At 36.7% G+C, this 57,671-nt stretch carries 55 protein-coding genes (2 of these 55 cut by a window edge); 31 read left to right on the top strand and 24 right to left on the bottom strand.

What is annotated here, in order from left to right; genetic code table 11:
- A protein-coding gene (gene ilvD, locus AC5YGD_RS05465) for a dihydroxy-acid dehydratase (RefSeq protein ID WP_496141005.1) crosses the window boundary here: on the bottom strand, positions 1–1,031 show its 5' portion. Its footprint begins 634 nt before the window's first position; 1,031 of the gene's 1,665 nt are visible here — the first part of the coding sequence; the start codon lies at positions 1,029–1,031; its stop codon lies off the left edge, out of view.
- A 74-nt stretch (positions 1,032–1,105) separates the two neighbouring features.
- On the opposite strand from ilvD, the gene AC5YGD_RS05460 reads away from it, so the two are divergent.
- Positions 1,106–1,528, top strand: a complete 423-nt coding sequence (locus AC5YGD_RS05460; RefSeq protein ID WP_271558667.1) for a GNAT family N-acetyltransferase — start codon at positions 1,106–1,108, stop codon at positions 1,526–1,528.
- 37 nt (positions 1,529–1,565) lie between these two features.
- Positions 1,566–2,156: a ribonuclease T gene (rnt, locus tag AC5YGD_RS05455; protein ID WP_496141004.1), complete on the top strand. Its 591-nt coding sequence runs from the start codon at positions 1,566–1,568 to the stop codon at positions 2,154–2,156.
- Here the strand turns inward: rnt and AC5YGD_RS05450 are convergent.
- On the bottom strand, positions 2,153–2,653 hold the full coding sequence (locus AC5YGD_RS05450) for a hypothetical protein (RefSeq protein ID WP_496141003.1): 501 nt from the start codon (positions 2,651–2,653) through the stop codon (positions 2,153–2,155). The genes rnt and AC5YGD_RS05450 overlap by 4 nt on opposite strands.
- Positions 2,654–2,669: 16 nt before the next feature.
- Complete coding sequence (locus AC5YGD_RS05445; RefSeq protein WP_496141002.1) at positions 2,670–3,374, bottom strand: 1-acyl-sn-glycerol-3-phosphate acyltransferase; 705 nt, start codon at positions 3,372–3,374, stop codon at positions 2,670–2,672.
- A gap of 124 nt (positions 3,375–3,498) precedes the next feature.
- On the opposite strand from AC5YGD_RS05445, the gene AC5YGD_RS05440 reads away from it, so the two are divergent.
- Positions 3,499–4,638: a DNA recombination protein RmuC gene (locus tag AC5YGD_RS05440; RefSeq protein ID WP_496141001.1), complete on the top strand. Its 1,140-nt coding sequence runs from the start codon at positions 3,499–3,501 to the stop codon at positions 4,636–4,638.
- The gene (locus tag AC5YGD_RS05435; protein ID WP_496141000.1) at positions 4,635–5,384 is read left to right on the top strand and encodes an SDR family NAD(P)-dependent oxidoreductase; all 750 of its coding nucleotides are present in this window, start codon (positions 4,635–4,637) and stop codon (positions 5,382–5,384) included. The genes AC5YGD_RS05440 and AC5YGD_RS05435 overlap by 4 nt, the downstream gene beginning before the upstream one ends.
- A gap of 2 nt (positions 5,385–5,386) precedes the next feature.
- On the opposite strand, the gene AC5YGD_RS05430 is transcribed toward AC5YGD_RS05435, so the two are convergent.
- On the bottom strand, positions 5,387–6,187 hold the full coding sequence (locus AC5YGD_RS05430) for an inositol monophosphatase family protein (protein WP_496140999.1): 801 nt from the start codon (positions 6,185–6,187) through the stop codon (positions 5,387–5,389).
- A gap of 5 nt (positions 6,188–6,192) precedes the next feature.
- On the opposite strand from AC5YGD_RS05430, the gene AC5YGD_RS05425 reads away from it, so the two are divergent.
- Positions 6,193–6,951, top strand: a complete 759-nt coding sequence (locus AC5YGD_RS05425; protein WP_496140997.1) for a TrmJ/YjtD family RNA methyltransferase — start codon at positions 6,193–6,195, stop codon at positions 6,949–6,951.
- Positions 6,952–7,008: 57 nt separating this feature from the next.
- Here AC5YGD_RS05425 and htpG read toward each other — a convergent pair whose 3' ends face one another.
- Positions 7,009–8,865, bottom strand: coding sequence for a molecular chaperone HtpG (gene htpG, locus AC5YGD_RS05420; protein ID WP_496140996.1), 1,857 nt, complete (start codon positions 8,863–8,865; stop codon positions 7,009–7,011).
- 37 nt (positions 8,866–8,902) lie between these two features.
- On the opposite strand from htpG, the gene xerA reads away from it, so the two are divergent.
- The 5 genes from xerA (at position 8,903) to bioB (ending at position 13,954) form a co-directional block, all read left to right on the top strand.
- Entirely contained in the window at positions 8,903–9,817 is a 915-nt protein-coding gene (gene xerA, locus AC5YGD_RS05415) for a site-specific tyrosine recombinase/integron integrase (protein ID WP_496140995.1), read from the top strand.
- Complete coding sequence (locus AC5YGD_RS05410; protein WP_496140994.1) at positions 9,814–10,365, top strand: Sua5/YciO/YrdC/YwlC family protein; 552 nt, start codon at positions 9,814–9,816, stop codon at positions 10,363–10,365. The genes xerA and AC5YGD_RS05410 overlap by 4 nt, the downstream gene beginning before the upstream one ends.
- Positions 10,362–11,270 carry an oxygen-dependent coproporphyrinogen oxidase gene (hemF, locus tag AC5YGD_RS05405; protein WP_496140992.1) on the top strand — a complete coding sequence of 303 codons (909 nt, stop codon included), beginning with the start codon at positions 10,362–10,364 and terminating at the stop codon, positions 11,268–11,270. The genes AC5YGD_RS05410 and hemF overlap by 4 nt, the downstream gene beginning before the upstream one ends.
- Before the next feature lie 171 nt (positions 11,271–11,441).
- Positions 11,442–12,848, top strand: coding sequence for a type I glutamate--ammonia ligase (gene glnA, locus AC5YGD_RS05400; RefSeq protein ID WP_271557016.1), 1,407 nt, complete (start codon positions 11,442–11,444; stop codon positions 12,846–12,848).
- Between the two features lie 107 nt (positions 12,849–12,955).
- On the top strand, positions 12,956–13,954 hold the full coding sequence (gene bioB, locus AC5YGD_RS05395) for a biotin synthase BioB (RefSeq protein WP_496140991.1): 999 nt from the start codon (positions 12,956–12,958) through the stop codon (positions 13,952–13,954).
- On the opposite strand, the gene murG is transcribed toward bioB, so the two are convergent.
- Together murG and AC5YGD_RS05385 are read right to left on the bottom strand one after the other, a co-directional pair.
- On the bottom strand, positions 13,887–14,912 hold the full coding sequence (gene murG, locus AC5YGD_RS05390; protein WP_496140990.1) for an undecaprenyldiphospho-muramoylpentapeptide beta-N-acetylglucosaminyltransferase: 1,026 nt from the start codon (positions 14,910–14,912) through the stop codon (positions 13,887–13,889). The two genes, bioB and murG, sit on opposite strands and share 68 nt — an antisense overlap.
- Positions 14,905–16,047: an FtsW/RodA/SpoVE family cell cycle protein gene (locus AC5YGD_RS05385; protein WP_496140989.1), complete on the bottom strand. Its 1,143-nt coding sequence runs from the start codon at positions 16,045–16,047 to the stop codon at positions 14,905–14,907. The genes murG and AC5YGD_RS05385 overlap by 8 nt, the downstream gene beginning before the upstream one ends.
- 120 nt (positions 16,048–16,167) lie before the next feature.
- Here AC5YGD_RS05385 and AC5YGD_RS05380 point away from each other — a divergent pair, with 120 nt between their 5' ends.
- The 9 genes from AC5YGD_RS05380 (at position 16,168) to AC5YGD_RS05340 (ending at position 26,364) form a co-directional block, all read left to right on the top strand.
- The gene (locus AC5YGD_RS05380) at positions 16,168–17,754 is read left to right on the top strand and encodes an ABC-F family ATPase (RefSeq protein WP_496140988.1); all 1,587 of its coding nucleotides are present in this window, start codon (positions 16,168–16,170) and stop codon (positions 17,752–17,754) included.
- A 119-nt stretch (positions 17,755–17,873) separates the two neighbouring features.
- A complete protein-coding gene (locus AC5YGD_RS05375; protein ID WP_502319130.1) occupies positions 17,874–18,530 on the top strand; it encodes a riboflavin synthase in 657 nt (218 codons plus the stop codon).
- Between the two features lie 2 nt (positions 18,531–18,532).
- The gene (ribB, locus tag AC5YGD_RS05370) at positions 18,533–19,606 is read left to right on the top strand and encodes a 3,4-dihydroxy-2-butanone-4-phosphate synthase (RefSeq protein WP_271537627.1); all 1,074 of its coding nucleotides are present in this window, start codon (positions 18,533–18,535) and stop codon (positions 19,604–19,606) included.
- A gap of 3 nt (positions 19,607–19,609) precedes the next feature.
- Entirely contained in the window at positions 19,610–20,071 is a 462-nt protein-coding gene (gene ribH, locus AC5YGD_RS05365; RefSeq protein ID WP_271541321.1) for a 6,7-dimethyl-8-ribityllumazine synthase, read from the top strand.
- Positions 20,068–20,484, top strand: a complete 417-nt coding sequence (gene nusB, locus AC5YGD_RS05360; RefSeq protein WP_496140986.1) for a transcription antitermination factor NusB — start codon at positions 20,068–20,070, stop codon at positions 20,482–20,484. Before ribH ends, nusB begins: the two co-directional genes overlap by 4 nt.
- Before the next feature lie 196 nt (positions 20,485–20,680).
- Positions 20,681–21,676, top strand: coding sequence for a taurine ABC transporter substrate-binding protein (locus AC5YGD_RS05355; RefSeq protein WP_271537631.1), 996 nt, complete (start codon positions 20,681–20,683; stop codon positions 21,674–21,676).
- A 105-nt stretch (positions 21,677–21,781) separates the two neighbouring features.
- On the top strand, positions 21,782–22,588 hold the full coding sequence (locus AC5YGD_RS05350; RefSeq protein ID WP_271537632.1) for an ABC transporter ATP-binding protein: 807 nt from the start codon (positions 21,782–21,784) through the stop codon (positions 22,586–22,588).
- Positions 22,585–23,853, top strand: a complete 1,269-nt coding sequence (locus AC5YGD_RS05345) for an ABC transporter permease subunit (protein WP_496140984.1) — start codon at positions 22,585–22,587, stop codon at positions 23,851–23,853. Before AC5YGD_RS05350 ends, AC5YGD_RS05345 begins: the two co-directional genes overlap by 4 nt.
- Before the next feature lie 42 nt (positions 23,854–23,895).
- A complete protein-coding gene (locus AC5YGD_RS05340) occupies positions 23,896–26,364 on the top strand; it encodes an FAD-dependent oxidoreductase (protein WP_496140982.1) in 2,469 nt (822 codons plus the stop codon).
- 5 nt (positions 26,365–26,369) lie between these two features.
- On the opposite strand, the gene AC5YGD_RS05335 is transcribed toward AC5YGD_RS05340, so the two are convergent.
- From AC5YGD_RS05335 to pdxR, 3 genes are read right to left on the bottom strand one after another with little or no spacing between them, the layout of a single operon-like run.
- Positions 26,370–27,119, bottom strand: coding sequence for a TSUP family transporter (locus AC5YGD_RS05335; protein WP_496140980.1), 750 nt, complete (start codon positions 27,117–27,119; stop codon positions 26,370–26,372).
- A 4-nt stretch (positions 27,120–27,123) separates the two neighbouring features.
- Complete coding sequence (locus AC5YGD_RS05330) at positions 27,124–28,056, bottom strand: hypothetical protein (RefSeq protein ID WP_496140979.1); 933 nt, start codon at positions 28,054–28,056, stop codon at positions 27,124–27,126.
- A 19-nt stretch (positions 28,057–28,075) separates the two neighbouring features.
- Positions 28,076–29,551: a MocR-like pyridoxine biosynthesis transcription factor PdxR gene (pdxR, locus tag AC5YGD_RS05325; RefSeq protein ID WP_496140978.1), complete on the bottom strand. Its 1,476-nt coding sequence runs from the start codon at positions 29,549–29,551 to the stop codon at positions 28,076–28,078.
- Between the two features lie 119 nt (positions 29,552–29,670).
- On the opposite strand from pdxR, the gene AC5YGD_RS05320 reads away from it, so the two are divergent.
- From AC5YGD_RS05320 to AC5YGD_RS05300, 5 genes are all read left to right on the top strand, one after another.
- Positions 29,671–31,032: an aminotransferase class III-fold pyridoxal phosphate-dependent enzyme gene (locus AC5YGD_RS05320; RefSeq protein WP_496140977.1), complete on the top strand. Its 1,362-nt coding sequence runs from the start codon at positions 29,671–29,673 to the stop codon at positions 31,030–31,032.
- Positions 31,033–31,067: 35 nt separating this feature from the next.
- On the top strand, positions 31,068–32,186 hold the full coding sequence (gene ald, locus AC5YGD_RS05315; protein ID WP_496140976.1) for an alanine dehydrogenase: 1,119 nt from the start codon (positions 31,068–31,070) through the stop codon (positions 32,184–32,186).
- 21 nt (positions 32,187–32,207) lie between these two features.
- Positions 32,208–33,980, top strand: coding sequence for a sulfoacetaldehyde acetyltransferase (gene xsc, locus AC5YGD_RS05310; protein ID WP_496140975.1), 1,773 nt, complete (start codon positions 32,208–32,210; stop codon positions 33,978–33,980).
- A gap of 64 nt (positions 33,981–34,044) precedes the next feature.
- The gene (locus AC5YGD_RS05305) at positions 34,045–34,596 is read left to right on the top strand and encodes a DUF924 family protein (RefSeq protein ID WP_496140974.1); all 552 of its coding nucleotides are present in this window, start codon (positions 34,045–34,047) and stop codon (positions 34,594–34,596) included.
- Between the two features lie 33 nt (positions 34,597–34,629).
- Positions 34,630–35,025 carry a hypothetical protein gene (locus AC5YGD_RS05300; RefSeq protein ID WP_496140973.1) on the top strand — a complete coding sequence of 132 codons (396 nt, stop codon included), beginning with the start codon at positions 34,630–34,632 and terminating at the stop codon, positions 35,023–35,025.
- Here the strand turns inward: AC5YGD_RS05300 and AC5YGD_RS05295 are convergent.
- From AC5YGD_RS05295 to aceA, 4 genes are all read right to left on the bottom strand, one after another.
- Positions 35,022–37,163 (bottom strand): malate synthase G, encoded by a 2,142-nt coding sequence (locus AC5YGD_RS05295; RefSeq protein WP_496140972.1) that lies wholly within the window; start codon positions 37,161–37,163, stop codon positions 35,022–35,024. The two genes, AC5YGD_RS05300 and AC5YGD_RS05295, sit on opposite strands and share 4 nt — an antisense overlap.
- On the bottom strand, positions 37,163–37,642 hold the full coding sequence (gene rraA, locus AC5YGD_RS05290) for a ribonuclease E activity regulator RraA (protein WP_496140971.1): 480 nt from the start codon (positions 37,640–37,642) through the stop codon (positions 37,163–37,165). The genes AC5YGD_RS05295 and rraA overlap by 1 nt, the downstream gene beginning before the upstream one ends.
- Positions 37,623–39,434: a bifunctional isocitrate dehydrogenase kinase/phosphatase gene (gene aceK / locus AC5YGD_RS05285; protein WP_496140970.1), complete on the bottom strand. Its 1,812-nt coding sequence runs from the start codon at positions 39,432–39,434 to the stop codon at positions 37,623–37,625. Before aceK ends, rraA begins: the two co-directional genes overlap by 20 nt.
- Before the next feature lie 65 nt (positions 39,435–39,499).
- Positions 39,500–40,807, bottom strand: a complete 1,308-nt coding sequence (gene aceA, locus AC5YGD_RS05280) for an isocitrate lyase (protein ID WP_496140968.1) — start codon at positions 40,805–40,807, stop codon at positions 39,500–39,502.
- Between the two features lie 158 nt (positions 40,808–40,965).
- Between aceA and AC5YGD_RS05275 the strand changes: the two genes are divergently transcribed.
- The 7 genes from AC5YGD_RS05275 to AC5YGD_RS05245 all read left to right on the top strand — a co-directional run bounded on the left by AC5YGD_RS05275 (position 40,966) and on the right by AC5YGD_RS05245 (position 49,482).
- Positions 40,966–41,655, top strand: a complete 690-nt coding sequence (locus AC5YGD_RS05275) for an IclR family transcriptional regulator domain-containing protein (RefSeq protein ID WP_496140967.1) — start codon at positions 40,966–40,968, stop codon at positions 41,653–41,655.
- A gap of 80 nt (positions 41,656–41,735) precedes the next feature.
- Complete coding sequence (betB, locus tag AC5YGD_RS05270; protein WP_496140966.1) at positions 41,736–43,190, top strand: betaine-aldehyde dehydrogenase; 1,455 nt, start codon at positions 41,736–41,738, stop codon at positions 43,188–43,190.
- A 17-nt stretch (positions 43,191–43,207) separates the two neighbouring features.
- Positions 43,208–44,896 carry a choline dehydrogenase gene (betA, locus tag AC5YGD_RS05265; protein ID WP_496140965.1) on the top strand — a complete coding sequence of 563 codons (1,689 nt, stop codon included), beginning with the start codon at positions 43,208–43,210 and terminating at the stop codon, positions 44,894–44,896.
- 89 nt (positions 44,897–44,985) lie between these two features.
- Positions 44,986–46,188 carry an enolase C-terminal domain-like protein gene (locus AC5YGD_RS05260; RefSeq protein WP_496140964.1) on the top strand — a complete coding sequence of 401 codons (1,203 nt, stop codon included), beginning with the start codon at positions 44,986–44,988 and terminating at the stop codon, positions 46,186–46,188.
- Positions 46,189–46,214: 26 nt separating this feature from the next.
- Complete coding sequence (locus AC5YGD_RS05255; protein WP_416677095.1) at positions 46,215–47,180, top strand: NAD(P)-dependent oxidoreductase; 966 nt, start codon at positions 46,215–46,217, stop codon at positions 47,178–47,180.
- A gap of 102 nt (positions 47,181–47,282) precedes the next feature.
- Positions 47,283–49,208 (top strand): M3 family metallopeptidase, encoded by a 1,926-nt coding sequence (locus AC5YGD_RS05250; protein WP_496140963.1) that lies wholly within the window; start codon positions 47,283–47,285, stop codon positions 49,206–49,208.
- A gap of 55 nt (positions 49,209–49,263) precedes the next feature.
- Positions 49,264–49,482 carry a hypothetical protein gene (locus tag AC5YGD_RS05245; protein ID WP_496140961.1) on the top strand — a complete coding sequence of 73 codons (219 nt, stop codon included), beginning with the start codon at positions 49,264–49,266 and terminating at the stop codon, positions 49,480–49,482.
- Between the two features lie 7 nt (positions 49,483–49,489).
- Here the strand turns inward: AC5YGD_RS05245 and fabF are convergent, their stop codons facing one another.
- The 10 genes from fabF to murJ all read right to left on the bottom strand — a co-directional run.
- A complete protein-coding gene (fabF, locus tag AC5YGD_RS05240; protein WP_496140960.1) occupies positions 49,490–50,731 on the bottom strand; it encodes a beta-ketoacyl-ACP synthase II in 1,242 nt (413 codons plus the stop codon).
- A gap of 127 nt (positions 50,732–50,858) precedes the next feature.
- A complete protein-coding gene (acpP, locus tag AC5YGD_RS05235) occupies positions 50,859–51,086 on the bottom strand; it encodes an acyl carrier protein (protein ID WP_020024381.1) in 228 nt (75 codons plus the stop codon).
- A gap of 80 nt (positions 51,087–51,166) precedes the next feature.
- Positions 51,167–51,838, bottom strand: a complete 672-nt coding sequence (queC, locus tag AC5YGD_RS05230) for a 7-cyano-7-deazaguanine synthase QueC (protein WP_496140959.1) — start codon at positions 51,836–51,838, stop codon at positions 51,167–51,169.
- A complete protein-coding gene (gene parE, locus AC5YGD_RS05225; RefSeq protein WP_496140957.1) occupies positions 51,831–53,714 on the bottom strand; it encodes a DNA topoisomerase IV subunit B in 1,884 nt (627 codons plus the stop codon). The genes queC and parE overlap by 8 nt, the downstream gene beginning before the upstream one ends.
- Before the next feature lie 83 nt (positions 53,715–53,797).
- On the bottom strand, positions 53,798–55,438 hold the full coding sequence (groL, locus tag AC5YGD_RS05220; protein WP_496140956.1) for a chaperonin GroEL: 1,641 nt from the start codon (positions 55,436–55,438) through the stop codon (positions 53,798–53,800).
- Positions 55,439–55,450: 12 nt separating this feature from the next.
- On the bottom strand, positions 55,451–55,741 hold the full coding sequence (locus tag AC5YGD_RS05215; protein WP_496140955.1) for a co-chaperone GroES: 291 nt from the start codon (positions 55,739–55,741) through the stop codon (positions 55,451–55,453).
- Between the two features lie 34 nt (positions 55,742–55,775).
- A complete protein-coding gene (gene rpoH, locus AC5YGD_RS05210; protein ID WP_496140954.1) occupies positions 55,776–56,615 on the bottom strand; it encodes an RNA polymerase sigma factor RpoH in 840 nt (279 codons plus the stop codon).
- A gap of 50 nt (positions 56,616–56,665) precedes the next feature.
- On the bottom strand, positions 56,666–57,292 hold the full coding sequence (gmk, locus tag AC5YGD_RS05205) for a guanylate kinase (RefSeq protein ID WP_496140953.1): 627 nt from the start codon (positions 57,290–57,292) through the stop codon (positions 56,666–56,668).
- A 23-nt stretch (positions 57,293–57,315) separates the two neighbouring features.
- Positions 57,316–57,582 carry an oxidative damage protection protein gene (locus tag AC5YGD_RS05200; RefSeq protein WP_496140952.1) on the bottom strand — a complete coding sequence of 89 codons (267 nt, stop codon included), beginning with the start codon at positions 57,580–57,582 and terminating at the stop codon, positions 57,316–57,318.
- Positions 57,579–57,671 carry the final stretch of a murein biosynthesis integral membrane protein MurJ gene (murJ, locus tag AC5YGD_RS05195; RefSeq protein WP_496140951.1) on the bottom strand. The gene runs 1,437 nt beyond the window's last position, so only the last 93 of its 1,530 coding nucleotides appear in the window; its start codon lies off the right edge, out of view; the stop codon is at positions 57,579–57,581. The genes AC5YGD_RS05200 and murJ overlap by 4 nt, the downstream gene beginning before the upstream one ends.

The following is a 57,671-nucleotide window of genomic DNA, read 5'->3' as shown; positions in this document are numbered from 1 at the left end:
CCAGTTACTGTTATGCAGTTACCATGAAGCATTCCTGCATCTAATAGCACCTTCATTAAGGGTAGAGTGCCTCCTATCTGCACAAGCTCACTCATCATATATTTGCCTGAAGGCTTAAGATCAGCAAGAACAGGCACATTAGCACCAATTCGGGTGAAATCATCAATTGTTAGGTCAACATTAATGGCATCAGCCATTGCAATTAAATGAAGTACTGCGTTGGTTGAGCCACCAAGGGTGATGATTAAAGTAATTGCATTTTCAAATGCCTCTTTAGTCATAATATCACTTGGTTTAATATCTTTATCTAATAGATTTAATACAGCTTCACCAGCTCTTGATGAGTCACTATTCTTATCAGCTGATATTGCATCTTGAGATGAAGAGTTAGGAAGGCTCATTCCTAGGGCTTCAATAGCTGATGCCATTGTGTTTGCAGTATACATTCCGCCGCAAGAACCAGGTCCTGGAATCGCAGTTGATTCAATTTGCTCAAGCTCAATATCAGTAATATCATTATTTGCTCTCTTACCGACAGCTTCAAAAACACTAACAACATCGGTATGATTTTTACCAGGCTGAATAGTCCCTCCATAAACAAAGACCGAAGGTCGATTGAGTCTAGCAAGACCCATAAGGCATCCAGGCATATTTTTATCACAACCACCAATGGCAACAACTCCATCAAATCCTTGGCAAGCAACTACAGTTTCAATCGAATCAGCAATGACCTCTCTAGAGACTAGGGAATACTTCATTCCTTCTGAGCCCATTGAAATACCATCCGAAATTGTGATGGTATTGAATATTACAGCTTTTCCACCCGCAGAATTGACGCCAATTTCAGCTTCGTCAGCTAAATCATTGATATGCATATTGCAGGGAGTAACCATAGACCAGGTTGATGCAATTCCTACTTGAGGTTTTTTGAAATCTTCTTTTTTAAAGCCTACTGGATAGAGCATTGCTCTAGATGCAGCGCGTTCATAACCATCGACTACAGCTGAGGAGTATTTTCTTGAGTTTGACATCTATTTTAAATTAGCAAAAAATACAAATTTTAGACTAAAATAGTGCGGTTCTATTGGCAATTTAAGGTTAGAAGTTGAGTAAAGCTAAACAAATTATTGAATTAATGCAACCTTTTGTTGATGAGGGTAGATTGTTAGAAAGAAGTTATGAAAGCATTAATAATGAAATAGAAAACTTTATATCTATTGAAAGTGATGGTGAAATTATTGCTTGTGCAGCCCTAAAGCTTTATGAAAAAGAAAATATGGGTGAAATTTATGGATTAGTAGTTAATAAAGATTTTCACAATACTGATGCCTCATCTAATTTAATGGACTTACTAATTAAAAAAGCCTTGAGTCATAATTTATCTTCTATTTTTGCGCTTTCAAAGTTTGGAGGTAGGTTCTTTTTTAGACATGACTTTATTGAGAGTGAGATCAGTTCCCTCCCTTTGATTCGACAAAAGAGTTATGATTATCAAAGAAATTCAATTATCTACCTAAGAAATTTTTAAGCTTTGACTACTTACTTTTTTGAGCAATAAATAATTAATGACACTTAAAGATAGAATTCGTGGATATCTTCCAGTTGTAATAGACGTTGAAACTGCTGGCTTTAACGAAAATACAGATGCTTTATTGGAAATTTGTGCAATAATTTTAGGCTTTGATGATAACGGTAACTTCTATCCCAAAAAGACACTACATTTTCATGTAGAACCATTCAAGGGGGCTAATATTGAGCCTTCAGCTTTGAAGTTTAATGGAATTGATATCGATAACCCATTCAGGCTTGCAGTGCCTGAAAAGGAAGCGCTTAGTGAAATTTTTCAGTGCGTTAGTGATGATTTAGTTATAGAAGAGTGCACCCGGGCAATACTAGTAGGCCACAATGCATTTTTTGATCTTGGGTTTGTGAAGGCTGCTACAAATCGCTCTAAGCTTAAGAGTCCGTTTCATCAATTTTCAACTCTTGATACTGTTAGTTTGTCTGCTCTTTACTGCGGTGAAACTGTTCTTGCAAAAGCAGCTGTTAAGTGCGGAATCGAATGGGATAACGAGCAAGCACATTCAGCGCTTTATGATACTAAAAAAACTTCAGAGCTATTTTGTAAAATTTTCAATTCACAGCCCTTACTTTAAGCTTTGACTTCTCTCAAGTATTTATAATCCATTGCCCATTTAATGAACTCATCCGTATTAATTTTGTTGCCTCTAAATCTTTCTCTTAGAAGGTGGTTCTCTACTCTTTGAAAAAATATTAAACTCAAATAGTTTTCCTTAAGTCTTCCAACTTCATTTAATTCTGTTTTATATAAGTTAGGCTCTAAAGAGCCAGAAAGAGTTGGATTAATTCCAAGAAGAATTAATAGACATTCATTAAAGTTTAAATGATTTTTTTCAGTTAAAAAACTGTGCCATTCAGATCTAGTTTTAAGCTGCTTATCAGAAATATTTGGCGTTTTAAAGTCTAAAATATTATCTGAAAGAATCTCCTTGACTGACTGTTCATCATTTACATCAGCTTTATAGAGGTTTTTATTGTTATCTAAAAGTAGTAAATCATAAAGTCTCTTTATTTCAAATTTAATGTTTTCTGCAGTTCTTTCATGAAAAATTTTATAGGTAATTTCACTCATATTGTCAAGGGGCTAGTTATTCAAAAGTTTTTTCTTGCTCTAAGGTCCAATCTCTAATTTTTTCAGTTATCTCAGATGTTGATAAGTTAAAATCTGAAATGGGCTCTCCAATAACGACAGTAATTACACCAGGCTTCTTAATAAAAGCTCCTTTAGGCCATAGATTTCCAGCATTATGGTAAACAGGAACTATTTTATATCCAGATTTTTTTGCAATAGCAGAGCCACCATTTTGATACTCTCCTATTTGTTTATAAGGTTGGCGAGTTCCTTCTGGAAAGATAACAATGGAGATTCCTTTATTTAATCTATCAGTGCCTTGCTTTATAACTTTTTTAATTGCTTTAAGTTTGTCACCTCGGTTAATAATAATTGGCTTAAGAAGAGCAAGGCTCCAGCCAAATATTGGAAGCCATAAAAGTTCCTTCTTTAAGACCCATGTATGAGCTGGAAAGATGGATTGAAAAGCAAGAGTTTCCCATGTTGATTGGTGGTTAGAGATAATTATGCAAGGCGATTTATTTACATTCTCTTGACCAATAATATTCGTTGTGATATTTAAAGTTATTTTTAGCCACCAGATGCAAAAAATAGCCCACTGTGAGAGAAATTTATGTCGTGAAGAGTAGTTTGCAAAAACCAAAAATAATCCACATAAAGTGATCAAAATTAAACTAATAATTGAGCCAACAAAGTACAATAGTGATCTTAAAAGTAACATAGGATATAGTAGGTCTTAGCGTTATAATTCTATATAAAATTTTACTAACATTACAAACATTAAGTTTATGTTTTTCTGAAAGTAAAAAAAAACTTTTAATTCTTTTTCATCTTAGTAGGAATTTATGGACATTTTGATCGTATTAATTTCTTTATTGTTTGGTGCTTTCATAAGCTATTTTATTCTTAATAAAAAGCTGACTGTTTCAAATCAAAAAAATATTCAACTTGAGACCACGCTTAATGAAAAAGAAAAAAATTACTCGGAAAAATTACAGCTTGTTGATCAACTTAAGAGCCAAGTTAATAGTGAATTTAAAAATATTGCATCTGAAATACTAAAGACTGACCGAGACAAACTTAAGGTTGATAGCTCCGACCTCCTAAATCCTCTCCAGACCCAGCTTAAAAGTTTTAGAGAAAGAATTGAAACTATAACTAAAGAGCAGGTTGAAGAAAGAACATCGCTCAAAGAGCAAATTAAGTCATTACATGAAGCAAACATTGAAACGCGTCAATCTGCTCAAAACCTAACAAATGCATTGACCTATGACAATAAACAACAAGGCGATTGGGGCGAAGAAATTTTAAACTCTCTCTTGTTAAGCTATGGATTTCGAGAGGGTGTTGAGTTTGACCTTCAAAAACAATATAAAAATGAAATGGGTGAAAGGTTTAAGCCTGATGTGATTCTCCATTTGCCTGAAGGAAAGGATGTTGTTATCGATTCAAAAGTTTCCCTTAAGGATTATGCGGATTATATTGCAGATCAAGCTAATGAGGCCGCCTTAAAAAAACACATTGCTTCAATTGAGAACCAAATTAAGAATATTAGCATTAAAGAGTATGAAAATCTTGAGGGAGTCAAAAGTCTTGATTTTATATTTGTTTTTATTCCTATAGAAGGAGCTTTATTATTGGCTCTTCAGTACAGACCTAACTTGTTTGATGACGCATTAAAGAAAAATATTATGCTCGTATCGCCTTCAATGCTTAGTATGAGTCTGAAGACGGTAAATTTTATGTGGCAAACAGATAAACAAAACAAAAACGCAGATGAGATTGCGAGGCAGGCCGGAAAAATGTACGATAAGCTTGCTGGATTTTTTAATGACTTGGACAAGATTGAAAATCAATTAGACAAGACCAAGGAAGGCTTTTCCGACGTTCGTAAAAAACTTCAAACTGGTCCAGGTAATCTAATTGGCCGCGCTGAGAAGTTAAAAGCACTCGGGGTTAAATCGAACAAGGAAATTAATGAATGATTGTATCTAGAGATCATATTTTTAAAGACGGTGAGCTTAAAGATAAAGTTATCCTAGTCACAGGTGCTAATAGAGGCTTTGGCCTAGCGATTACTATGGACCTTTCTAAAGCTGGTGCTACTGTTATTATGCTTGGGAGGGACTTGGGCTCACTTGAGTATGCTTATGACGCTGTTGTGGATGCTGGTTACAAAGAGCCTATACTTTATCCATTAGATCTTGAGGGAGCTACACCTGAGAATTATCAAGAGCTCCAAGACAATGTTTTAGAGAAGTTTGATAAGCTTGATGGGTTAATTCATAACGCTGCAATACTTGGAGCGCAAATGCCAATCGAGCAGTATGATATCAAGCTTTGGTACTCTACTCTCCAGATTAACCTGAGCGCTCCATTTATGCTCACTCAATTTTTAATACCTGCGCTAGCAAAGTCTGAGGATGCTAGGATTCTTTTCTTGTCTTCTTCTGTTGGAAGGGAGGCTAAAGCTTATTGGGGTGCTTATAGTGTTAGTAAGTTTGGAATAGAAGGCTTTGCTAAGACCCTATCTGAGGAGCTTGAAAAAACTAACATTAGTGTTAACACTGTCAACCCTGGGAAACTAAGAACTGAAATGAGAAGAACAGCCTACCCAGCAGAGGACTCGTCAACCGTTCCAATACCAGAGGAGAAGAGCGCTGCAATCGTTTATTTACTATCTAACTTGAGTCCAAAAATGAATGGTGAGCAATTAACGATAGCTGATTAGAGTTATCGCTGTAGGTCTTCGGTTAGGTGGGGGTGAATTTTTTTTAGAAGCTCTTTATAGACCTCTGCATTACCCGCAACTATATTTCCAGTTTCCATGTACTGGTCCCTTCCAGAGAAATCCCCAATAAAACCACCTGCCTCTTTAACCATAAGTGCACCTGCAGCTATATCCCATGAGTTAAGACCAATTTCCCAAAACCCATCTAGTCTTCCAGCTGCAAGATAAGCTAAATCTAGAGCAGCGGCTCCAGCTCTGCGAATTCCAGAAACATGAGGATGAATTGCTTTAAAAGTCTCAAGATAACAGTCTAAGTGTTGAGGCTGCTTAAATGGGAAGCCAGTTCCAATAAGAGTATCTTTAAGCCCAAGAGACATAGTAACCCGCATTCTCTCATCATTTAAATAAGCACCTTCGCCTTTAGATGAAGTAAAGAGCTCCTCTTTAAATGGATCATAAATGACCGCATGAGTTGTAACTCCTTTTTCTAAAAGGGCAATTGACACTGCATATTGCGGAAAGCCATGTAAAAAGTTAGTCGTTCCATCTAATGGATCTATTATCCAAAGAAAATTATCATCACCAAGAGTTTTCCCGCTCTCTTCAGCCAAAATAGAATGTTTTGGGAAGGCTTTTTTAATCTCGTTTATAATGGCTTTTTCAGCCGTTTTATCAACTTCAGAAACGAAGTCATTAAGTGACTTATTTTCTATAGTTAGTAAATCGACCTGGTTATGGTACCTTAAGATAACATCACCAGCTGCTCTGGCAGCTCTAACTGCAATATTAACGGTAGGATGCATGGTAAATGAGCCAAATAAATAAAGAATCGAATTATACCTTGACGAGTTTTAATAAAGTGAGGATTGTTATGGTGAATACCACTGAGCCAGGTAATATTGGCGCGGCGGCTAGAGCTATGAAAAATATGCTTTTAACTCAGTTATATTTAGTAACACCTTTTAATTATCCCTCTGCTGTTGCCACTGCAAGAGCAAGTGGAGCAGATGACGTTCTTTCAAATGCAAAAGTATGCAGTACTTTAGAGGAAGCTTTGATTGGAGTGCATCTAGTTATTGGCGCTAGTGCGCGTCAAAGAAATATTAAATGGAGGCAGCTAGATGTCATTGAAGCGTGTAGTGAAATTCAATCAACAGTTGCTTCAAATGAGCAAGAAGTTGCAGTTGTTTTTGGCACTGAAAATTCTGGCCTTACAAATGAAGAGCTAGATTTATGTTCTATCCTAATGACAATTCCTGGGAACCCCAAGTACTTTTCATTAAATGTTGCATCTGCGATTCAAGTTTTTGCTTATCAGAACTACGTCAGTACTGTAGAAGGTAAGTTTGATAATTCAGGCGGTGAAATTGTCAGCTTTGATGAATTAAATAGCTTTTATAATCATCTGGAGCAGGCGCTTGAGCACATCGATTATTTTGATACAAAAAAACCAAAAGTTCTTTTGATGAGGCGCCTTCGAAGGCTTTTTGGTAGAAGTAGTCTGGAGAAAGAAGAGATGGCAATATTAAGAGGCATTCTTAATAAAATTAATCCTTATAAGTCTTAATTTAGAGCAAAAAAAAGCCCGAAAAATCGGGCTTTTTTTTTGACTTAGATTATCCTATCATCCTAACATTAGTTTGTTCATTCGTTTTACAAACTCAGCAGGCTCTTTTATTTGTCCACCTTCACTAAGAACAGCTTGATCAAATAATACTTTCACTAGATCTTCATCAACTTTTGTTTTAAGTTTAATGACAAGTGGATGATCAGGATTTATCTCAAGAATAGGCTTGGTATCAGGAATGTCCTGACCTAAAGACTTCATGATTCGCTCCATGTTTCCGCCTAACTCATTTTCATCGGCAACTAGGCATGAAGGCGACTCACTTAGTCGACTTGAAACCTTAACCTCTTTGACCTGATTGCTGAGGATTTCTTGAGCTTTAGTAATAACACTTTCAAAATCTTTCACTGTTTTTTCTTTCTTTTTCTTGTCTTCTTTTGAATCAAGATCTTCAAGATCACCTTTTGCAATTGATTTAAGTGATAGCTCTTCAAAGTCTCCAAAGTTAGCGACTAACCACTCATCAACTCTATCTGATAGTAATAGAACCTCAATATCTTTTTGTTTAAAAATTTCTAGATGAGGAGAGCCCTTGGCTGCAGCATATGTGTCTGCAGTGACATAATAAATATTTTTTTGCCCCTCTTTCATTCGGCCAATATAGTCTTTAAGAGAAATTGTTTGATCTGAACTATCAGCCGATGTTGAGGTAAACCTTAAAAGATTTGAAATTTTATCTTTATTTGCAAAGTCTTCTACAACGCCTTCTTTAATAACCATTCCAAACTCTTTCCAGAATGTGGCATAGTCTTCAGGTTTATTTTTAGACATTTTATCGAGCTCAGACAGAATTCTTTTTACCGATGCTTTTTTAATTGTATCAACTACTTTGCTGCCCTGAAGGATCTCTCTAGAGACGTTTAATGAAAGGTCTGCAGTATCTATTACACCTTTTATAAATCGAAGGTACTGAGGGAGCAATTCTTCATTTCCTTCCATTATAAAAACTCTTTTAGCGTAAAGCTTTACGCCACTTTTTCTTTTAGGCTCCCACATATCAAATGGAGCTTTTTTAGGAATATATAAGAGTGATGAATAATCAAGTTTTCCTTCAACTCTATTATGTATTTGAGTCAACGGCCCTTCAAAGTCATACGTTAAGGCTTTGTAAAATTCATCATAATCAGCTTGTGAGAGTTCTTTCTTATTTTTCATCCAAAATGCAGTCGCTTCATTTATTTTTTCGTATTCAATCACATCTTTATCTTCTTCTGAAGGCTTGAGCATCATAATAGGGACAGTAATATGATCAGAGTATTTTGATATGACACCTCGAATTCGAAAGTCATCAATAAATTCTTTTTCAGCTTTTTTAACATCAAGAATAATTGTTGTGCCATAGTCCTCTAGCTCAACAGTTTCAATGGAGTAATCTCCCTTACCTTTTGAAATCCACTTTGTTCCATTTGCCTTATCATCACCAGCTTTTCTGCTCAGAAGAGTAACTGTATTAGAAACAATAAAAGCGGAGTAGAATCCAACACCAAATTGACCAATTAAATTAGAATCTTGGGTTTGATTTTTATCAAGACCCTCTAAGTATTTTTTGGTTCCAGAGTTGGCGATTGTTCCAATATTTTCCATGACCTCGTCATGAGTCATTCCTATTCCATTATCTTTAATAGTAATAGTTCCTGCGTCTTTATCAATATCAATATGGATACTTGGCTCTTCTTTTGCCTCAATAAGTTTGTCATTTGATAAAGATTCGAATTTCAGCTTATCTATTGCATCTGATGCATTTGAGACAAGTTCTCTTAGAAAAATCTCTTTATTGGAATAAAGAGAGTGAATCATTAGGTCAAGTAGCTGAGATACTTCAGTTTGAAATTCATGTGTTTGTTTTTGACTCATTGAAAATCCTTAATCGTTTAACGTAAAATGTAAAGATATGGCCAATCAGGAAAAAAACAAGTATCAAGATGAAATATTAATTAAACAAATTGAAGAATTTGTAGCTCATTTAAGCGTTGAAAAAAATTATGCACTAAATACTGTTTCAGCATATAAGAGAGATCTATTGAAGTTTTTATCTTGTTTAGGTAATAAAAATATCTCTGATTGGAAAGAAGTGGATAGCGATACAGTTAATTTATTTGTGATGGGCTTAAGGCATGGTGATATTTCAAATAAATCCATTAGGCGCTACTTATCTTCAATACGAGTTTTTTATAATTACCTTATTGATAACGAAGCAGCCTCTTCAAATCCAGCCTTATCTATTCAAACTCCTAAAATCGATCGAGCCCTTCCAAAAACTATTGATTTTGATGATTTAAGTAGAATGATGAATTTAAAGGCTGGCCATTTCAAAGAACTTAGAGCAGTCCTGATGATTGAATTACTATATTCATGCGGCCTGAGGGTTTCTGAACTTGTTGGGATTGATATGCTTGATTTTGATCTCAATGAAGGTTTTGTTAAAGTTATGGGTAAAGGAAGCAAGGCTCGTTTCTCTCCTGTAGGAGCGTCGGCAATAAGTGTGCTTAAAAAGTACATAGAGAAAAGACCTGATTGCAATTCTGATGCTTTATTTTTAAATCAGAAGCACCTTAGAATGAGTGCTAGATCTGTTCAAAATATTATTAAAAAAAGGGCGCTTGAAGTGGGCATTTCAATTAATGTACACCCCCATATGCTTAGGCATGCAGCGGCAACTCACTTCCTTCAGTCTAGTCATGATCTACGAGCGGTTCAAGAATTTCTAGGACATAAGAGTATTAAAAGTACGCAGGTTTATACGCACCTAGATTTTTTAGAATTATCAAAGGTTTATGATGAGTTTCATCCTAGAGCAAAAAAATGAAAATAACTACAAAAACCCAATTAGCTCTTAATCATCTTCGTACTGGAGTTATAGCTCATCCAACAGATACTATATACGGATTAGCTTGCATGGCAAATAACCCAGAAGCAATTAAAACATTAGCTAGTTTGAAGCATAGAGATATTAAAAAAGGCTTTATATTATTAGCCTCTGATATAAATTACTTATTGCCCTATATTGATTCAAACCTAGATATTGATTTATTAACAAAACTTTCTACTCCGACAGAAATTGCAACAACTTATTTGGTACCAAAATCAAAAAATACTTCACGCCTTATAACAGGAGAGCATGAGTTTTTAGCAGTTCGAATTACCTCTAACCCTTTAATTTCATATTTTTGTGAAAATACGGGCTCTGCATTAATTTCCACAAGTGCGAATACTCAAGGAGGAAAGGTTGCCACTTCTTTAATAGAGCTTAAAAAGTATTTTGGTAATGAGCTTTCTTACGCTTTACCCCCAAATAAGTATAATTCTGAGCCTTCAAGGATCATTAATTTATTAACAGGCGTGCGTCATCGATGATAGATCTAGTAAAAAAGTATTTGATTGAGCTCCAGCAATCTATTTGCTCTGAAGTTGAGCTGATTGAAGGTGGAGCTAAATTTGCTCAAGATAGCTGGACACGGGTTGATAAAAGAGGTTCAGGCCTAACTAATATTCTTTCAAATGGCAATATATTTGAAAAAGGTGGTATTAATTATTCAATAATTACTGGTGATAAAATGCCAAAATCTGCCACTGCACTAAGGCCTGAGCTTGAAGGGAGGAAATATACAGCTCTGGGGGTTTCACTAGTTCTTCATCCCGAAAATCCTTTTATTCCAACGGCGCATGCTAACGTTCGATTCTTTATTGCAGAAGAGCAAGGAAAGAATCCAATTTGGTGGTTTGGTGGCGGCTTTGATTTAACCCCTTATTATGGATTCGATGAAGATGCGGTTCATTGGCATCAAACTGCTAAGAAAGCTTGCATGCCTTTTGGAGAAGATGTTTATCCAAAATATAAAAAATGGTGTGATGATTATTTTTACTTAGGTCATCGAGATGAGCAACGCGGCATTGGTGGGTTATTTTTTGATGATTTTAATAGCGGCAGTTTTGATGAATGTTTTGACTTCATGAAAAGTGTTGGCAATCATTTTAGTGAAGCTTATTTACCTATCGTCAGAAAGAGAATGATTACCCCATATACTGAGAATGAGAAAGACTTCCAATTGTATCGACGTGGTCGATACGTAGAATTTAACTTGATACATGATAGAGGGACGTTATTTGGCTTGCAGAGCGGCGGCAGGACTGAGTCAATTTTAATGTCACTGCCACCAACAGTTAAGTGGTCCTACCAATTTAAAACTAAACCTAATAGCGAAGAAGAAAAGTTAACCAGTTATTTTTTAAAACCTAGGGATTGGGTTTCATTAAAGTAAACTTAAGTTGAATATATTTCTGGAGTAATTTTAATTAATTTAGGATATAATCACAACTTGAAACACCCTTGCTATGTTCTCAATGAGCTCGCAACACCGTTTGCAACGGCGCAGACTTCCTGACAATGCCTGTCAATCTTGTTATTTATTAATATTTTTAGGAGTACATCTATGTCTGCAAAAAAAGTAATGAAAATGATCGAAGATGAAAACATAAAGTTTATAGATTTTCGTTTCACTGATACAATAGGGAAAGAGCAGCACGTTAGTGTTCCAGCTCATACAATTAATGTTGAAAAACTAGAAGATGGCCAGATGTTTGATGGCTCCTCTATTGCTGGTTGGAAAACTATTAATGATTCTGATATGATCCTTTCCCCAGATACTGAAACAGCGGTGCTTGACCCTTTTACTGAGGAAGTGACTTTAAACATTCGCTGTAATATTATTGAGCCAAGTGATTTAAAGGGCTACGTTAAAGATCCAAGATCTATTGCATATCGCGCCGAAGAATTCATGAAAGCTTCTGGTGTTGGTGATACAGCATATTTTGGAAATGAACCTGAATTTTTTGTTTTTGATAGTGTTAAGTGGGACACCGGTCACGGAATGGGTAAGGCATTTTATGAAATTAACTCAGAAGAGGCAGCTTGGAATTCTGGAGTCGACATGGAAGGTGGAAACAAAGGTCATCGTCCAGGTATTAAAGGTGGCTACTTCCCGGTTCCTCCAGTTGATTCATTGCACGATCTTCGTTCTCAAATGTGTCTAGCAATTGAGGAAATGGGCGTTACTACTGAGGTTCATCATCATGAGGTTGGAACTGCAGGGCAGTGTGAAATTGGCGCGTTATTTAACACATTAGTTAAAAAGGCTGATGAGACTCAAATCTTTAAATACTGTGTTCATAATGTTGCTCACCTATATGGCAAAACAGCTACATTTATGCCTAAACCAATTGCGGTTGATAATGGTAATGGAATGCACGTACATATGTCTATTGCAAAGGATGGAGTTAACTTATTTGATGGAGACCAATATGGTAACTTAAGCGAAATGGCGCTTTTTTATATTGGCGGCATTATCAAGCATGCAAAAGCATTGAATGCTTTTACTAATCCTTCTACAAACTCATATAAGAGATTAGTTCCTGGATTTGAAGCACCAGAAATGCTAGCTTACTCTGCTAAGAATCGTTCAGCAGCAATTAGAATACCTTTCGTTAAAAATCCTAAGGGACGTCGTATTGAAGTGCGTTTTCCAGATTCAACTGCTAACCCTTACCTTGCTTTCTCAGCACTACTAATGGCAGGCCTTGATGGTATAAAAAATAAAATCCATCCTGGTAAGCCAGCAGATCAAGATCTTTATGAAGATAGTGATGGTTCTATTCCTAAAGTTGCTGGAATGCTTCACATCGCCCTAGAAGCACTCGATGATGACCGTGAATTCCTTAAGCAAGGTGGAGTCTTTACAGACGAGGTTATTGACTCATTTATTGAACTTAAGATGAAAGAAGTTACAGCAATGAGAGCTTCACCTCAGCCGCTAGAGTTTGATTTATACTATAGCTGCTAAGATATTTACTAGTTAATAAAAAGCCGCGCACAATGCGCGGCTTTTTATTGTTCTTTTTAGAACTATTTGTTGCGGTAAAATTAATTAACTTAAATACATAAAATCAAATGATTGAAGTAAAAAATGATTGGGAATTAGATGAAATAAAGGCTTTATTTGAACTTCCTTTTAACGATCTCCTTTTTAAAGCGCACAGCATTCATAGAGAAACTTTTGACCCAAATAAGGTCCAAGTAAGTTCTTTATTAAATATTAAAACTGGCGCATGCCCAGAAGATTGCTCTTATTGTTCTCAAAGTTCAAAATATGATACTGGCCTTGAACGTGAAAAATTAATGGAGATTGATCAGGTATTGCATCAGGCAAAAAAAGCGAAAGATAAAGGCGCGTCTAGGTTTTGTATGGGAGCTGCCTGGAGAAACCCTACTGATAAAAGTCTTGATAAAGTCATTCCAATGATCAAGGGCGTTAAGGCGATGGGAATGGAGACATGCGTTACTCTAGGGATGATTACACCAAGCCAAGCCTCTACTCTTAAAGAAGCTGGGTTAGATTACTATAACCATAATATTGATACTTCAAAAGAGCATTACCCTAATGTTGTATCGACGCGTAATTTTCAAGATAGATTAGATACTTTAGAAGCAGTCAAAAACGCAAATATTAACGTTTGTAGTGGTGGAATCCTAGGAATGGGTGAGACGGAAACAGACCGAGCATCAATGCTTCAATCCTTATCTAATCTCGAAAAGCACCCTGATAGCGTTCCAATCAATTTACTGGTTCCTATTCCAGGAACACCTTTTGAAAACGTTAAGCCACCAAGCGAAAGTGAATTTGTAAGGACTATTGCAGTCGCAAGAATTTTAATGCCTAACTCAGTAGTAAGGCTTTCAGCTGGAAGGCTGGAGATGGGTGAGGGAATGCAGGCGCTTTGCTTCTTTGCTGGAGCCAATTCTATTTTCTATGGCGAGCAGTTATTAACTACTGATAATCCAACTTCTGCAAATGATCAACTACTTTTCAGCCGCCTTGGAATTAACAAAGAAGATAATCAGCAATTATCTTCTCAGGACTCGGAACTGAAAGTAACTCTAACTTCTTAGTCATTTCGTGAATTTTTGGAGAGTCTAACGCAAGTAACTCTTTATCAATAATTTCGCCACTAAAAGAATCCTCTTGAATAATTATCCCTGCCCCATTTTTAGATAAGTGTTCAGCATTAACTGTTTGATGGTTGTCTATTGCATAAGGAAATGGAACAAGTATTGCAATTGTTTTTGAAGCAATAAGCTCTGATACTGTCATAGCTCCAGCTCTAGAGATAACTAGATCTGCCCATGCATAAGCTTCAGCCATATTATCAATGAAAGCATCAATCTTAACATCAGAGTGCATAGAGTCTGCATACAAAGCTTTCACCTCAGTGAGATGCTTTTCTCCAGTTTGATGCCATATATTTAGAGGTGTTTCGATGGTGGGTATGGTTTGATTAATTTTTTTGGCGCCAAGAGAGCCTCCTAGGATAAGTATATTTTTAATTGCATCAGGAGTTGATTTCGAGCTTGGAGTAAAAAGAATAGGATTGCCTGTTGTTTCAGCATTTATATCTTTATGAAAAGTATTATCAAAAGCCTGAAAACATTTTTGAGCAATTCTGCTTAATAATTTATTGGTTGTTCCAGGAATAGTATTTTGCTCATGAATGATTAATGAGGTGAAAAATATTTTAGAAACTATTCCACCAACTCCTGAAGCATAACCTCCCATTCCAATTACTTTATGCGGTCTAAATCTGATAAAAATTAGAATTGTTTGAATAAACCCATAACTAAGTAAAAAAACAGCTTTGAATAGAGTTGTAAGATTTTTCCCTCTCAGGCCACTAGTATAAACTCCATTAAATCGATAGCCATGATCAGGAACTAGGGTGCTCTCCATTCCTTTGATTCCTCCAAGCCACTCTACAACTGCTCCTTTTGATTCAAGTTCTTTTGCTATAGCAAGAGCTGGAAAAATGTGACCACCAGTTCCTCCAGCCATAATAAGAATTTTTTTAGACATAGTCACGCTGTTTAGAGTACTTTGTTCTATTTTCCATATCTATTCTTAATACAATAGCTAGTGCAATGATGGAAAAAATCATAGAAGTGCCACCATAGCTTAATAATGGTAAAGTAAATCCTTTTGGTGGAAGAAGTCCAAGATTCATACCAATATTTACAGTTATCTGCATTGCAAACCAAGTGCAAATTCCAAAAGCAACATAAGAGCTATATTGCCTTCCTTTTTGAAGCGCAAGTTTGGCGATTGAAAATCCCTTAAGGAGAATGTATAAAAATGATAAAAGCACGAACAGCATTCCAAGAACACCTAGCTCCTCTCCAATAACTGCAAAGATCATATCAGTATGCCTTTCAGGAAGTAGGTAGTATTTCTGAATGCCAGCTCCAAGGCCTGTTCCAAACCAATCCCCCCTTGCAATTCCAATCAATGCTTGCTGTGTTTGATAAATTTTATCATCACTTCGCCATAGGTCTTCTGACCAAAAAGATACTAAGCGATCAAGACGATTTGGATAATTGATAATAATAACTCCAATAAGACCAAGCAGAGCAAATGTAACAATACTAAGTTGCTTGAGATATGAGCCTGCAGCATAGAGCATTGCTAGCGCTGTTAATGAAATAATTAGTGTTGCTCCTAAATCCGTTTCAAATAAAATTAATAAATCTGCTATTCCTATAATGAGAACTGTTTTAAGGAAGCCCATCCATGGTTTTCTTAGATCTTTTTCTTGTCTTATTAAGAAGCCCGCCATGAATAAAACCATTGAGAGCTTCATGAGTTCTGACGGTTGAAATTTAAAATAAACAAAGTTTATCCATCTGGTAGAGCCATTCGCTGTGTGTCCAATTGGACTTGGAAGAAATACAATTGCCAATAAGATAATCGTAAGAATAAAAAGAGGAATTGAGTACTTTTGAAGAACTGAAATAGGCGTATTCAACGTTATCAGTCCAGCACTAAGCCCCATAAAAATAAATAGTGTTTGCTTTAAAAAAAACGTGTAGCTATCAAAATGAGCTAAAGAGGCTGATAGCATCATTACCCACCCAAAGATTATCAACAATAAGATTGTCGACAATAACACCTTGTCGGGCATCTGATTGGTTCTCATGGAGGGATTTAATTTCATAGGCAAATATATTTTATACTTTTTGGAGAAAAGTTTTGTTAGTTATCCAAATGCATAATAGTTATGCTTTTTATGAGGCATTATGGGATAATATTTTTTTTTATAAATCTTTATAAGATAATGATATCAACTGCCAACATCACCATGCAATTTGGTGAAAAGCCCCTATTTGAAAATATCTCTGTTAAATTTCAGGGTGGTAATCGTTATGGTTTGATTGGCGCTAATGGCTGCGGTAAGTCTACGTTAATGAAAATATTGACTGGAGATTTAAAACCTAGCCAAGGCTCAGTAACGGTTGGTGATGGTCAAAGACTTGGTGTACTCTCTCAGGATCAATTTGCATTTGAGGATTACCGTGTTGTTGACGCAGTAATTATGGGACACAAAGAGCTTTGGAAAATCAAAGCGGAGAGAGAAAGGATTTATGGTTTGCCTGAAATGTCTGAGGAAGATGGAATCAAGGTTGCAGAGCTAGAAATGGAGTTTGCTGAAATGGATGGGTACTCAGCAGAATCATCAGCGAGCGAGCTTTTGCAAGGCCTTGATATTCCTTTAGATCAGCATTATGGTCTTATGAGTGAAATTGCACCAGGCTGGAAGCTCAGAGTTCTTTTAGCGCAGGCACTTTTTTCAGACCCTGAGGTTCTTTTATTAGATGAACCTACCAACAACCTTGATATTAATTCAATACGTTGGCTAGAAGGCGTTTTAAGCACAAGAAAATCTACAATGGTAATAATTTCCCATGATCGACACTTTTTAAACGGTGTTTGTACGCACATGGCTGATCTGGATTATGGCGCTCTAAATGTGTTTCCAGGAAACTATGATGACTTTATGATTGCAGCAACTGCAATTCAGGAAAGAATGCGATCAGAGAATGCCAAAAAAGAAGTAAAAATTAAAGACTTAAAGCATTTTGTATCTCGATTTTCAGCTAATGCCTCTAAAGCAAAGCAAGCAACTTCACGCCAAAAAGAATTAAATAAGATCGAGCTTGATGACATTAAGCCATCATCAAGAGTCAGCCCTTATATTATTTTTAATCAGACTAAAGAGTTGTTTAGAAACATATTAGAGGTTCAAAGTCTTACCAAAAGCTTTGATGATGAGCCGGTTTTTAAGGATATTAATTTATTAATTGAAAAGGGGCAGCGAGTTGCAGTCATCGGACAAAATGGATCTGGAAAAACAACTCTTTTAAAAACTTTATTAGGTGAAATCGGCTCAGATAGTGGAAAAACTAAATGGAGCGAGAATGCAAATATTGGTTATTATGCGCAAGATCATAGTGATGAGTTTGATAAAGATATGAACGTTCTAGAGTGGATGACTCAGTTTAAAAATGAAAAAGATGATATTCAGATGATGCGCTCTGTGTTGGGCAAAATGCTGTTTGGAAAAGAAGATGTTGAAAAATCTGTAAAGTCATTATCTGGTGGAGAGAAAGGCAGAATGATTTTTGGAAGATTAATGCTCCAAAAACCAAACATACTATTAATGGATGAGCCAACAAACCACTTGGATATGGAATCGATTGAAGCTTTAAACTTAGCTCTTGATAACTATGAAGGGACATTAATATTTGTAAGTCATGATAGGGAGTTTGTCTCTTCTTTGTCTACTAAGATAATTGAGCTCAAGGAAGATGGTGTTGAATATTATTCAGGTAACTATGAAGACTACTTGTTAACTCAAGTGTGAATTTAATTAAAGATTACCTCGAAATCTATTGATTCCAAAACTTTTTGTTTGATGGTTAAATAAGGCAACAAAAATATTTAAGCGTAAAATTTAATTTAACTAATAAAATTATTTTGTAAATGTTTACAGGGATTATCCAAGCAAAAGGCAGCATTCACGAGGTTCAATCTTCTGAAAAAGGAGCTGTGCTTATTATTAATGCAGATGACCTTGATTTAACTGATTCTAATGTGGGAGATAGTATTGCAGTCAATGGTGTATGTTTAACTGTTACTGCGTTAAAGAGAAACTCTTTTACTGCTGATGCTTCTCAAGAAACTTTAAGCTGTACTACTTTTTCAAAACTAATAAAGGGTCAGCACGTTAATTTAGAAAAGTCATTAAGACTTAATCAGGGAATTGATGGACATTTGGTGAGTGGGCATGTTGATGGTATTGGAGAAGTTGACTCTGTTTATACTGAAGGCGTGAGCACAAGATTAAAAATTAAAGCTATGACTGACTTGATGAAGTATATTGCTAAAAAAGGATCTATTTGTATTGACGGGGTCAGTCTTACAGTCAATAGCGTGGTTGGTAATATTTTCGATGTTAATATTGTTCCTCATACCTTTTCAGCAACTACGCTGAGTGGTTTGAGTGAAAAATCAAAGGTTAATTTAGAGATTGATATAATTGCTAGACACGTTGAGCAACTTATCAGCCATAGGGTTGATATTGGAGATGATCTATCTGCTCTTAGCAAAAAAAAAAAGACACTTGTAACTAAAAAATAAGTATGAAAGCATCAATTAAAGAGCTCTTAGAAGACTACAAGCAAGGAAAAATGATTATTCTTATGGACGATGAGAATCGTGAAAATGAGGGTGATTTGTTAATTGCAGCAGAAAAAGTTACTAAAGAAGATGTTAACTTCATGGCGACGCATGGTCGTGGATTAATTTGCTTAACTTTGACTCAGCAACGCTGCCAACAGCTAAATCTTCCATTGATGGTTTCAAAAAATAGTGACCTCCATTCAACAAACTTTACAGTTTCTATAGAAGCTGCTTCAGGAGTAACTACGGGTATATCTGCAGCTGATAGAGCCAAAACTATTCTTGATGCTGTAGCAAAGAATGCAAAACCTTTAGATATTGTTCAGCCTGGCCATATTTTTCCATTGATGGCTCAGCAGGGCGGCGTTCTAATTCGGGCTGGTCACACTGAAGCTGGTTGTGATTTAGCTAGATTAGCTGGCTTTGAACCCGCCTCCGTAATTGTTGAAATATTAAATGATGATGGATCAATGGCGCGCAGTGCTGATTTACAAAAATTTGGGAAGAAGCATGGCATAAAGCTAGGTCATATTGCTGACTTAATTCATTATAGAGTTGAGAATGAAAAAACCGTAGAAAGAATAAGTCAGAGACCTTTTAATACGAAATATGGTGAATTTGAACTTTATTCTTATTTAGATACTATTCATAACGACATTCATATTGCTTTAGTAAAAGGGTCAATTAGTAAATCAAATGAGCCTTATGTTAGAGTCCATATGGAAAATATCTTTAAAGATGTTATGCAAGAAGTTAATCGTGGATTTAGTATAAATAGTGCTTTAAGTATGATTTCAGATGTTGAAAGTGGAGTTTTTTTACTTTTACGTAAGCAAGATAATCAAGCTATTCTTGAAAATATTGATAATCAAGATTACAGAAGTAGTGATGATGGAAAAACGTTTGGAATTGGTGCTCAAATACTATCTGATTTAGGAGTAACCTCTATGAAGTCTCTAGGCAAGCCAAAAAAGTGGCCTGGATTAGAGGGTTTTGGAATAACCATTAGTGAATATGTGAACATGAAGGAGTAGGTGATGAAAACTATCGAAGGTGACTTAACTATTAAAAACAAAAAGATTGCACTTATTGCAGGTCGATTTAACTCGTTTGTAGTTGAGCATTTAATCAGTGGCGCTAAAGGAGCTTTATTAAAGCATGGAGCTGATGATTCAGATATTGATCTTCTTTATGTGCCAGGAGCTTTTGAAATCCCTTTAGCTCTTAAAAAGACTGCTAATACTGGTAAATACGATGGTATTGTGGCATTAGGAGCTGTAATACGTGGTGGAACTCCTCATTTTGAGTTTGTAGCTGGTGAGTGCGTAAAAGGCATTTCAAAGGTTGCACTAGACTCCGAAATTCCTATCGCCTTTGGCGTTTTAACTGTTGATACAGTTGAGCAAGCGATTGAGAGATCAGGTTCAAACTCTGAAAATAAAGGTGCAGAAGCAGCAGAGAGCACAATTAGAATGATAAATTTACTCGAAAAGCTGTGACATCAAAACAACGTTCAAGAGCAAGAGTGGTTCAAGCATTGTATCAATGGCTCGTTTCTGGTGGTGATATTCCTCAAATTGAGCAGCAATTCCTTACTCAAAAAGAAGGTAAGATTTCTAAAGCATTCTTTTCAAACTTATTTATAAATATTCCTAAAAATATTTCAGCACTCGATGAAATTATTAACCCTGTACTCGAAAGAGATATTAGTGAACTTGGCCCAACTGAAAAAGCCATTTTGTATCTGGGAGTCTATGAGTTAAAGTTTCAACTTGAAGTTCCTTATAAGGTAGTTATCAATGAGGCTGTGGAATTATCAAAGCTTTATGGTGCAGAAGGAGCCTTTAAACTTATAAATAAATCACTAGATAAAATTGCCCCATCCTTAAGATCAATGGAATTAGCTAAATAAAATTATTTTTTTAGTTAAGTCGTTATTATCCAATAACAAGTGAAATTGTTTCAACTATCCCTTTTTCATGGTAATATCTCGTTTTCAGATTTAAAAAATTATTGTTTTATTAATTTGGTTCTTCAAAGAGCCCTTAGTAAAATATTTTTTTTTAGCTGAAAGAAGAGGAAGTTTAATATTTATTAAAGGAGAAATAATGAAAAGTATTTATAAAAAAATTGGAGCAACATTTATCAGTGCAATAGCTACTGTTAATGTAATGGCTCTTGATGAGCTTAATGTAGCTTATTTTGAAGAATGGCCAATGCCGTTCGAGTATGCAAAGCAAATTGGTGCGTATGATGAGGCTTTGGGTATGAAGGTTAACTGGAAAGCTTTTGGTACAGGTACAGCGATGTCTGCAGCTATGGCTTCTGGTGATATTCATATTTCAGTAAGTCAAGGTGTGCCTCCATTTATTGTTGCCGCTTCTACAGGTCAAGATATTCAAATTGTTGACGTTGCTGTAAGTTATGCTGACAATGATAACTGTGTTGTAGCTTCAGGTCTTGAAATTGATGCAAGCAATGCATCTGAATTGGCTGGAAAGAAAGTTTCTGTTCCACTTGGAACTGCTGCTCACTTTGGTTTCTTGAAGCAGATGGCTCACTTTGGTGTTTCTGTAGATTCAATGCAAGTAGTTGATATGGCTCCACCAGAAGGATCAGCTGCATTAGCTCAAGGAAGTATTGATATGTTCTGTGGATGGGGTGGATCACTTCGTCGCGCACTAGATCATGGTAATGTTCTTTTGACTGGTGATGAAAAAACAGCTCTAGGTATTCTAGTTTGGGACGTAACTTCAGTTCCAGCAGGTTTTGCTGATGAAAACGCTGAAGTTCTTCAAACGTTCTTAGGTGTTACTGCTGCTGCAAATGCAATGTGGAACTCAGGTGGTTTCCATTCACTAATGCTTCCTCATATTGCAAAAGATGCTGGTATGGATGAAGCAGCAACTGCTGAAACAATGTCTACATTTGTATTCCCATCAGTTAGCTCACAGTTAGGTGATAGCTGGCTTGGTGGTTCTGGTGAATCTTTCCTTAAAGGTGTAGCAGATGTATTTGTTGATGCTGGAAGTATTCCTAGCGCTCGTGGTTCATATGCAAATGCAATTAATACTGATGGTCTTCAAGGATTAGCAGCGCAATAAAATACTGATTTATTAGACTTAATAAAAGTCTTAAAGTATTAGTTAGATTCAAGGTGGCGCACTTAGTGTGCCACCTTTTTTTTAAAAATAAATTCGGAGTTTAGTTTGAAAGGTTTATCAATTGAAAATATCTCAATGCGTTTTGATTTGAAGAATGGCTCTTCAGTTCAAGCTCTTAAAGATGTATCTTTAGACATAAAAGAAGGTGAAATTATCACTGTACTTGGACCTTCAGGTTGCGGTAAAACGACACTTCTAAATATTGTTGCTGGCTTTTTAGCTCCAACAGAAGGAAAAGTTGTTCTTAATGACCAAATTGTCTTAGGCCCTGGCGCTGAACGAGGAATGGTCTTTCAGCAAGGTGCTTTATTTGAGTGGATGAATGTTCAGCAAAATGTTGCATTTGGACCTCGAATGAAAGGAATGCCAAAAGCTGAACAAAATGAAAAAGTAAAACATTTACTTGAAGTAGTTGGATTAGCTGAATTTGAGGATAAAGCCGTATACGAATTATCTGGAGGTATGCAGCAAAGAGTTGCTCTAGCGCGTTGCCTTGCAAATGAACCTGATGTAATCTTAATGGATGAGCCTCTAGGTGCATTAGATGCCTTGACTCGTGAAAAGATGCAGGGATTAGTTTTAAAGCTCTGGAAAGAGACTGGAAAAACAATTTTATTAATTACCCATTCTGTAGAAGAGGCGGTTCTTCTTGGTGAAAGATTATTGGTTCTTGCTCCAAGGCCAGGAAGGGTTTACAAGGAGTACAATCTCCCGTTTGCTGAAATGGGCGTTAATATGGATCTTCGAGAAGTCAAAAAATCTGAGGGATATTCAGAGACTCGTGATGAAATTCTCTCAATTATCTGGGAAATGGAAGAAGAGATAATGGGAAGGACGGACGAAAGCTCATGACTATTTTAATTATCTATATTTTAATTTTTGTTGCTGCTTTCTATATTGTTAAAGCAGTGAGCTCAATGAGGAAGTCACGCGATGATTTCACGAGTCTTAAAACTGTAACATTTGGTGATGAGAGTGCTGTTACGCCTAATAGGGCTGCTTCAATTATATCAGTTATAGCAATATTCGCTATCTGGGGCTCATTTACGGGCTCTAAATTAACTCCTATCCATGTTCCTGGACCATTTATAGGTGAACTTTCATTTACCTATACTGCTGTCAACTCCTTAGGTGAAACTGATGATGCTGAAGTAAGAATTTCTGTTTACGATGTTCAGACTGGTGAAATACCCGACAAAATAGATATAGATCCAGGATTAGGCTTTGCTCTTAATGATACAGCTCAAATTATTACCTATAGAAGTGCTTTGGTTAAAGTTCAGAAAAATGATGTTGGTGGTAAGGATAAAAAATATAAAGTTATTGCAATTAATGGGGAGTCCATTTTACCAAGCAGTGAGCTCTTTATTGATAATGCACGCGTTTATATGACTGCTAAAGGAACTTTGAGTCTTACTCCGTATAAAGGCTGGCAGATGCAGCCAGTATGGTTACCTTCCCCAGAAGCTGTTTGGTCAAGGCTAACAAAGATTGCTTCAGAAGGGTATAAAAATTTCAGTTTATTTGAGCATTTAGGCTGGTCACTCCTTAGAGTTGTTGTTGGTTTTTTCGCTGGCGCTCTAATAGGTATACCTTTAGGATACGCAATGGGTCTTTCTGGCTGGTTTCGTGGATGGTTTGATCCTATTGTAGAATTTATGAGACCAGTGCCTCCACTTGCTCTAATTCCATTAGTTATTATTTGGTTTGGTATTGGCGAACAAGGAAAGATTATTTTACTATTCTTAGCTTCGCTTTGGATTATGACTATTTCTGCTAGAGCCGGAGTTTCAGGTGTGAATATTGCAAAAATTCATGCCGCATATTCACTAGGGGCTTCTAAATGGCAAATTATGAGGCTTGTTATTGTTCCAAACAGTTTGCCTGAAATATTTACAGGTGCAAGAGTCTCTATGGGGGTTTGTTGGGGCACAGTAGTTGCAGCTGAACTTGTAGCTGCTCAGAAAGGTGCTGGAATGATGATTATCACCGCCTCAAAGTTCCAGATGACTGACCTTGTAATAATGGGAATTGTACTGATTGGTGTTATTGGTTATGCAATCGATATACTTATGAGAATTTCAGAAAATTATCTTGTACCATGGAAGGGAAAATAGATTTATAATTCTGTTTTTTCCTTCTTTATTTAAGGTTAGCCCATGTCAGTAATATTACCTAAAAATGCTCAAGCTGTAATTATTGGTGGAGGAGTAGTTGGCTGCTCAGTTGCTTATCATCTTGCAAAACTTGGTTACACAGATGTAGTTCTTCTGGAGCGTAAAAAGCTAACCTCTGGAACTACATGGCATGCAGCAGGACTTGTAGGGCAGATGCGCTCATCGCTTAATCTCACTCAAATGGTTAAATACTCTGGAAACCTTTACGAAACATTAGAGGCTGAAACAGGAATGGCCACTGGTTATCGCCGAACTGGCTCTATAAGCCTTGCAACAAATCAAGAGAGGTTAACAGAATATAAACGCAATGCATCACTTGCAAAAGTTCATGGAGTTGATGTGCAGATACTAACTACCGACGAGTTAAGAGATAAGGTCAACCTCTTTAATCTCGATGATGTTGTTGGCGGTGCTTGGATACCTAAGGATGGTAAGGCTGATCCAGCAAACGTCGCCATGGCTCTTGCAAAAGGCGCAAAGAACAATGGTGTTAAGATTTTTGAAGACGTTAAGGTTACTGGAATACTTAAAAAAGATGGAAAGGCTGTAGGAGTTCAAACTGAGTATGGTGACATACAATCTGATGCTGTTGTAAATTGCGGCGGAATGTGGGCAAGAGAGGTTGGCAAAATGGCTGGCGTTTCAGTCCCTCTTCATGCTTGTGAGCACTTTTACTTCCTAACTTCAGCCGTTCCAAATATGGGAGATATGCCCGTAGTGAGAGTTCCAGATGAGTCTGCATATTATAAAGAGGATGCTGGAAAAATACTTGTTGGGCTATTTGAGCCAAACGCAAAGCCATGGGCGCAAAATGGTATTCCAGAAGATTTTTGCTTTGATCAGATACAGGATGATTTAGATCATTGCATGCCTTATTTAGAGCTTGCAATGAACCGTGTACCTGTCATGGAAAGTTTAGGTATTGAGACTTTATTTAATGGACCTGAAAGTTTTACACCGGATGATAATTTTCAGATCGGAGAGTCTCCAGAATTAGGTAACTTTTATGTTGCTGCAGGATTCAATTCAATCGGCATTCAGGCGGCTGGTGGGGCGGGAAAATATTTAGCTGAATGGATTGTAGGAAAAGAACCTCCCTGTGATTTATGGGATGTAGATATTAGAAGAAATGAGCCATTTCAAAATAATAAAATTTATTTAGCAAATAGAGTTACTGAAACTTTAGGTTATCTTTATGAAAATCATTTTCCATACCATCAATACGAAACAGCTAGAGGCTTAAGAAAAACTCCTTTGTATGAGTTTTTCAAAGAGCGTGGTGCTTGTTTTGGTGAGGTTGCTGGCTGGGAAAGGCCTAATTGGTTTGTTCCAAAGGATTTGATTGGAAAGGTTGAAGCTAAGTATGAATATTCATGGGGAAGGCAAAATTGGTTTGATTTTCATAGATTAGAGCAGCAAGCAATCCGAGAGACTGTTGGTATGTATGAAATGTCGTCATATGCAAAAATTCGAGTCAAAGGTTCTGATGCTATGGACTTTATGCAGATGATCTGTGCAAATGATGTTGATGTTGGTGTCGGTAAAATGGTTTATACGCAGTGGCTTAATCGGAAAGGCGGTATTGAGGCTGATGTAACAGTTACTCGTCTTGACGTTGATGATTATTTAATAGTTAGCGGAACGATGTGTCTTAATCGAGATATGCATTGGCTTAAAAAGAATTTGCCTGATGGAGCTAATTGTTCACTATTTGATGCAACTAGTGCAGAGGGCTGTATAGCCATTATGGGGCCAAATTCGAGAGATCTACTTCAATCCCTTACAGATACTGATATGAGTAATGAAAGCTTCCCATTTGCAAATGTTCGCAATATTGAGGTTGGTATGGCAAATGTACGTGCACACCGAATAACCTATGTTGGTGAATTAGGCTGGGAGTTGTACTTTCCAATTGAGTTTTCAAGTTATGTGGCTGAGCTAATTGATTCAAAAGGTGAGGAATTTTCTTTAAGACAGATTGGGATGCATACTGTTGATAGCTGTCGAATTGAAAAGGCTTATAGGCACTTTGGACATGATATTACTGATGAAGATCACGTCATTGATGCAGGACTTGGTTTTGCTGTGAAACTCGATAAGAATCCTTCAAAATTTGGTAACTTTATTGGTTATGACTCTGTTAAAGCCAAAAAGGCTGCCGGTTATGAAATGAGAGTAATGCAATTTCTACTGAGTAATCCTGAACCTATGCTTTATCATAATGAACCTATTCTGAAAAATGGTGTAATTGTAGGTCATTTAACAAGTGGAACCTATAGTCATACTCTTGGAGGTGCTGTTGGCCTCGGATACGTTACATGCCTCCCTAATGAAAGTCATGAAGATATTTTAAGTGCTGAATATACTATTGAGGTTGAAGGTGTTATTGAGAAAGCTAGTGCATCACTTAAGCCAATGTATGACCCTTTAAATAAGAAAATCAGAGTCTAGATTTCTTAGAAAAGTGCCCCTAGAAGTGTCGATATTCCAATTATTCCAAGTGCAGATAAAGATATATTTCTGTAATACTTATTGCCTGAAAAATTAAAGAATTTTGTACCAGTATAGGTTGCAAGAATATAAAGTGGAGAGGTTATTAGCCCTGTTAAAAGTAGTTCTTTTGTAAAAAGATTAAAGTAGTGCAAGCTAATTATTGCGCTTATAACAATGCCAGTAGACATAATTAATATATTTCCTCTTGTAACATCATCATTGTCACCCTTAGATAAAAGAACAGTCGCATAGGGAGGTCCTCCCATTCCAGTAGCTCCTTGCATTAGTCCACTTATTACACCGCTAATTGTGAGGACATAATTTGTGACTGCAGCTTTTAATTTCCAGCCAGTTGCAATTAAAACTACAAAAAATATTACTAAAATAGACATGATAATTTTTATTAATTGCTCGTTTACTGAAACTAAGAATATTGTGCCAATAGGAATTGTTAGCATCATTGAAAAAAACATTGGAGATATTTCTTTGAACTTACAGCTCTTAGCACCAACATAGGTCAGATATATAGTTGCTGGAATTTCGATAGCAATATTGAATACCATAGCAAAAACTGGTGAATACAAATAGGAGAGAATTGGGATAGTTATTAAGCCTGATCCAAATCCTAAAAACCCCCTTATAAAACCTGAAAAAAGTATAACAAAAACTATCAGAAAATAATTTTCAGGAAGAATGAGAAGCAGGTTTTCCATTAAATTATTTTAATGCTTCTGGAGAAAATTTAAATTCACCATTACCTACTTGGATTATATTATTCCAATTTTTTAATATAAATTTTATTTCATCACTATTTTTATCAAATTTTAGCTCCCTAGCACAGTCATGGAAAAGACTTCCATCTAGGATTTCACTTTCATTAATAAGACCTCTCTTGGACATTAATAGAAGAGCTGCTGAGCCTGCTTTGTCACTTTCACCTTCAAAAGCTTCACGTCCCATTCTTCTTTCGTATATTTCCTGAAGGATGTGACTGTCAAAAGATTTATTATCATCTAACAAATTTTTTGCAAAAAACCTAGCTCCCCCTTCAATCATCCATCTACTGTTACTGTCTCTTCTATCTGCTTTATTTCTGCACTCACCTTCAGTTTCTAAATCATGCTGAAAGGCGTGATAAAGTTCATGCTGAAGGAATTCTTGAAGATCTGCATAAAATGCATCTCTTCCCCCTGGGTTATTTCTCATGTTGTCAGTAAGACCCATTATTACAAAACGTTCTTCTGAACATATAGCCCATTGTGATGACCAATCCACTCCTTTTTCTAGTCCTTCTTTAGTTAGATTTAGTAATTCATAGTCAACATATCCACAACTAGTATTTTTGAACCAATCTTCAATCATCTGATAGCTTTCATTGATTTCATTTGGAGACATTAAAACTTGATGAAGGGCGCCCGGACCAAACTCTTGTATAGGTTCAATTATTTCACCTACATCATATATGAATACAAATATATTTGATTCACGTGAAGCCATTTTTGAGCTGGCAATATTACTCCATTCCTTTAAAATTTTTGTTGGAAAGCTAGATTTATTAACAATGATAATATTTTGATCTTTGTATTGTTCTGCATAAGACTTACCTAAAAGGCTAGTCACTAAAAATAAGATTAATAATAATTTTTTCATAATAAAAATCCTAAACTATTTAATGCATCATTTCCTTAATTTCTTTTACAATTATGTCTATACCTTTATTTATCTTATTAGTATCTATGGCCGAATAACCAAGATGTAAATAGTTTGATGGTGGCTTCTCTTCAGAGAATGATGCATTTCCTGGCCTAACAGCTACGCCTTTGTCTAAAAGTTTTTGACAAAGTTTTTCAGTATCAATTGACTCTGGAATTTTTACCCAAAATGTTGAGCCTCCAAGAGTTGGAGTGCAAGATAAAAGAGGTTCTTGATTTATTTTTTCATTTATCAAGCCCCAACGCTCTTTGTTTGTTTTTTGAATTTTAGTAAACATATTATGATAATGACCCAGGCCTATAAATAAGGCTACTGATCGTTGATTATTTGCAGGTATATGTCTTATCATTAATCGCCTTAAAGCTCTTGCCTCTTTTACAAAGGCCTCTGGAGCAACCATATAACCAAGCCTTAAACCAGGAGCAAACGCTTTCGAAAAGCTTCCAACATAAATAACATTGTTATCCTTATCAAGACTTTTTAATGATGGATTAGGTTTTCTGAGAAAATTAACTTCAGCCTCATAGTCATCTTCAATAATTACCATTTGGTTTTCTTTAGCAATAGATAAAAGCTTATTTCTTCTCTCCATACTCATTGTTACACCTGTAGGGTATTGATGGCTTGGAGTGGTAAAAATAATATCAATCTCTGGTTTAATTTCATCAACTAAAATTCCGTCTTTATCAATGCCTATAGGAACAATGTTGTCAGTTCGAAAGCTAAAAATGTTTCTAACATCTGGATATCCAGGATTCTCCATAGCAATAACTGTCCCTTGCTTAGCTAATAGACTGGCAATAATATAGATCGCATTCTGACTACCTGAAGTAATTAAGATTTGATCTTTATTTGCCCAAATACCCCGCTTTGGAAGTACTTTAGATTGAATTTGCTTGATTAAAGATGGGTCATCGCTATCAACATGATCAATATTCCATTTTTGTATTTCGGGAAGCGTTGACGAATGCCTAACGACCTCACGCCATTCATAATAGGGAATTAAACTTTTATCAAGTTGACCAATTGTAAATGAATATGGGAGGCTTTGCCAATTCTCAGGATTACGAATATTAGTTTTAATTGATGGTTTCTTTGTTATTAAAGCATCTAGCCATAATGGAGGGCTAATATTTTTAACTTGATCCTCATTACTATTTGTAAAATTCTCATAAAATTGCTCATTAACAAAATAACCTCTTCTTTCTTTTGGGGTAATGTAGCCATCAAATTCTAATTCTTTATAGGCAGCAATCACTGTATTTCTTGCAACTTTAAGGGCTGCTGCAAGGTTTCTAGATGATGGTAGGGGTTCGTTTGGGCCAATTAAGCCATTAGTAATTGCATCAATTAATTGCTGACGAATCTGCAACTGCAAGGTCCTAGGCTTGTCATGTCTTAGAGAAAAAAATTGGTTCCACATTTCATCCATTTATCTGGCCTATTAATTTTAAGAATTCTGGTTCTACATGTATTTAAATTTAGGACCCCTTGTATTTTATAATTCATTCTTTTGAATTACTATCAATTTTTACTTAAATCGGGGTAAGTATGTCTAATAATACACTTATACAAAATGATAAAGACCATGTTTGGCATCATTTAACGCAACATAAGGGCTTTGAATCGACTGATCCCATGATGGTCGCTAAAGCGAAAGGAATGGTTGTTACCGATACCAATGGTAATGAGTATCTTGATGGAACATCTGGCGGTGTATGGACAGTAAATTTAGGATTTGGAAGAGATGATATGGTTCAAGCTGTCAGTAATCAACTGACAAAAATTCCATACTTTGCGGGCTCTTTTGGTAACGAGCCTGCTGCTGAATACGCAAAAGAAGTTACCTCACTTATGCCAGGTTTAGAGCGCGTTTATTACTCAAACTCTGGTTCAGAAGCTAATGAAAAAGGCTACAAAATGGTTCGTCAGCTTGCCCATTTTCATAACGATGGGAAAAAACATAAAATTATTTATCGTGACCGTGATTATCATGGCACAACAATTGGAGCTATGAGCTCATCTGGCCAAATTCAAAGAAAAAAACAATATGGTCCGTTTGCTCCAGGATTTGTTGAAATGCCTCACTGCTGTTGTTATCGATGCCCATATGGAAAAAAATATGGAGAGTGCAATATTGAGTGCGCTACTGTCCTTGAAGATATTATTAAAAAGGAAGGGCCTGATACCGTAGGTTCTGTCGTTTTAGAGCCGATTACTGCAGGTGGCGGAGTTATTCCTCCTGTTCCTGAGTATTTCCCAATTATTGAGGCAATATGTAGAAAATATGACGTCCTTCTTCACATAGATGAAGTAGTTTGTGGCCTAGGTAGAACAGGAAAATGGTTTGGTTACCAGCACTATGATGTTCAACCTGATATTGTCACTACAGCTAAAGGTCTAGCTGCTGGATATGCTGCTGTATCAATTACGGTTACTACTGAAAAACTTTTTAACATGTTTAAAGAGGATCCAACTAATGTTGATAGCTACTTCCGAGATATTTCTACCTTTGGTGGAAGTACTGCTGGCCCTGCAGCTGCACTTGAAGTTTTAAAGATTATTAAACGTGAAAAACTTCTAGAGAATGTTAATGAAGTTGGAGAGCATCTTAAAAATAAATTGCTTGAACTTCAAGATAAGCATGAAATGATTGGTGAAGTTCGAGGCAAAGGGTTGTTTTGCGGTGTTGAGCTTGTAAAAGATAGGGCAACTAAAGAGCCTGTTGATGAAACTGTTGCAGCTAGCGTTGCAGCACATTGTTTTAAAAATAAAGTGATGATTGGAAGAACTAATAGAAGCTTTGAAACTAATAATAATGTTTTGCTATTTAGTCCTGCATTCATATGTACTAAGACTGACATAGATTTAATCGTTGAATCTGTTGATAATGCCTTAGAAGCAAATAAATAGAAAAAGTTTAATTAATTTAATATAGGAGTATTGAGATGATAATTGGAGTGCCAAAAGAAATTAAAAACCATGAATATAGAGTTGGTTTGACGCCTAAAAGTGTTAAGGAGTTTGTTAGTCATGGCCACACTGTTTTAGTTGAAACTAATGCTGGTATTGGTATTGGGGCAAGCGATGATGATTATTCTAGTTTTGGCGCTGAAATCATATCTTCAGCTAAAGAAGTTTTTGCAACTGCGGATATGATTGTTAAAGTTAAAGAGCCTCAAGCTATAGAAATTGCAATGCTTAGAGAAGGTCAAATTCTTTATACATATCTTCACCTTGCACCAGATCCTGAGCAAACGAAGGGGCTTGTAGAGAGTGGTGCTATTTGTATTGCTTATGAAACGGTTACTTCTCCAAGAGGCGGATTACCATTATTGGCTCCTATGTCAAAAGTTGCAGGAAGAATGGCTGTTCAAGCAGGTGCTCACTTTTTAGAGCAACCAAATGGTGGAATGGGAGCTTTGCTTGGAGGTGTTCCAGGAGTAGATCCTTTAAATGTCGTTATTTTAGGTGGAGGCGTCGTTGGCGTTCATGCTGCCCATGTGGCAGTTGGAATGGGCGCAGATGTTTGGGTTTTGGATAACAATCCTGATACATTAGAGCAGCATTGGCAACAATTTGGCAGAAGCACGAACACTGTATTCTCAACTAAAAGTTCAGTAGAAGAGTATGTATTGCAAGCTGACTTAGTTATTGGCGGCGTATTGATTCCTGGTGCTGAAGCACCAAAACTAGTAACCAGAGAAATGATTAAGGCCATGAAACCTGGATCAGTTATTGTTGACGTTGCGATTGATCAAGGCGGTTGCTTTGAAACTTCAAAGGCAACAACTCACGCAGAGCCTACATATATCATTGATGAGGTAGTTCACTACTGCGTTGCTAATATGCCGGGTGGAGTTCCAAAAACATCAACCTATGCGCTAAATAATGTAACACTTCCATTTGGACTTAGTATTGCAAATAAAGGCGTTAAACAAGCCTTATTAGATGATGAACATCTAAGAGCTGGATTAAATGTACATAGTGGTCAAGTAACATGTCCTGAAGTGGCTCATGACTTAGGTTATGATTACGTTTCAGCGCTTGATATGCTTAATAAATAAATTATAAAGGAGAACTACAAAATGGCAAAAATGACTTCGAGTGAGGCTTTTGTTGAAACAATGGTCGCAAATGATGTAACCGATATCTTTGGTATTATGGGCTCTGCATTTATGGATGCAATGGATATCTTTGAGCCAGCTGGTATTAGATTTATACCTGTTGTCCACGAGCAAGGCGCTGCACATATGGCAGATGGATATTCAAGAGTAAGTGGAAGACATGGAGTGGTCATTGGTCAAAATGGCCCCGGTATTTCTAATTGCGTTACAGCAATTGCAGCAGCATACTGGGCGCATAGCCCTGTTGTAATTGTTACGCCTGAAGCTGGAACAATGGGGATGGGCTTAGGTGGATTTCAAGAAGCAAATCAACTGCCAATGTTTCAAGAATTTACTAAATATCAAGGCCATGTTGTTAACCCAATGAGAATGGCAGAATTTACTGGTCGCTGTTTTGATAGAGCGATGAGTGAGATGGCTCCAGCTCAGTTAAATATTCCTAGAGATTATTTTTATGCAGAAGGTGAATTTACTATTCCCACTCCACGTCGTGTAGATAGAGGCTCAGGTGGTGAAGATAGTTTAAATGAAGCTGTTGCATTAATTGGTAAAGCTAAGTTTCCAGTTATTGTTTCTGGCGGAGGCGTAGTTATGGCCGATGGTGTTGATGAATGTGCAGCTTTGGCCGAACGTTTAGGAGCGCCAGTAGTAAATAGCTACCTTCATAATGATTCGTTTCCTGCAAGTCATGATCTTTGGTGTGGTCCTCTGGGATATCAAGGTTCAAAAGCTGCAATGAAGCTAATAGCAAAAGCAGATATAGTTATTGCATTAGGTACGCGTTTAGGTCCTTTTGGAACGCTTCCTCAACATGGAATGGATTACTGGCCTAAAGATGCTCAAATTATTCAAATTGATGCAGATCACAAAATGCTTGGATTGGTCAAACCAATTAATGTTGGTATTTGTGGTGACGCTAAAGCAGTCGCAAGTATTCTTTGTCAAAAGTTGGCATCTGAAACACTTAGTTGTGATTCTTCTAAAGCCGATAGAGCTTCAATTATTGCAGACGAAAAAGCTTCTTGGGAGTTAGAGCTTGATGAGTGGATTCATGAGACTGACTCATATAGCATGGACATGCTTGCAGATAAAGAAGAGGGTTGGCTCCATCCTAGACAAGTACTTCGTGAACTTGAAAAAGCAATGCCTGAAGACGTTATGGTGTCGACTGATATTGGTAATATTAACTCGGTTGCTAATAGCTATCTGCGTTTTGAAAAGCCTCGAAGCTTTTTTGCAGCAATGAGTTTTGGAAACTGTGGTTACGCCTTTCCAACAATCATTGGTGCTAAGGCAGCTGCCCAGCATAGGCCTGCAGTTTCTTATGCGGGAGATGGTGCTTGGGCAATGAGTATGGTTGAAACAATGACCTGTGTTCGTCATGATATTCCTGTTACAGCTGTTGTATTTCATAATCGTCATTGGGGCGCTGAAAAGAAAAACCAAGTAGATTTTTATGACAGACGCTTTATAGCAGCTGAACTTACGGACCAGCATTTTGTTAATATTGCAGAATCAATGGGCGCTGAGGGTATTCGTGTTGACAAACTTGAAGACGTTGGCCCTGCACTTAAAAAAGCGATTGATATGCAGATGAACGAAAGAAAAACAACAATCATAGAAATAATGTGCTCTAGAGAGTTGGGTGACCCGTTCAGAAAAGACGCACTAAGTAAGCCAGTTAGACATCTAGAAAAATATAAAGACTTTGGTGAAAAATCACCTCATCGCTAAGTATTAACTATTAATCCTTCAGGGTGGTATATTACTCCGCTCTGAAGGAATTATTTTTAGTACTATGAGCGAAAAAGCGATAACCCCATCCGATATTCATCAATATTGGTTCTCAGAAAAAAGCAAACGACATTGGTTTTCATCAACCCCTGAAGTAGACAATGAAATCAAGCAGCGCTACGAAAATCTATGGGAGAGTATATCTTCTGGTGGGTTTATGGACTGGCGTGACACTGCTGAAGGCTCAGTAGCCCTAATAATCATTCTAGACCAGTTTCCTTTGAATATGTTTAGAGGTCAGGAAAAAAGCTTTAAATCGGAAGATATGGCTGTTGAGGTTGCCTTAAATGCAATTAATAATGGTTTCGATGAAGAGTTAAGTGATGAAAAATTGCTTTTTCTTTTTATGCCCCTTATGCATAGTGAGAATATAGACCATCAAAATCTACAAGTGTATTTATTTCAAAAATATAACTTTAACTTAGAGTTTTCTAAACATCATAGAGATATTGTTAAAAAGTTTGGTCGTTTTCCTCATAGAAATGAAATATTTGGGCGAATGAGCACTATGGAAGAGCTTGACTATCTTCTGTCAGATAACGCTTTTAGAGGCTAAATTGCATAATGATTAATACACAGGAGTCGATGAATGCAAGATAATAAAATTGAGTGCCATGATGGTGAATTCATTGGAACAAGTAAAGAGGAAATATTAGATGGAATTAATACATTTAATATAGACGAAGAACACTATGGTAAGTTTCCTGCTGAACTTTGGAAAGATGTAGATATTATCTTTAGTTGTTTAAAGGCAGAACACATTATCGATAAGGTCTTCGCATCTACAGACGAGTCATTATGGGTCAATAGAGAGTTTATTATTAATGCGCTTGATAAGCAGTGGTATTATCCAAATATTTCAAGACAATTTAAAGACAATGAGTTCGAATACTTTGACTATATTCATGAGTCTTTAGGAGGTGATAAAAAAATTATCTCTCTTATAGATAAATTAAGAAAACATAGTAAAGAATTTGATGACTAATTAGCCTCAAGAAACTTACGTCTGTATTTTATTAAAATTGCTTCCGTATAGCCATTAGGCTGACTCATTCCTTCAAAAGCCAGAGCTATTGATGCTTTGTAGGCAAAACTGTCATAATTTGGTGCAAGTGGAAGGTAGCTTGGATCATACTTATTTTGATCATCAACAATAACAGCCATTTCTTCAAATGCTTTATTTACCTCTTCTTTTGAGCACATTCCATGGTGAAGCCAGTTAGCCATATGTTGCGAGGATATCCTAAGGGTTGCGCGGTCTTCCATAAGCCCAACATGATTAATATCTTGGACCTTAGAGCAACCAATTCCTTGGTTAATCCACTTAACAACATAACCCAATATACTTTGTGCATTATTGTTTATTTCATTGATAATTTTCTCTTTAGGCATCTGCTCTTCAATTCTCAAGAAAGGAATTACAAGCAAGTCGTCTTGGTTTGGGTGTTGTTGGTTTGCTAGTAGCTCTTTTTGCTTCTTAAAAACATCAAAGCGATGATAATGCGTTGCATGCAAAGTTGCTGCAGTAGGGGATGGAACCCATGAACAGCTTGCACCTGCCTCTAAATGAACCATTTTGTTATCAAGCATTTGACGCATTTGATCTGGCTGAGCCCACATTCCTTTTCCAATTTGAGCTTTTTTAAATAGTCCACAATCAAGACCAGTGCTTACATTATTTGGCTCATAGGCTGAATACCAAGCCTCTTCCTTTATGAGGTCTTTACAGCGCATTGCACCAGCCATCATAGATGTATGAATTTCATCACCTGTGCGATCTAAAAAGCCTGTATTTATAAAAATAATACGGCTTTTAGCCTCATGAATACAAGACTTAAGGTTAAGAGTCGTTCTTCTTTCTTCATCCATTACGCCTATTTTGAGCGTATTAGTTTTTAGAGATAAGGCTTTTTCAACAAGCCCAAATAACTCCATTGTAAATTTTACTTCTTCAGGGCCATGTAATTTAGGCTTAACAATATAGATGCTTCCTTTTTTTGAATTCGCTTTAATTTTAATATCATGAAGCGCAATAAGTGCAGTCACCATTGCGTCTAGTATTCCCTCAGGAATTGGTGAGTCATCAAGATTACTAACAATTCCTGTCGTCATATGAATGCCAACGTTACGAACGAGAGTCAAGCTTGTTCCAGCTAAGCTAAATTTCTCTCCATGTATATTAGTACAAACTTTATCTTCATTTAATGAGCGAGTAATGGTTTCACCACCCTTAGTAAACGAGGTGCTTAGTTCACGCTTCATGAGGCCTAAGTAGTTACGATATGCATGAATTTTTTCCGCATTAGAAACTGTTGATGCTGAATCTTCAAAATCGACAATAGTTGTTATTGCGGACTCAAGAATGACATCAAAAATACCGCTCTTATGTAAACTTCTTTCTTGGTCACAAACTACTTCTAGGTGAAGGTTGTTATTCTTAAGTAATATATGCCCATCGTCAGTTAATCCTATATATTTTTCTGGATTAATTAAGGTTGCTAATTCACCATCATTTAGGTTGAATATTAATGCACCAGAGTATTTAACTTGAGAGGTAATCTGTCTATAAGAAGCGCCTTTAAGAGGCGCAATTTCATCAAGAAAGTCACAGGCAAGTTCTGCAGTAAGATTAACACGCTGTAGGTTGTGTGCAAAAGAGGTGCTCATACTGCCTTTGTTTGGAATTACATTCGTACCATAAAGGGAGTCAAATAAACTTCCCCAGCGAGCGTTCACCGCATTAAGAACAAAGCGCTGATTTGTAATAGGAACAACAAGCTGAGGGCCGGCAATTTGAGATATCTCATCATCTACTTCCTCAACATCAATAGAGAATTTATCAGGCATTGGAGTGATATATTCAATGCCCTCTAAAAATTTCTTATAGCTCTGAAGATCAATTCTTTTATTTTCAGCATGCCATTGGTCAATTTTAGATTGCAATAAGTCTCTCTTTTCAAGAAGGGACGTGTTCTTTTTCTGTAGCTCATTTAAAATTTGAGAGAGGGATTTAAAGAAGTCTTTGGCTGAAATATCTAATCCATCACAAACCTCTTCTTCAATGAAGCTAAAAAAAGTATTATCTACTCGAATCTTATTAATTATTTGACTATCACTGCTCATTAATTGGCCTTATTTTCAATAACTATTACGCCGTCTTCATCGGCATAAATATATTCATTTGGATTAAATTTTACATTTGAAAAAGAGACATTTATGTTTCTTTTTCCAATTCCTTTTTTAACACTTTTTAATGGGCAAACTCCAAGAGCTCTTATGCCAATTGGCATTAAATTTATGGCTACTGAATCCCTGATCAATCCATAGATAATAATTCCTTCCCAGCCATTCCTGATTGCATCAGATGCCCTTTTATCACCTAGCATTGCGCACTTCATAGAGCCACCTGCATCGATCACTAATACAGATCCCTTGCCATGAGCATTTAAAGCCTGCTCAACTAGGGAGTTGTCCTCAAAGCACTTAACGGTAACAATGCGACCTGAAAATGATTTTTTTAATCCATAACTTTTATATACGGGCTCTAAATACTGGACATTAGGGTGAAGCTTATCCGAAATATCACATGTCGATGGAGTCATTCGTTTCTCCATATATTTCACTCATACGTTTTTCTGATCCATATGGATAATAATCCATGACTCCGTTGTTCTTAATTTTTTCTTGTATTGAAATCCAGTAATTTGCATCGAGAAGTTTTTTATAATTTCTATTAAATACTTCTTTCATATAAGGATTTGGAAGCATGAAATATCTAAATTCTTCTGGAAAGACGTCATTCTGACCAACGTAATACCAGGGCTCAGAGGCAAGCTCTTGCTCGTATGTCTTGGATTCAGGAATCTTTTTAAAGACGGGCGTGCTCATTAAGGTAATTTCGTCATAGTCATAAAAGACGACTCTATTTTGGCGAGTTACTCCAAAGTTTTTTGTAAGCATGTCGCCTGGAAAAATATTTGAGTTAATTAGCTCATCTATCGCTTTTCCATAATCATTAATTATGTTTGTTTGCTGTTCTTTAGTAGCAGTTTCAAGATACATATTGAGTGGCGTCATTTTATTTTCAATGTACATATGCTTAATGATTAACAGGTCTCCCTCAATTTCAATATTTGAGCCTGCTTTTCTCTTCAACTCTTCTAATAATGCATCATCGATATCTTTTAACGGAAAGGCAACATTTGAAAACTCCCATGTATCTGCTAATCTACCTATTCTTACGTGGTTTTTAACAAAGTAGTATCTATCCTTAACCATCTCTTTGGTGCCCATTTTAGGAGGTGCAAAGCGGTCGTTGATAATTTTGAATACATAGGGGTACATTGGAAAAGTAAAGACAGACATAACCATGCCCTTGATGCCGGGTGCAATTATTAACTTTTCACTAGTAATTTTTGAGTACTTGAGAAAATGACGGTATAACAAAGTTTTGCCTTGCTTATGAAGCCCAATTGCGCTGTATAGAACTGCCCTAGTTTTTCCTGGCAAAATCTCTTTTAAATATTCAACAATTGCAGAGGGGTAGTCTGTTGTAATAAAAAAGTACGATCTTGAAAAGCTAAAAACAATGGATATTCCTCCAACTTCAGTGAGAAGGCTGTCGACGTATAAACCTTTCTTTTCATCATTTAATAGAGCAATAAGGAGTGGCCTATCTGAGTGGAGCTGAGAGACAATTTTGCCTACAATGTAGGCGCATTTTCCTCTGATAAAAGGGGTACTAATGACTTGAATCTCGAAAACTTCAGAGTCTAGTCGCGGCATCTGGCTATAAAGCTGCTCTTTTAATCTTTGGATATCTTGACCGAGATTACCAAACTCACATTTAAAATTGTAGCTATCAAGAATAGATGTAAAGGATTCGCTCAACTGACCGTCTTCAACAAAGTAGCTGTCAATTACTGGTTCATCCATGTCAATATAATTCAGTGACACACATGGTCTTGTAAAAATAAACTGGTTATTATAAAAACTTCTTGAAAAGATTCTACAAAATACCGAGTTATAGAAGGTTTCAGCTAGCTCAGGCTGCTTGTGTTCAGTTATTAGTTCAATGAAGACATGCTTTGTATTTTTCCAAAATTCAGAGTTAAACTTCTCCATACTGGGTGATTCATTGAATTCAGCCTTTGCGCCATAAAGAGTTTGTTTTTTTAACTCTAAGGATAGTTTTTTACAAAAGTAATCAACTTGTTCATCATAGAAATTAAGTCTTAATTTTGAATCGTCTTCTATTTTTTGCCATTCTCTCTCCTCAAAACACCTTTTTGCCTCTATAGAAGCACTCTTAATATTTTGGTAATGATACTCAAAGCCAATTAAAATCTTTTTAGCAATTGATAAAGAGAGCTTTTGAGATGAGTTACTAAGCATAATAAATAGTTACCAGTTAAAAGCCTTCTTTAATCAAGAAGGTTTGATACGTAGCAGCTCAAAACTTAGCTAAACTGCTCTTCTTCAGTTGAACCTTTTAATGCAGTAACCGATGACTCACTACCCTGGATTACAGTTGTAACGTCATCAAAATATCCTGCACCAACTTCTTGCTGATGAGAAGCAAAAGTATAACCTTTCTTAGCAGCATCAAACTCAGGCTCTTGGACCTTATTCACATAATGCTTCATGCCTTCACCTTTTGCGTAATCATATGCAAGGTCAAACATGTTATACCACATGTTATGGATTCCAGCCAAAGTGATAAATTGATACTTATATCCCATCGCTGAAATATCTTCTTGAAAAGATGCAATTTGACTGTCACTTAGATTCTTTTTCCAGTTAAATGATGGCGAACAATTGTATGCAAGCAACTGATTAGGGTTTTCAGCTAAAACAGCTTCAGCAAATTCACGCGCAAAGCCAAGATCTGGTTTCCCAGTTTCACACCAAACCAGGTCAGCATAAGGGGCGTAAGCTACTCCTCTTGATATTGATTGCTCTAATCCATTTTTAACGATATAAAACCCTTCAGCAGTTCTTTTCCCGGTAACAAATGGAGCGTCATAAGGATCTACATCTGAAGTTAGAAGATTCGCGGCTTCTGCATCAGTTCTTGCAAGAAGGAGTGTAGGGACGCCCATAACATCTGAAGCTAAGCGAGCAGATATTAATTTTTGAACTGCCTCTTGAGTTGGAACTAAAACTTTACCACCCATATGGCCACATTTTTTAACTGCAGCCAATTGATCTTCAAAGTGAGCGCCAGCAGCGCCACTAGTAATCATATTTTTCATTAATTCAAATGAATTTAATACACCTCCAAATCCAGCTTCTGCATCTGCCACAATTGGCAAAAAGAAATCAATAAATTTATCATCACCAGGATTAATTCCTTGAGCCCATTGAATCTCATCCGCTCTTTTAAAGGTGTTGTTAATTCGTCTAACCATAGTAGGGACAGAGTCATATGCGTAGAGTGATTGATCTGGGTACATTGTTTCAGATGTATTTCCATCTGCAGCAACTTGCCAGCCTGAAAGGTAGACTGCTTCAATTCCAGCTTTAGCCTGCTGCATAGCCTGTCCTGCAGTAATAGCACCCATAGAGTTTACATAGCCTTTCTTAGCTGAACCATTAACAAGATCCCATAGCTTTTCAGCGCCTCTTCTGGCATAAGTGCATTCTGGTTGAACAGATCCACGGAGCCTAACAACATCTTCTGCAGAATAAGTACGCTTTACGTTCGACCATCGAGGGTTTTCTTTCCAATCTTTTTCTAGGGCTTTAATTTGCTCTTCTCTACTCATTAGTATCTCCTTTTAATTTGGTTGTATTTATATTGCTTTTATCTACTCAAGCTTCTGAAATAGCTACTATTTACTGATATTTGAATAATACCAATTAAAAGATAATGTGATCAAATAATTTCACTATATAATATAATTTTTTCATAATATGAAATAAAATGAAACCTAGGTCTATTGATAAAAATTACAACGCAATCGAAAAGTGCTTACAAATCTTGTCAATGTTTTCATTGGATAAATCTCAATTCTCAATAAAGGAGATCTGTGATCAGTTAAATTTTAATGTCTCAACTGCATATCGAATTCTAAGTACACTTGAAGATTATGGCTACGTTTCAAGACTTAAGAATAAGAAGTACGTTGTGGGAACTCAGGCTCTTTATTTAAGTGCTATATATACGCAAAGTAATCATCTTGAGCAGATACGTCCTATAGTTGATAGAATCAGAGATATATCTGATGAAACTGCATCTTTCTTTGTTGAAGAAGATAATATGCGTATATGTTTATATAGATCGCACTCAAGAGATGAGATCAGACATAACATTGAGCAGGGCTCTCGTTTAGAGCTCAATCGTGGTGCCTCTGGGCGAATTATCTTAGCTTTTGGTAAGCGTAAAAATGATAAGCAGGGTTTTTATAAAGATATTCGTGATAAAGGCTATTACTTGTCAATAAATGAACACAATGCTGCGCTCTTTGCACTCGCCGTACCTGTTATTTCTAATAGTAATAAATTTGTTGGTGCTATTGTAGTATCAGGCCCTATTAGCCGATTTGACGATGACCAAAAATCAATTCTTCTTCAGCTGCTTAACGATCAGCTTCAAAACATTGTAATGCCTTAATATTTTGATTAATTAATTTACTTACAGTGAGTTCATAGAATGTATCATTGTTTTTTACAATTTGATACTTATTAAGGTTTATGATAGAACATTTATATATTCATGGCGCCTATTTAAAATCTAATTCTAGTGAAACTTTTGAGTCTATTAACCCTGCAAATGGGCAAGTTATAGCTCTTATAGATCAAGCTAGTGAGAGTGATGTTGAGGCAGCTATTAAATCAGCTGAGAAGGGTTTTGCTGTGTGGAGCAAGATGACGGCCGTTGAAAGAGGCCGAATCTTACTAAAAGCAGTTTCTATTTTGCGTGAAAGAAACAATGAACTTGCTGCATTAGAGGTTGCTGATTGCGGCAAGCCATTACAGGAAGCTAATTGTGTTGATATCCATTCTGGTGCAGATGTAATTGAATATTATGCGGGCATTGCTCCGGGTTTGCAGGGCGCTCAGCAAGATTTAAACTCGAGTACCTTTTATATTTCAAAAAGAGAGCCTTTAGGGGTTTGTGCTGGTATTGGTGCTTGGAACTATCCTATTCAAATTGCTTGCTGGAAATCTGCTGCTTGTTTGGCTGCTGGGAATTCAATGGTATTTAAACCTTCTGAAGAAACTCCACTTAGTGTTTTAAAACTTGCTGAAATATATACAGAAGCAGGGATGCCTCCAGGAGTATTTAATGTCGTCCAAGGTGACTATCGCGTAGGCCAGTACTTAACTCGACATCCAAGAGTTGCTAAAATTTCTTTTACTGGAGAAAGTGGAACGGGAAAGAAGATAATGGCAGATGCAGCTGGAAGCCTTAAAGAAGTAACTTTGGAGCTTGGAGGCAAGTCGCCATTAATTATTTTTAATGACGCTGATATTGATAATGCAATCTCTGGAGCGCTTCTTGCAAACTTCTATACTCAAGGTGAGGTTTGCACCAATGGAACAAGGGTGTTTGTGCAATCTGGTATTTACGATAAATTTATAGAAAAAGTCTGTCAGAGAAGTAAAAAAATAAAACTAGGTGATCCAATGGATTTAGATACTCAGATGGGCGCTTTAATAAGCTCAAAGCATCTTGATAAGGTTATGGATTATATTGATAAAGCTAAAAAATCAGGCGCTCGACTTGTTCTTGGTGGAAATCGTCATAAATCCAAAGAAACAGAAAATGGGTTTTTTGTAGAGCCAACAATTTTTGCAGATTGTAAAGACGATTCTGAGCACGTTACTGATGAAATTTTTGGGCCAGTAATGTCCATTCTGCGCTTTGATGATGAAGCAGAAGTAATTGGCAGGGCAAACGATACTAAGTTTGGTTTAGCGGCTGGCATTTTTACGCAAAACATTAATCGGGCGCACCGAGTTATTAATCAATTAGAGGCAGGAATTTGCTGGATTAATAGTTGGGGAGATTCTCCTGCTGAAATGCCAGTTGGAGGCTATAAAGAGTCTGGAATAGGCCGTGAAAATGGCCCCGAAACTTTGAAGAGCTATACACAAATTAAAAGTATTTTTGTTCGGTTGGATGACGTTGAGAGTCCTTATTAATATAGGCTAAGAAATATATGAGTAATGAGTTTGATTATATTGTTGTAGGTGCCGGTTCGGCGGGCTGCGTTTTGGCAAATCGTTTGACTGAGTCAGGTGAAAATAGAGTGTTACTTCTAGAAAATGGAGGTAGTGATAAAAACATAATGATTCAAATGCCAACTGCACTGTCATACCCTATGAATACTGATAAGTATGCATGGCAATTTCATACTCAGCCAGAGCCTTTTCTTGATAATCGAAAAATGCATTGTCCTAGAGGCAAAGTGATGGGAGGCTCTTCCTCCATAAATGGAATGGTTTATGTGCGAGGCCATGCGCGTGATTTTGACCAATGGGAGGAGCAAGGGGCAGAGGGTTGGTCGTACAAAAATTGTCTGCCATATTTTAAGCGCTCTGAAAAATGGCATTTGGGCGAAGATAACTACCGTGGAGGTAGTGGTCCTGTGGCAACTTCAAATGGTAACAATATGAAATTAAATCCTCTTTATCGAGCCTTTATTAATGCTGGAGTGGAGGCTGGTTATCCTGAAACTGCGGATTATAATGGTCAGCAACAGGAGGGTTTTGGTCCAATGCATATGACCGTTGGAAGTGGTGTTCGCTCTTCTACATCAAATGCCTATATTAAGCCAGCTAAAAATAGATCAAACCTTACAATACTAACTGGAGTGCTTGTTCAGCGAGTAATTTTAAAGAATAAAGTTGCAACTGGAGTTGAGTATTCAATTAACGGTCAAACTAAAATATTGAATGCGAATACAGAGGTGATACTTTGTGCTGGGTCAATTGGCTCACCTCAGCTACTTCAGTTATCTGGGATTGGTCCAAAAAATGTTCTAAAAGATGCTGGAGTTGAGCTGCAACATGAATTGCCGGGTGTTGGCGAGAATCTTCAGGATCATCTTGAAGTATATTTTCAATATCATTGTAAAAAGCCAATTACACTTAACAGTAAATTAAACTTATTTAGTAAGGGTCTTATTGGTGTGCGCTGGATTCTATCTAAGTCAGGACTCGGCGCAACAAATCATTTTGAATCTTGTGGTTTTATTCGTTCTCGTGCAGGCCTTGAGTGGCCTAATATTCAGTATCATTTTCTCCCAGCTGCAATGAGATATGACGGAAACGCAGCAATGAAGGGGCATGGGTATCAAGTTCATGCAGGCGTCAATAAAGTTAGCAGTCGGGGCAGCATTAAGATTAATAGCTCAGACCCTCAAGCTAAGCCAACAATCCTATTTAACTATTTGGAGAGCGAGCAAGATAGACAAGATTGGCGTGATTGTATTCGGTTGACTCGTGAGGTTTTAAGTCAGCCAGCACTGGACGAATATAATGCGGGTGAAGCAAGCCCAGGATTAGAGGTAAGTAGTGATGATCAAATAGATTCTTGGGTTAGGGCAAATGTTGAAAGCGCTTACCACCCATCTTGTTCTTGCAAAATGGGTGACTTAAGTGACCCTATGACCGTTGTTGATAATCAAGGTAAAGTAAATGGTATTGAAAAGTTAAGAGTAATTGATTCTTCTATATTTCCAACAATTCCAAATGGAAATCTTAATGGACCAACAATTATGTTAGCTGAAAAAATGGCGGATATCGTATTAGGAAATAAGCCACTCAAAGCTTCTGAAGCCGATGTATGGATTGATTCAGATTGGCAAAAAACCCAACGATCAGGCCAACCTTATAGGGCGTCGTAAAGTAAATAATTTTTCGTAAACAAAATAACTTGCTTATTCTTATAAACCCGTATAAAAATTACATCAATATAAATTACTAAAAATATGGCATGGAAGTCGTAAAATTAAATACTTATATAGTTGGTACCCCAAAGCCTCATATTGGTGGAATGTATTGGATCTTCCTTTCTATTGAAACTAAGTGCGGCATCGTTGGGATTGGAGAGATATATTCGGCCTCCTTTCATCCTGAAGTTGTTGTTAAGGCAACTCAAGATGTCTTTGAGCGATACCTAAAGGGCCATGACCCACATCATATTGAGCGCTTTTTCAGAGAGTGTTTTTCAAGTGGCTTTACTCAAAGGCCAGATTTGACAATGATGGGGGTATTAAGTGGGCTAGAGATGTCTTGTTGGGATATTATTGGAAAAGCTGCAAATAAGCCAATATATGAGCTTATAGGGGGCAAGGTTCATGACAAGCTAAGGTCATATACATATCTATACCCAAAAGACAAAAATGGAGTGCTTAATTATGATAATCCAGACTTAGGCGCTGAGTCTGCTATAAATTTTATGGAGCAGGGCTTTAGTGCAGTTAAGTTTGATCCAGCTGGCCCTTATTCAATATTCTCTGGACATCAAATATCACTGAGCCGCTTAAAGCACTGCGAAAATTATTGCCAAAAAGTAAGAGAGGCTGTTGGAGATAGCTGTGACCTTCTTATTGGAACTCATGGACAGTTAACTCCCGCTTCAGCTGTGCGGCTAGCTAAGAGGCTTGAAAAGTTTGACCCTTTGTGGTTTGAAGAGCCTGTTCCTCCGGGTCAGTCAAGTGCAATGGCAGAAGTTGCAAGTAAGACAAGTATTCCAGTTGCTACTGGAGAGCGCTTAACAACAAAGTATGAGTTTTTTGATATTTTAAAAAATAACTCAGCGTCAATAATTCAAATGAATTTAGGGCGAGTTGGCGGTATTTTAGAGGCCAAGAAAATTGCGAGCCTTTCTGAAGTTTTTTATGCTCAGATTGCCCCGCATATTTATAATGGCCCAGTAGGAGCTGCAGCTAGTATACAGCTCGCTACTGCAACACCAAACTTTCTAATTATGGAAAGTATTGGGACTTGGGATGGCTTTCACTCAGATGTACTGATGCAGCCTCTTGATTGGAGTAAAGGAAATATTATTCCTTCAGATAAACCAGGATTAGGGATAGATCTTAACCTTAAAGTTATTGAAGCGAATTCACCTTATAAAGGAAAAAAGCTCCATCTTTCGATGGATCCAAAACCTTACTATGTTGATGACGATTAAAAATTTGTAGTTTTTTGGAGATTTAGATGAAAGTAGGTTTTATTGGTTTAGGGAATGCAGGTGGCAAACTTGCAGGCAGTATTTTAAGAAATGGTTTTGACCTTACAGTTCATGATCTTAACTCTTCTCTTGTTAATGAGTTTATTGAAAGAGGAGCAAAGAGTGTTGGCTCGCCTCAAGAAATGGCAAAGAAATGTGATGTGGTTATTACTTGTTTACCGTCTCCAAAAGCCTGCTCTGAAGTTATGGAATCTTCTGATGGGATCTTATCGGGATTAAGCAAAGGGAAAATTTGGCTTGAGATGAGCACTACAGATGAGGCTGAGATTCGAAGAATTGGTGCTTTAGTTGAAGCAATTGGTGCATTACCAATTGATTGCCCTGTTTCAGGTGGCTGCCATAGGGCTGATACAGGTAATATTTCAATCTTTGCTGGATGCTCAAGAGAGGCTTTTGAAAGAGCTTTGCCAATACTAACCACCATGGGAAGACGAGTGCTTCATACTGGTGACTTAGGAACTGCCTCAACGCTAAAAGTTATGACCAATTACTTAGCTACGGTTAACCTTGCTTCGATAGCAGAAGCGCTAACAACAATGAAGATGCTTGGAATGGATATGAACGTAACTTATGAGGCGATCAAAGCATCTTCTGGAACTTCATTTGTCCATGAAACTGAATCTCAGGTTATTCTAAATGGTAGCAGAGATATAAGCTTTACAATGGATTTGGTTTCTAAGGATATTGGGATTTTTAATGAGCTTGCTCAGAGAAAAGGGCTGGATTTAGAAATTGCCCCTTTAATTGTTGAGATTTTTAAAGATGGTGAGAAGAGATACGGGCCACGTGAGCTGTCTCCAAACATCATTAGGAGGCTTGAAGAAAGAGCTAATGTTGAAGTGTTGGGGGATGGTTTTCCAGCTGAAATGATTGATGATGAGCCAGAAGAAAAAGGCTATGAAGTAATAATTAAAGGCCGAAAAGATATTTAGTTTATTTAGTAATTAAAGCTTAAAAATTAATATTTTCAGCAAGCCCTCTAAAGCTATCTAAGTATATTAAAATTCATTAACTTTTTTTAAATTAGCCCTATTATGAATAGTAATCAAACTCCAAACTTTAAGCCAAAAGATATTGTTCTTAATATTTCCCAGGTTGTAAAAGATGGTATTAAGCAATCGGTACTTGCAAGTAAAGGTGATGATTGGGAGAGTGTGGTGGGTGTGCTTGATAATAACGAACATCTTATTGGCAAAGAGATGAGTGTTAACTCTCATCTTAATGCAGTTATGTTTTCTGAAGAGTTTAACAAGGACTACGAAAAAACCTTACCAATAATCTCTAACTACTACAGTGACCTTGGTGCTAATGAAGACTTATATGAAGCATTTAAAAGAGTTAAGAATACAAACCTTAATGATCAGCAAAAGCACATTGTTAAAGACTCAATTAAGGGTTTTGAGCTTTCAGGCGTTGCCCTTAAGGGGAGTGACTCTAAAAGATTTAAAGAGATTCAAGAAAGGTTAAGCGTTTTAAGTAATCAGTTTTCTAAAAATGTTTTACAAGCAACCAACTCCTGGAAAAAGTCAGTCTCTATTGATGATTTGAATGGATATAGTGAGGTAGAGCTTTCCAAGGTTAGAGAGGGAGATGAGTACATCGTAAGCCTTCAAATACCAGTCTACATTGATCTTATGACATATGCTGCGAATAGAGGCTTAAGAGAGGAGGTTTATAGAGCATATATTTCAAGAGCGTCTGATGTTGGGATTACTCCAGTTAAATTTGATAACCGCAAGGTTATGGATGAGATCTTAAAATTACGCTCAGAAATGTCTATCCTTCTGGGCTTATCAAACTATGCAGAATACTCGGTTCAATCCAAAATGGTTGACTCACCCAAAGCTGTCATAGATTTTCTAGAAAAGTTAGTGGATCTATCTCACCTTCAAGCAACTTCTGAATTAAAAGATTTAGAGGCTTTTGCTGGACACGATTTAATGCCATGGGACTTAATGTTCTACTCAGAGAAATTAAAGCAAAAAGTCTTTAACTTTAAGAGTGCTGATTTAAAGCCATATTTTCCAGAGAGTAGTGTTCTTAGCGGTTTATTTGAAACGATTCAAAATCTTTATAGTGTAACGCTTACTGAGGTAGAAGAGGATTGCTATCATCCTGACGTTAGAGTAATAATGTTAGAGGATGAAGATGGGCCAATTGGAAAAATATATTTTGACGTTTATGCAAGAGAAAATAAACGAAGTGGGGCTTGGATGTCAGATTTCCAAGGATTATATAAAGACTCCTTGCCAGTTGCATTTGTTGTTTGTAATTTAAACTCACCTAAAGATGGCAAGCCAGCGCTATTTGATTTTGATGAGATTGTAACTATTTTTCATGAGTTTGGTCACGCGCTTCATCATTTATTAACTAAAGTTACTTTTCCATGTGCAGCTGGAATTAGCGGCGTTCCATGGGATGGCGTTGAGCTTCCTAGTCAATATATGGAAAATTTTTGTTATGAAAGAGGGGTAATTGATTTAATTTCGGGTCACTGGGAAACGGGTGAAAAATTACCTGATGAATTATTTAATAAAGTGATTGACTCTAAAAACTTTCAATCAGGACTGCAGATGCTTAGGCAGTGTGAATTTTCGCTATGGGATATAAATACTCATATTTCGAATTTGGATACTTATAAAGTTCTTGATAGCGTGAGAGAGAAAACCGCTTTAGTTCCTGCTATTGATGAGAATAGATTCCTTAATTCTTTTTCCCATATTTTTAGTGGTGGTTATGCAGCTGGCTACTTCAGCTATAAATGGGCAGAGGTGTTGGCTGCAGATGCTTATGAATTTGTTAAAGATAATGGCGGAATTGAGTCTAAATCTGCTGATGATTTCCGTAGATTTATTCTTGAAGTTGGTGGCAGTCTTGACTTTATGGAGCAATACATCAAATTTCGTGGCGGCAAGCCTAAAATGGAAGGCCTCTTAAAGTCTTCTGGAATTTCAATTTAAGATATATAAACTTGGTAAAATATGATTTATTTGTTTTCGCTAGTGGAAAAAACTGATGATTAAGTATTTGTTAGGCGCAATTCTTGCTTTGGCTGTTATTGGCGGCGCTTTTAAATATGAATCTAATGACACTAGCTGGCAATTAATTATTCTTAAGAAAGAGGCTTTAAATAGTGTAACTAACGGGGCGATAAGAATTTACAAGCTATTTCCAGACATTAAATCACTATTTTCAGATTCAGTCGATACTAAAGAAATATTACTAGAGGACTAGAACTTCTTTAAGGGCCTTTCGATATTACAAGTGAGCCATTGGTTCCGCCAAACCCAAAAGAGTTTGAAATTGCATGATTAATCTTCATTTCTCTTGCTTCATTCGCAGCATAATCTAAGTCACATTCTGGGTCCTGATTAAATATATTTATTGTGGGAGGTGCTAGTTGATCTCTAATTGCAAGAGTTGTAAATACTGCTTCAATTCCTCCTGCAGCGCCCAAAAGATGACCAGTCATTGATTTAGTTGAGCTCATAACAATATTTTTTGAGTGTGCACCTAAAGCTAGTTTAGCGGCCTCTGTTTCAGCGGCATCACCAGCTGGAGTCGACGTTCCATGAGCATTAATATAATCTAGCTGATTCGGATTAATACCGGCATTATTCATAGCATTTTTCATGCATCTTGCAGCACCTTCACCACCTTCTGATGGAAGCGTCATATGATATGCATCACTACTCATGCCGTACCCTGTAAGTTCTCCATAAATGTGTGCCCCACGTTTTTTAGCGTGTTCATACTCCTCAAGAACGACAACGCCTGCACCATCACCAAGAACAAAGCCATCTCTATCAACGTCCCAAGGTCTTGAAGCAGTTTCTGGATCATCATTTCTAGTGGAAAGTGCTCGAGCTGCAGCAAAGCCCCCAAGGCCACAGTTAGTTGTTGACATTTCAGTTCCACCAGCAATCATAACGTCAGCATCACCATATTCAATTATTCTTGAGGCGTCACCAATATTATGAGTTCCAGTTGTACACGCTGTTACAATTGCAAAATTTGGACCTTTCAGGCCAAATTTGATCGACATGTTCCCAGAGACCATGTTGATAATGGAAGAGGGTACAAAGAATGGTGAAATTCTTTTGGGTCCTTTTTCTCTAAAAAGATCTGCTGTTTTTTCAATTGTAGTTAGTCCGCCAATGCCAGCACCAATTGCAACTCCAATTCTCTCAGCATTTTCGTCTGTTACTTCAATGCCGCTATCTTCAAAAGCTTGTATTCCAGCTGCCATACCGTAATGAATAAATATATCCATTTTTTTAGCTTCTTTTGGGCTTAAGTATTGAGACACATCAAACTCTTTAACAGCGCCTCCAAATTTAACAGCTTGAATCTCAGTATCAATATTTGTTATTGGCGCAATGCCAGAAACGCCATTAATAATATTAGCCCAGGCATCGTTAACATTGTTACCTACTGGGCTTACAATACCTAATCCAGTAATTACAACTCTTCTTTTATTCATAGTAGATTTTCTTTTAAAGTTAACAAAGTAAATTTATATAAGTTATTTATTTTTAAAGATAAATATTGCGAAAAAAAAGGCGTATTACTTTTTAAAGTAAACGCCTTATTAGATTTATTGAAGTTTATTAAGTGTTTGCGTTAATATAGTCTATTGCTTGTTGAATGGTAGTAATATTTTCTGCTTCTTCGTCTGCAATTTCACAATCAAACTCTTCTTCAAGAGACATTACAAGTTCTACAGTATCTAATGAATCAGCCCCTAAATCATCGATAAATGAAGCATTGTTGTCAATTTCACCACTAACATCTAACTGCTCACTTACAACTTTACGTACTCTATCTTCAATACTCATTTTGAGTTAAATCCTTAAATTGTTTAAAAGTTTATATTTTATCTTCAAAAAACATTTAAATAGCGCTAAATTTTAAATATTTATTGATAAAAAGTTGGGTCCTTGATGTTTGCATTGTTAAAGCCATTTATCCTAAGTACGCATGCATCACACTCGCCACAAGCCTCTCCATTTGGATTTGCTAGGTAACAGCTAATAGTTTGTGAGTAGTCAACACCAAGACTTAATCCTTTTTGGATAATCTCTGCTTTGGTCATACTAATTAAAGGCGTTTTAATTTCAATATTTTCACCTTCAACAGATTGCTTTGTTGCCAGATTTGCCATATCTTCAAATGCTTTAATAAATTCAGGTCTGCAGTCTGGATAGCCAGAGTAATCTAGAGCATTAACGCCAATATAAATTTTTTGACAGTCAATTACTTCGGCCCATGCAAGTGCAAAAGATAAGAAAATAGTGTTTCGAGCTGGAACATAAGTGACAGGGATTTCATCACTTTCAGAGTACTTTGGAACATCTATTTTGTCATCTGTTAAAGCAGAGCCTCCAATATCAGCAAGGGAGATTTTCATAATCCGATGCTCTGCCACTTTGGATTGCTTGGCAATAGTTTTTGCAGATTCTAGCTCAGAGCGCTGCTTTTGACCATAATCAAAACTTAGCGCATAACACTCAAAATCATGAGCTTTTGCAATTGCAAGTACGGTTGTTGAGTCTAAGCCGCCAGATAACAAAACAATCGCTTTAGACATTTGCTAGATTACCTTTGGTCTCCAACCAGGATTTACGGTCTGAAGCTCTTTTTTTAGAAAGCAGCATATCCATAGTTTCTGCAACCTGAAGTGGGTGATTAAGAGTCAACTGAATTAATCTTCTAGTATCCGGCTGCATGGTTGTTTCTCTAAGCTGCTTAGGATTCATCTCACCTAAACCTTTAAATCTTTGAACTTGAATTTTTTGACGACTATTTTCCTTTGCAAGTTTGGTTTCAAATGCATCTTTCTCTTTATCATCTAGAGCGTAGAACACCTGCTTTCCTGCATCAATCCGATATAGGGGTGGCATTGCTACATAGACATGACCTTCTTTAACTAGTTTAGGGAAGTGCTTAACAAATAAAGCGCAAATAAGGGTAGCAATATGAAGTCCATCTGAGTCAGCATCAGCTAAGATACAAACCTTTCCATATCGAAGCCCAGAAAGATCACTATTATCAGGCTCTAAGCCAATTGCAACACTTATATCATGAATTTCATTTGAGGCAAGAACTTGAGAAGAGTCAACTTCCCATGTATTAAGAATTTTACCTCTAAGTGGTAATATGGCTTGATACTCTTTGTCTCTAGCCTGTTTTGCTGAGCCTCCAGCAGAGTCTCCTTCAACTAAAAAAACTTCAGTTTGGTCGAGATCAACACTGGTACAGTCAGATAGCTTTCCAGGAAGCGCTGGCCCACTTACGATTTTTTTGCGTATAACTTTCTTGGCAGTTTTTAATCTTACTTGAGCATTAAGGATTGCTAGTTCAGCAATTTTTTCAGCTATATCAGTATGCTGATTTAGCCATAAACTAAATGAGTCTTTAACTACTCCTGAAACAAAAGAGGCGCACTCACGTGAAGATAGTCTTTCCTTTGTCTGGCCTGAAAACTGCGGATCAAGAATTTTAATTGACAATACAAAGGCAATATTTTGCCAAACATCATCAGGCGTTAATTTAATATTTTTTGGTATAAGGCTTCTGAACTCACAAAACTCTTTTAACGCATCTGTTAATCCAGATCGGAGTCCATTAACGTGAGTTCCTCCAGCAATTGTAGGAATCAAGTTTACAAAGCTTTCAGCCGTAGTATTTGTAGTATTTTCAGTCCAAGTTAGTGCGCAATTAAGCTGCTCCTCTTTCGTTTTACTAGAGATTACAAAAGGTATTGCGGGAATGCAATCTAACCCATCTAGAGAAGCTTGAAGGTAGTCTTTAATACCATCTTCAAAGAGCCATTTATCTGTTGTTTCATCAATTTCGTTTACAAAGTTAACTTCAAGCCCAGGGCAAAGTACTGCTTTAGAGCGAAGATTATGCCTTAAGTTTTTGATTGAAAACTTTACAGTATCAAAATATTGAGGATCTGGCGAGAACTTTATTAAAGTTCCAGTATTTCGCTTACCAACCTCTCCTATTTCCTCTAAATCTTTTGATTTAGCGCCTGATTCAAATTGCATATAGTATTGCTTTGAATCTCTTTTTATCCAGATTTCAATTGAAGTCGATAGGGCGTTCACAACAGAAATTCCTACCCCATGAAGTCCGCCAGAGAATTGATAAGAATCATTTGAGAACTTGCCGCCAGCATGAAGCTTTGTTAGGATAACCTCAACAGCAGGTGTTCCTTCTTTTGGATGAATATCTACAGGTATTCCTCTGCCATTGTCTTCAACAGACATAGAATTATTATTATGAAGAGTTACGTTGATTTGAGTTGCATAGCCAGAGACGGCTTCATCAACACTGTTATCAACTACTTCTTGAGCGAGATGATTTGGACTTTCAGTATCGGTATACATTCCTGGGCGTTTTTTGACTGGCTCCAGGCCAGTTAGTACTTCTATTGATGACGCGTCGTAATTAGACATATGATGTATTGATTGTAATTGGCTGACATAATACCAAAAAAAAGCCCCAAAAAATGGGGCTTTTTTTATAAAGACAAATAGTTTTACATCATGCCTGGCATTCCACCACCCATGCCGCCCATATCAGGCATTGCAGGCGCAGAATCTTGAGGCTTATCAGTAATCATTGCTTCAGTAGTTATCATTAAACCAGAGATGCTTGCTGCATGCTGAAGCGCTGCGCGAGAAACCTTAGTTGGGTCTAAGATACCCATTTTAAGCATGTCGCCATATTCTTCAGATGCCGCGTTATAGCCAAAGTTTCCTTTACCTTTTAAGACTTCATTTAAAACGACAGAAGCTTCGCCTCCACCATTAGAAACGATTTGTCTAAGAGGCTCTTCTAAAGCGCGTCTACAAATACTGATTCCAACGTCCTGGTCACTGTTATCACCTTTAAGTGAGCTCAGTGATGAAATAGCGCGAACAAAAGCAACGCCACCGCCTGGGACAACACCTTCTTCGACTGCAGCGCGTGTAGCATGAAGCGCATCATCAACACGGTCTTTTTTCTCTTTCATTTCAACTTCTGTCGCTGCACCAACTTTAATTACTGCAACACCACCAGAAAGTTTAGCTAAGCGCTCTTGAAGCTTTTCTTTATCATAATCAGAGCTAGTAGCTTCTATTTGAGTTTTAATTTGGCCAACACGGCTTACAATAGCTTTTTTAGCTCCTGATCCATCAATCAAAGTTGTATTATCCTTACCAATTTCAATACGTTTTGCAGTACCAAGATGCTCTTCAGTAACGCCTTCAAGTGATAAGCCAACTTCTTCAGAAATAACTGTAGCTCCAGTAAGAACCGCTATATCTTCTAATATAGCTTTACGGCGATCACCAAATCCAGGTGCTTTAACAGCAGCTACTTTGACAATGCCACGCATGTTATTAACAACAAGAGTTGCAAGCGCTTCACCTTCAATATCTTCGGCAATTATTAGAAGTGGTTTGCCAGCTTTTTGAACTGCTTCTAGTGCTGGCAGTAAGTCACGAATGTTTGCAATTTTAGAATCATGAAGCAAAATATATGGATGCTCCAAATCAGAAGTCATAGATTCTTGATTGTTTATGAAATATGGAGAAAGATATCCACGATCAAACTGCATTCCTTCAACAACATCAAGTTCATTTTCAAGTGTTGAGCCTTCTTCAACAGTAATTACCCCTTCTTTTCCAACTTTTTCCATTGCCTTAGCAATAATTTCACCAACAGATGTGTCTGAATTTGCTGAAATAGTTGCAACCTGAGCAATTGCTTCGCTATCTTTACAAGGTTGAGATGCTTTTTGTAACGCTGCAACAACAACTTCAGTAGCCTTATCAATGCCTCTTTTTAGGTCCATAGGGTTCATTCCTGCTGCGACTGACTTAACTCCTTCTGAGATTAAAGACTGAGCTAGTACAGTTGCTGTAGTAGTTCCGTCACCAGCAATATCATTTGTTTTAGATGCTACTTCTTTAACCATTTGAGCGCCCATATTTTCAAACTTACCTTCAAGTTCGATTTCTTGAGCAACTGAGACACCATCTTTAGTAATTGATGGAGCACCAAATGATTTATCAATAACTACATTTCTTCCTTTTGGTCCAAGCGTTACTTTAACTGCATTTGCAAGCGTGTTAACACCTGACATCATTAAATCTCTAGCTTCTGAGCCGAATTTTACGTCTTTTGCTGACATTATATTTCTCCTTTATTCTTCAATTACTGCAACAATTTCATCTTCGCTCATCACTAGAAGCTTTTCTTCTGCTACAGTGATTTCCGCACCTGAGAATTGACCAAACATTACTATATCGCCAACCTTCACATCCAAAGGAATTAAATCTCCTTGGGTACTAATTCTGCCATTTCCAGCCGCAACAACTTCACCTCTAGATGGTTTTTCAGTTGATGAATCAGGGATAATTAAACCACTTGCTGTTGTTTTCTTTTCTTCTACTCTTCGCACAATGACACGGTCATGTAAGGGACGGATTTCCATATTCTCTCCTGGTGTTGAACTACAAAATTTGTCGTTAAAGGTTTACTTGGCCTTCTAGACGTTCTTTAAGCTTTTTAATAGCTTTGTTTTCAAGTTGGCGAACCCTTTCAGCGGAAACACCATACTTGTCTGCTAAAGTATGTAGGGTCGATTTTTCTTCTTTCAAGTACCTTGCTTGCAAAATATCGATACTTCTTTCATCTAAAGAAGAAAGTGCTTGATAAAGCTTATTATGCTGGTCTTCTTGGTTTTTATCATTTAATACTAATTGCTCAGGGTTTTTACCAGGATCTGAGATGTAGTGCTCTGGAGTATATGTATCATCATCATCATTAACTTCAAAAGCAACATCGTTGAGCTGAAGTCTAGATTCCATTTCAATGACATCTTTTTCTTTAACACCAAGATCTTCTGCAATTATTTTGGCTTGCTCGCTTGTTAGAGACTGAAAAATATTTGCCTTCGCTTTTCTGAGTTTAAAGAAAAGCTTTCTTTGTGCTTTAGTTGTTGCTACTTTAACAATTTTCCAATTTTTAAAGATGTATTCATGAATCTCTGCACGAATCCAATAGACAGCAAAAGAAGATAGTCTAACTTTTTTATGAGGGTTAAAGCGTTTAACCGCTTTCATTAAACCAATCGTGCCTTCTTGAATTAGGTCAGCATTTTCAAGGCCATACCCTTTATAGCTATGCGCAATAAAAGCAACGAATCTCATATGAGCAAGAACAAGTCTTTGTGCAGCCGATAAACTGCCATTCTCATAGAGTTCAATAGCCAACTCATATTCTTGCTCTGGAGTTAGAATTGGAGGGTATTTTTGTACCTCTAGATCTCTAGATGTATTTTTTATCGATAATGCAAAATTACTCATAAATTTACTTAAAATGATAATTAAGGGGTAAATTATACCAAATTTTTCAGTTATATCAATTTTTTAAGTAGTTTTTTGTGTTTGATTGACTGCTCTTCTAAAGACAGGTGAGCGCGCTTAGATAGATTATTTGAAGAAACTATTATTGACTCTAAATCTGCTAAAGCAGCATTAAAATTGTCATTAATGACTAGATAATCAAACTCACTATAATGACTCATTTGATTTTCTGCATCCAACATTCTTTTTTTGATGATTAGCTCATCATCTTGAGCCCTATTCTTAAGCCTTAGTTCTAGTGCTTCTTTTGAAGGTGGTAAAATAAATATGCTAATTGCACTAGGTAAGTTCTGCTTAACTTGATGAGCACCTTGCCAGTCAATTTCCAGGATGACATCTATGTTATTGTTCAGATTGTCATTAATTAGTTTTTTAGAGGTCCCATAGAAGTTTTCAAAGACTTCAGCATGCTCAATAAATGCATCATCACTCACCATTTTTTGAAATTCAGCAACTGAAACAAAATGATAATTAGTTCCATTAACCTCACCGGCTCTAGGCTTTCGTGTCGTATGAGATATCGAGACGCGTAGGTTTGTAGTATTATTAATTAATGACTCAACAAGAGATGTTTTTCCGCATCCTGAGGGAGCTGCTACTATAAATAGATTAGACATTTTTTAATCAAATTTCCATATAATTATTTTGGTATATAACCCTCAATTTGATCAATGTCATGCTCTGAAAAAAAGTAATTTTCCATTTGTTCTTTTAGGTAGCTCTGTGATGACTCATCAAATAAGTTTAAATTATTTTCATTAATTAACATAGTTTGGTGGTCAAGCCACATTTGCCAAGCCTCTTTAGAGACTGAATCCAGTATCCTTTTACCGAGATCACCAGGGTAGGGGGCTCTTTCTAGCCCTTCTAGCTTTGTATCTAATTTAATGCAGTGAACTTCTTTCATAATTGTTTTAATCTAACTCCAAGTGTATAAAGCGTTAAAAAATATATTGCTATTGAAATGGTAATAGTTTTTGAAATAAGAATAGCCCT

It is taken from the genome of Candidatus Pseudothioglobus sp. uisw_070, from assembly GCF_059512545.2.
Note: the sequence above shows the minus strand (reverse complement) of the source record. Positions and strands in the feature narration are given on the sequence as shown.

Coding starts and splice junctions, on each gene's coding strand:
- AC5YGD_RS05440 (WP_496141001.1), top strand. CDS start 3,499: ATGGACATTTTGATCGTATTAATTTCTTTATTGTTTGGTGCTTTCATA.
- AC5YGD_RS05375 (WP_502319130.1), top strand. CDS start 17,874: ATGTTTACAGGGATTATCCAAGCAAAAGGCAGCATTCACGAGGTTCAA.
- AC5YGD_RS05380 (WP_496140988.1), top strand. CDS start 16,168: ATGATATCAACTGCCAACATCACCATGCAATTTGGTGAAAAGCCCCTA.
- AC5YGD_RS05410 (WP_496140994.1), top strand. CDS start 9,814: ATGAAAATAACTACAAAAACCCAATTAGCTCTTAATCATCTTCGTACT.
- pdxR (WP_496140978.1), bottom strand. CDS start 29,551: ATGGATGAAATGTGGAACCAATTTTTTTCTCTAAGACATGACAAGCCT.
- AC5YGD_RS05445 (WP_496141002.1), bottom strand. CDS start 3,374: ATGTTACTTTTAAGATCACTATTGTACTTTGTTGGCTCAATTATTAGT.
- AC5YGD_RS05295 (WP_496140972.1), bottom strand. CDS start 37,163: ATGAGCAGTGATAGTCAAATAATTAATAAGATTCGAGTAGATAATACT.
- fabF (WP_496140960.1), bottom strand. CDS start 50,731: ATGAATAAAAGAAGAGTTGTAATTACTGGATTAGGTATTGTAAGCCCA.
- rraA (WP_496140971.1), bottom strand. CDS start 37,642: ATGACTCCATCGACATGTGATATTTCGGATAAGCTTCACCCTAATGTC.
- AC5YGD_RS05435 (WP_496141000.1), top strand. CDS start 4,635: ATGATTGTATCTAGAGATCATATTTTTAAAGACGGTGAGCTTAAAGAT.
- AC5YGD_RS05335 (WP_496140980.1), bottom strand. CDS start 27,119: ATGGAAAACCTGCTTCTCATTCTTCCTGAAAATTATTTTCTGATAGTT.
- parE (WP_496140957.1), bottom strand. CDS start 53,714: ATGTCTAATTACGACGCGTCATCAATAGAAGTACTAACTGGCCTGGAG.
- AC5YGD_RS05300 (WP_496140973.1), top strand. CDS start 34,630: ATGCAAGATAATAAAATTGAGTGCCATGATGGTGAATTCATTGGAACA.
- AC5YGD_RS05275 (WP_496140967.1), top strand. CDS start 40,966: ATGAAACCTAGGTCTATTGATAAAAATTACAACGCAATCGAAAAGTGC.
- ribB (WP_271537627.1), top strand. CDS start 18,533: ATGAAAGCATCAATTAAAGAGCTCTTAGAAGACTACAAGCAAGGAAAA.
- queC (WP_496140959.1), bottom strand. CDS start 51,838: ATGTCTAAAGCGATTGTTTTGTTATCTGGCGGCTTAGACTCAACAACC.
- AC5YGD_RS05450 (WP_496141003.1), bottom strand. CDS start 2,653: ATGAGTGAAATTACCTATAAAATTTTTCATGAAAGAACTGCAGAAAAC.
- htpG (WP_496140996.1), bottom strand. CDS start 8,865: ATGAGTCAAAAACAAACACATGAATTTCAAACTGAAGTATCTCAGCTA.
- xsc (WP_496140975.1), top strand. CDS start 32,208: ATGGCAAAAATGACTTCGAGTGAGGCTTTTGTTGAAACAATGGTCGCA.
- murG (WP_496140990.1), bottom strand. CDS start 14,912: ATGTCTAAAAAAATTCTTATTATGGCTGGAGGAACTGGTGGTCACATT.
- AC5YGD_RS05345 (WP_496140984.1), top strand. CDS start 22,585: ATGACTATTTTAATTATCTATATTTTAATTTTTGTTGCTGCTTTCTAT.
- AC5YGD_RS05250 (WP_496140963.1), top strand. CDS start 47,283: ATGAATAGTAATCAAACTCCAAACTTTAAGCCAAAAGATATTGTTCTT.
- rpoH (WP_496140954.1), bottom strand. CDS start 56,615: ATGAGTAATTTTGCATTATCGATAAAAAATACATCTAGAGATCTAGAG.
- betB (WP_496140966.1), top strand. CDS start 41,736: ATGATAGAACATTTATATATTCATGGCGCCTATTTAAAATCTAATTCT.
- glnA (WP_271557016.1), top strand. CDS start 11,442: ATGTCTGCAAAAAAAGTAATGAAAATGATCGAAGATGAAAACATAAAG.
- aceK (WP_496140970.1), bottom strand. CDS start 39,434: ATGCTTAGTAACTCATCTCAAAAGCTCTCTTTATCAATTGCTAAAAAG.
- AC5YGD_RS05260 (WP_496140964.1), top strand. CDS start 44,986: ATGGAAGTCGTAAAATTAAATACTTATATAGTTGGTACCCCAAAGCCT.
- xerA (WP_496140995.1), top strand. CDS start 8,903: ATGGCCAATCAGGAAAAAAACAAGTATCAAGATGAAATATTAATTAAA.
- AC5YGD_RS05255 (WP_416677095.1), top strand. CDS start 46,215: ATGAAAGTAGGTTTTATTGGTTTAGGGAATGCAGGTGGCAAACTTGCA.
- aceA (WP_496140968.1), bottom strand. CDS start 40,807: ATGAGTAGAGAAGAGCAAATTAAAGCCCTAGAAAAAGATTGGAAAGAA.
- hemF (WP_496140992.1), top strand. CDS start 10,362: ATGATAGATCTAGTAAAAAAGTATTTGATTGAGCTCCAGCAATCTATT.
- acpP (WP_020024381.1), bottom strand. CDS start 51,086: ATGAGTATTGAAGATAGAGTACGTAAAGTTGTAAGTGAGCAGTTAGAT.
- rnt (WP_496141004.1), top strand. CDS start 1,566: ATGACACTTAAAGATAGAATTCGTGGATATCTTCCAGTTGTAATAGAC.
- AC5YGD_RS05215 (WP_496140955.1), bottom strand. CDS start 55,741: ATGGAAATCCGTCCCTTACATGACCGTGTCATTGTGCGAAGAGTAGAA.
- AC5YGD_RS05305 (WP_496140974.1), top strand. CDS start 34,045: ATGAGCGAAAAAGCGATAACCCCATCCGATATTCATCAATATTGGTTC.
- betA (WP_496140965.1), top strand. CDS start 43,208: ATGAGTAATGAGTTTGATTATATTGTTGTAGGTGCCGGTTCGGCGGGC.
- ribH (WP_271541321.1), top strand. CDS start 19,610: ATGAAAACTATCGAAGGTGACTTAACTATTAAAAACAAAAAGATTGCA.
- AC5YGD_RS05385 (WP_496140989.1), bottom strand. CDS start 16,047: ATGAAATTAAATCCCTCCATGAGAACCAATCAGATGCCCGACAAGGTG.
- AC5YGD_RS05340 (WP_496140982.1), top strand. CDS start 23,896: ATGTCAGTAATATTACCTAAAAATGCTCAAGCTGTAATTATTGGTGGA.
- groL (WP_496140956.1), bottom strand. CDS start 55,438: ATGTCAGCAAAAGACGTAAAATTCGGCTCAGAAGCTAGAGATTTAATG.
- AC5YGD_RS05355 (WP_271537631.1), top strand. CDS start 20,681: ATGAAAAGTATTTATAAAAAAATTGGAGCAACATTTATCAGTGCAATA.
- AC5YGD_RS05330 (WP_496140979.1), bottom strand. CDS start 28,056: ATGAAAAAATTATTATTAATCTTATTTTTAGTGACTAGCCTTTTAGGT.
- bioB (WP_496140991.1), top strand. CDS start 12,956: ATGATTGAAGTAAAAAATGATTGGGAATTAGATGAAATAAAGGCTTTA.
- AC5YGD_RS05320 (WP_496140977.1), top strand. CDS start 29,671: ATGTCTAATAATACACTTATACAAAATGATAAAGACCATGTTTGGCAT.
- AC5YGD_RS05245 (WP_496140961.1), top strand. CDS start 49,264: ATGATTAAGTATTTGTTAGGCGCAATTCTTGCTTTGGCTGTTATTGGC.
- AC5YGD_RS05425 (WP_496140997.1), top strand. CDS start 6,193: ATGAGCCAAATAAATAAAGAATCGAATTATACCTTGACGAGTTTTAAT.
- AC5YGD_RS05430 (WP_496140999.1), bottom strand. CDS start 6,187: ATGCATCCTACCGTTAATATTGCAGTTAGAGCTGCCAGAGCAGCTGGT.
- AC5YGD_RS05200 (WP_496140952.1), bottom strand. CDS start 57,582: ATGAAAGAAGTTCACTGCATTAAATTAGATACAAAGCTAGAAGGGCTA.
- ald (WP_496140976.1), top strand. CDS start 31,068: ATGATAATTGGAGTGCCAAAAGAAATTAAAAACCATGAATATAGAGTT.
- gmk (WP_496140953.1), bottom strand. CDS start 57,292: ATGTCTAATCTATTTATAGTAGCAGCTCCCTCAGGATGCGGAAAAACA.